This is a genomic window from Nocardia rhizosphaerae (assembly GCF_042650365.1).
Taxonomy (GTDB): Bacteria; Actinomycetota; Actinomycetes; order Mycobacteriales; family Mycobacteriaceae; genus Nocardia; species Nocardia rhizosphaerae.
Window position 1 is genome coordinate 988,586 of record NZ_JBHSBA010000015.1, and the last position, 56,749, is coordinate 1,045,334.

Annotated in this window: 52 protein-coding genes (2 of these 52 cut by a window edge); 26 read left to right on the plus strand and 26 right to left on the minus strand. The window is 70.2% G+C overall.

What is annotated here, in order from left to right:
- From ACFOW8_RS26810 to ACFOW8_RS26840, 7 genes are all read right to left on the minus strand, one after another.
- Positions 1 to 5,323: the 5' end (the start) of an amino acid adenylation domain-containing protein gene (locus ACFOW8_RS26810; RefSeq protein WP_378554317.1), read on the minus strand. 8,342 nt of this gene lie to the left of the window's left edge; only the first 5,323 of its 13,665 coding nucleotides appear in the window; its start codon is at positions 5,321 to 5,323; its stop codon lies off the left edge, out of view.
- A 203-nt stretch (positions 5,324 to 5,526) separates the two neighbouring features.
- Positions 5,527 to 7,083, minus strand: a complete 1,557-nt coding sequence (lnt, locus tag ACFOW8_RS26815; protein WP_378554688.1) for an apolipoprotein N-acyltransferase — start codon at positions 7,081 to 7,083, stop codon at positions 5,527 to 5,529.
- A gap of 246 nt (positions 7,084 to 7,329) precedes the next feature.
- Positions 7,330 to 8,922 (minus strand): amidohydrolase, encoded by a 1,593-nt coding sequence (locus tag ACFOW8_RS26820; RefSeq protein ID WP_378554318.1) that lies wholly within the window; start codon positions 8,920 to 8,922, stop codon positions 7,330 to 7,332.
- A gap of 30 nt (positions 8,923 to 8,952) precedes the next feature.
- Positions 8,953 to 9,156: a hypothetical protein gene (locus ACFOW8_RS26825; protein ID WP_378554319.1), complete on the minus strand. Its 204-nt coding sequence runs from the start codon at positions 9,154 to 9,156 to the stop codon at positions 8,953 to 8,955.
- A gap of 18 nt (positions 9,157 to 9,174) precedes the next feature.
- Positions 9,175 to 9,690, minus strand: a complete 516-nt coding sequence (locus tag ACFOW8_RS26830; RefSeq protein ID WP_378554320.1) for an FxsA family protein — start codon at positions 9,688 to 9,690, stop codon at positions 9,175 to 9,177.
- Between the two features lie 66 nt (positions 9,691 to 9,756).
- Positions 9,757 to 10,416 (minus strand): response regulator, encoded by a 660-nt coding sequence (locus ACFOW8_RS26835; protein ID WP_378554321.1) that lies wholly within the window; start codon positions 10,414 to 10,416, stop codon positions 9,757 to 9,759.
- Positions 10,417 to 10,437: 21 nt separating this feature from the next.
- On the minus strand, positions 10,438 to 11,604 hold the full coding sequence (locus ACFOW8_RS26840; RefSeq protein ID WP_378554322.1) for a sensor histidine kinase: 1,167 nt from the start codon (positions 11,602 to 11,604) through the stop codon (positions 10,438 to 10,440).
- A 92-nt stretch (positions 11,605 to 11,696) separates the two neighbouring features.
- On the opposite strand from ACFOW8_RS26840, the gene ACFOW8_RS26845 reads away from it, so the two are divergent.
- Positions 11,697 to 12,464, plus strand: a complete 768-nt coding sequence (locus ACFOW8_RS26845; RefSeq protein WP_378554323.1) for a TSUP family transporter — start codon at positions 11,697 to 11,699, stop codon at positions 12,462 to 12,464.
- Here the strand turns inward: ACFOW8_RS26845 and ACFOW8_RS26850 are convergent.
- Complete coding sequence (locus ACFOW8_RS26850) at positions 12,461 to 13,108, minus strand: TetR/AcrR family transcriptional regulator (protein ID WP_378554324.1); 648 nt, start codon at positions 13,106 to 13,108, stop codon at positions 12,461 to 12,463. The genes ACFOW8_RS26845 and ACFOW8_RS26850 overlap by 4 nt on opposite strands.
- Before the next feature lie 103 nt (positions 13,109 to 13,211).
- Between ACFOW8_RS26850 and ACFOW8_RS26855 the strand changes: the two genes are divergently transcribed.
- Both ACFOW8_RS26855 and ACFOW8_RS26860 read left to right on the plus strand, forming a co-directional pair.
- Positions 13,212 to 14,741 carry a TldD/PmbA family protein gene (locus ACFOW8_RS26855; RefSeq protein ID WP_378554325.1) on the plus strand — a complete coding sequence of 510 codons (1,530 nt, stop codon included), beginning with the start codon at positions 13,212 to 13,214 and terminating at the stop codon, positions 14,739 to 14,741.
- A gap of 11 nt (positions 14,742 to 14,752) precedes the next feature.
- A complete protein-coding gene (locus tag ACFOW8_RS26860) occupies positions 14,753 to 16,132 on the plus strand; it encodes a metallopeptidase TldD-related protein (protein WP_378554689.1) in 1,380 nt (459 codons plus the stop codon).
- Between the two features lie 154 nt (positions 16,133 to 16,286).
- Here ACFOW8_RS26860 and ACFOW8_RS26865 read toward each other — a convergent pair whose 3' ends face one another.
- Positions 16,287 to 17,576 (minus strand): acetyl-CoA C-acyltransferase, encoded by a 1,290-nt coding sequence (locus tag ACFOW8_RS26865; RefSeq protein ID WP_378554326.1) that lies wholly within the window; start codon positions 17,574 to 17,576, stop codon positions 16,287 to 16,289.
- 80 nt (positions 17,577 to 17,656) lie between these two features.
- The gene (locus ACFOW8_RS26870; RefSeq protein ID WP_378554328.1) at positions 17,657 to 18,040 is read right to left on the minus strand and encodes a PPOX class F420-dependent oxidoreductase; all 384 of its coding nucleotides are present in this window, start codon (positions 18,038 to 18,040) and stop codon (positions 17,657 to 17,659) included.
- Positions 18,041 to 18,490: 450 nt separating this feature from the next.
- Here ACFOW8_RS26870 and ACFOW8_RS26875 point away from each other — a divergent pair, with 450 nt between their 5' ends.
- Positions 18,491 to 19,213, plus strand: a complete 723-nt coding sequence (locus ACFOW8_RS26875; protein WP_378554329.1) for a glyoxalase — start codon at positions 18,491 to 18,493, stop codon at positions 19,211 to 19,213.
- Between the two features lie 31 nt (positions 19,214 to 19,244).
- Here the strand turns inward: ACFOW8_RS26875 and ACFOW8_RS26880 are convergent, their stop codons facing one another.
- Positions 19,245 to 19,871: a TetR/AcrR family transcriptional regulator gene (locus tag ACFOW8_RS26880; RefSeq protein WP_378554330.1), complete on the minus strand. Its 627-nt coding sequence runs from the start codon at positions 19,869 to 19,871 to the stop codon at positions 19,245 to 19,247.
- Positions 19,872 to 19,979: 108 nt separating this feature from the next.
- Here ACFOW8_RS26880 and ACFOW8_RS26885 point away from each other — a divergent pair, with 108 nt between their 5' ends.
- Together ACFOW8_RS26885 and ACFOW8_RS26890 are read left to right on the plus strand one after the other, a co-directional pair.
- Positions 19,980 to 21,902, plus strand: a complete 1,923-nt coding sequence (locus ACFOW8_RS26885; RefSeq protein WP_378554331.1) for an acyl-CoA dehydrogenase family protein — start codon at positions 19,980 to 19,982, stop codon at positions 21,900 to 21,902.
- A gap of 48 nt (positions 21,903 to 21,950) precedes the next feature.
- The gene (locus ACFOW8_RS26890) at positions 21,951 to 22,217 is read left to right on the plus strand and encodes a helix-turn-helix domain-containing protein (RefSeq protein WP_378554332.1); all 267 of its coding nucleotides are present in this window, start codon (positions 21,951 to 21,953) and stop codon (positions 22,215 to 22,217) included.
- A 54-nt stretch (positions 22,218 to 22,271) separates the two neighbouring features.
- Here ACFOW8_RS26890 and map read toward each other — a convergent pair whose 3' ends face one another.
- The 3 genes from map to ACFOW8_RS26905 all read right to left on the minus strand — a co-directional run bounded on the left by map (position 22,272) and on the right by ACFOW8_RS26905 (position 24,587).
- Entirely contained in the window at positions 22,272 to 23,039 is a 768-nt protein-coding gene (gene map / locus ACFOW8_RS26895) for a type I methionyl aminopeptidase (protein WP_378554333.1), read from the minus strand.
- 57 nt (positions 23,040 to 23,096) lie between these two features.
- Entirely contained in the window at positions 23,097 to 23,906 is an 810-nt protein-coding gene (locus tag ACFOW8_RS26900; RefSeq protein WP_378554334.1) for a mycofactocin-coupled SDR family oxidoreductase, read from the minus strand.
- Positions 23,907 to 24,026: 120 nt separating this feature from the next.
- Positions 24,027 to 24,587 (minus strand): hypothetical protein, encoded by a 561-nt coding sequence (locus tag ACFOW8_RS26905; protein ID WP_378554335.1) that lies wholly within the window; start codon positions 24,585 to 24,587, stop codon positions 24,027 to 24,029.
- Positions 24,588 to 24,785: 198 nt separating this feature from the next.
- Here ACFOW8_RS26905 and ACFOW8_RS26910 point away from each other — a divergent pair, with 198 nt between their 5' ends.
- The 4 genes from ACFOW8_RS26910 to ACFOW8_RS26925 all read left to right on the plus strand — a co-directional run bounded on the left by ACFOW8_RS26910 (position 24,786) and on the right by ACFOW8_RS26925 (position 29,135).
- On the plus strand, positions 24,786 to 25,961 hold the full coding sequence (locus ACFOW8_RS26910; protein WP_378554337.1) for a Rieske 2Fe-2S domain-containing protein: 1,176 nt from the start codon (positions 24,786 to 24,788) through the stop codon (positions 25,959 to 25,961).
- 34 nt (positions 25,962 to 25,995) lie between these two features.
- Positions 25,996 to 27,174 carry an acyl-CoA dehydrogenase family protein gene (locus ACFOW8_RS26915; protein WP_378554338.1) on the plus strand — a complete coding sequence of 393 codons (1,179 nt, stop codon included), beginning with the start codon at positions 25,996 to 25,998 and terminating at the stop codon, positions 27,172 to 27,174.
- Positions 27,175 to 27,200: 26 nt separating this feature from the next.
- Complete coding sequence (bphC, locus tag ACFOW8_RS26920) at positions 27,201 to 28,106, plus strand: biphenyl-2,3-diol 1,2-dioxygenase (RefSeq protein WP_378554339.1); 906 nt, start codon at positions 27,201 to 27,203, stop codon at positions 28,104 to 28,106.
- A gap of 177 nt (positions 28,107 to 28,283) precedes the next feature.
- On the plus strand, positions 28,284 to 29,135 hold the full coding sequence (locus ACFOW8_RS26925) for an IclR family transcriptional regulator (RefSeq protein ID WP_378554340.1): 852 nt from the start codon (positions 28,284 to 28,286) through the stop codon (positions 29,133 to 29,135).
- 97 nt (positions 29,136 to 29,232) lie between these two features.
- Here ACFOW8_RS26925 and ACFOW8_RS26930 read toward each other — a convergent pair whose 3' ends face one another.
- Both ACFOW8_RS26930 and ACFOW8_RS26935 read right to left on the minus strand, forming a co-directional pair.
- Positions 29,233 to 29,868 carry a Dabb family protein gene (locus ACFOW8_RS26930; RefSeq protein WP_378554341.1) on the minus strand — a complete coding sequence of 212 codons (636 nt, stop codon included), beginning with the start codon at positions 29,866 to 29,868 and terminating at the stop codon, positions 29,233 to 29,235.
- A complete protein-coding gene (locus ACFOW8_RS26935) occupies positions 29,861 to 30,208 on the minus strand; it encodes a hypothetical protein (protein WP_378554342.1) in 348 nt (115 codons plus the stop codon). The genes ACFOW8_RS26930 and ACFOW8_RS26935 overlap by 8 nt, the downstream gene beginning before the upstream one ends.
- Positions 30,209 to 30,361: 153 nt before the next feature.
- Here ACFOW8_RS26935 and ACFOW8_RS26940 point away from each other — a divergent pair, with 153 nt between their 5' ends.
- Positions 30,362 to 31,321, plus strand: a complete 960-nt coding sequence (locus tag ACFOW8_RS26940; protein WP_378554691.1) for an alpha/beta hydrolase — start codon at positions 30,362 to 30,364, stop codon at positions 31,319 to 31,321.
- 134 nt (positions 31,322 to 31,455) lie between these two features.
- On the opposite strand, the gene ACFOW8_RS26945 is transcribed toward ACFOW8_RS26940, so the two are convergent.
- Genes ACFOW8_RS26945 through ACFOW8_RS26955 form a run of 3 tightly spaced genes read right to left on the minus strand, consistent with a single transcriptional unit; the run spans position 31,456 to position 34,416 of the window.
- Positions 31,456 to 32,289 carry an ABC transporter ATP-binding protein gene (locus tag ACFOW8_RS26945; protein WP_378554343.1) on the minus strand — a complete coding sequence of 278 codons (834 nt, stop codon included), beginning with the start codon at positions 32,287 to 32,289 and terminating at the stop codon, positions 31,456 to 31,458.
- Entirely contained in the window at positions 32,282 to 33,373 is a 1,092-nt protein-coding gene (locus ACFOW8_RS26950) for a FecCD family ABC transporter permease (protein ID WP_378554345.1), read from the minus strand. Before ACFOW8_RS26950 ends, ACFOW8_RS26945 begins: the two co-directional genes overlap by 8 nt.
- Positions 33,370 to 34,416 (minus strand): FecCD family ABC transporter permease, encoded by a 1,047-nt coding sequence (locus tag ACFOW8_RS26955; RefSeq protein WP_378554346.1) that lies wholly within the window; start codon positions 34,414 to 34,416, stop codon positions 33,370 to 33,372. Before ACFOW8_RS26955 ends, ACFOW8_RS26950 begins: the two co-directional genes overlap by 4 nt.
- A 66-nt stretch (positions 34,417 to 34,482) precedes the next feature.
- On the opposite strand from ACFOW8_RS26955, the gene ACFOW8_RS26960 reads away from it, so the two are divergent.
- On the plus strand, positions 34,483 to 35,418 hold the full coding sequence (locus ACFOW8_RS26960) for an ABC transporter substrate-binding protein (RefSeq protein ID WP_378554347.1): 936 nt from the start codon (positions 34,483 to 34,485) through the stop codon (positions 35,416 to 35,418).
- Between the two features lie 33 nt (positions 35,419 to 35,451).
- Here ACFOW8_RS26960 and ACFOW8_RS26965 read toward each other — a convergent pair whose 3' ends face one another.
- Positions 35,452 to 36,141 (minus strand): PadR family transcriptional regulator, encoded by a 690-nt coding sequence (locus tag ACFOW8_RS26965; protein WP_378554348.1) that lies wholly within the window; start codon positions 36,139 to 36,141, stop codon positions 35,452 to 35,454.
- Between the two features lie 130 nt (positions 36,142 to 36,271).
- Here ACFOW8_RS26965 and ACFOW8_RS26970 point away from each other — a divergent pair, with 130 nt between their 5' ends.
- A complete protein-coding gene (locus ACFOW8_RS26970; RefSeq protein WP_378554349.1) occupies positions 36,272 to 36,778 on the plus strand; it encodes a flavin reductase family protein in 507 nt (168 codons plus the stop codon).
- Between the two features lie 50 nt (positions 36,779 to 36,828).
- Here ACFOW8_RS26970 and ACFOW8_RS26975 read toward each other — a convergent pair whose 3' ends face one another.
- On the minus strand, positions 36,829 to 38,460 hold the full coding sequence (locus ACFOW8_RS26975; RefSeq protein ID WP_378554350.1) for a flavin-containing monooxygenase: 1,632 nt from the start codon (positions 38,458 to 38,460) through the stop codon (positions 36,829 to 36,831).
- A 171-nt stretch (positions 38,461 to 38,631) separates the two neighbouring features.
- On the opposite strand from ACFOW8_RS26975, the gene ACFOW8_RS26980 reads away from it, so the two are divergent.
- The 6 genes from ACFOW8_RS26980 to helR all read left to right on the plus strand — a co-directional run bounded on the left by ACFOW8_RS26980 (position 38,632) and on the right by helR (position 45,040).
- Positions 38,632 to 40,194 (plus strand): FAD-binding protein, encoded by a 1,563-nt coding sequence (locus ACFOW8_RS26980; protein WP_378554351.1) that lies wholly within the window; start codon positions 38,632 to 38,634, stop codon positions 40,192 to 40,194.
- A gap of 92 nt (positions 40,195 to 40,286) precedes the next feature.
- Entirely contained in the window at positions 40,287 to 40,658 is a 372-nt protein-coding gene (locus tag ACFOW8_RS26985; RefSeq protein ID WP_378554353.1) for a nuclear transport factor 2 family protein, read from the plus strand.
- A gap of 8 nt (positions 40,659 to 40,666) precedes the next feature.
- Positions 40,667 to 40,924, plus strand: coding sequence for a hypothetical protein (locus tag ACFOW8_RS26990; RefSeq protein WP_378554354.1), 258 nt, complete (start codon positions 40,667 to 40,669; stop codon positions 40,922 to 40,924).
- Positions 40,925 to 40,944: 20 nt separating this feature from the next.
- The gene (locus ACFOW8_RS26995) at positions 40,945 to 41,736 is read left to right on the plus strand and encodes an SDR family NAD(P)-dependent oxidoreductase (RefSeq protein WP_378554355.1); all 792 of its coding nucleotides are present in this window, start codon (positions 40,945 to 40,947) and stop codon (positions 41,734 to 41,736) included.
- Positions 41,737 to 41,812: 76 nt separating this feature from the next.
- Positions 41,813 to 42,688, plus strand: coding sequence for an alpha/beta fold hydrolase (locus ACFOW8_RS27000; RefSeq protein WP_378554356.1), 876 nt, complete (start codon positions 41,813 to 41,815; stop codon positions 42,686 to 42,688).
- Between the two features lie 165 nt (positions 42,689 to 42,853).
- The gene (gene helR / locus ACFOW8_RS27005; RefSeq protein ID WP_378554357.1) at positions 42,854 to 45,040 is read left to right on the plus strand and encodes an RNA polymerase recycling motor ATPase HelR; all 2,187 of its coding nucleotides are present in this window, start codon (positions 42,854 to 42,856) and stop codon (positions 45,038 to 45,040) included.
- Between the two features lie 120 nt (positions 45,041 to 45,160).
- Here the strand turns inward: helR and ACFOW8_RS27010 are convergent, their stop codons facing one another.
- Both ACFOW8_RS27010 and ACFOW8_RS27015 read right to left on the minus strand, forming a co-directional pair.
- Positions 45,161 to 45,988 (minus strand): mycofactocin-coupled SDR family oxidoreductase, encoded by an 828-nt coding sequence (locus ACFOW8_RS27010; protein WP_378554358.1) that lies wholly within the window; start codon positions 45,986 to 45,988, stop codon positions 45,161 to 45,163.
- A 1-nt stretch (position 45,989) separates the two neighbouring features.
- Positions 45,990 to 46,787, minus strand: coding sequence for a mycofactocin-coupled SDR family oxidoreductase (locus tag ACFOW8_RS27015; protein WP_378554359.1), 798 nt, complete (start codon positions 46,785 to 46,787; stop codon positions 45,990 to 45,992).
- A 192-nt stretch (positions 46,788 to 46,979) separates the two neighbouring features.
- On the opposite strand from ACFOW8_RS27015, the gene ACFOW8_RS27020 reads away from it, so the two are divergent.
- The 5 genes from ACFOW8_RS27020 (at position 46,980) to dmpG (ending at position 52,440) form a co-directional block, all read left to right on the plus strand.
- Entirely contained in the window at positions 46,980 to 48,035 is a 1,056-nt protein-coding gene (locus ACFOW8_RS27020; RefSeq protein WP_378554360.1) for a 2Fe-2S iron-sulfur cluster-binding protein, read from the plus strand.
- A 15-nt stretch (positions 48,036 to 48,050) separates the two neighbouring features.
- On the plus strand, positions 48,051 to 49,550 hold the full coding sequence (locus ACFOW8_RS27025) for an MDR family MFS transporter (RefSeq protein ID WP_378554361.1): 1,500 nt from the start codon (positions 48,051 to 48,053) through the stop codon (positions 49,548 to 49,550).
- A complete protein-coding gene (locus ACFOW8_RS27030) occupies positions 49,544 to 50,329 on the plus strand; it encodes a 2-keto-4-pentenoate hydratase (RefSeq protein ID WP_378554363.1) in 786 nt (261 codons plus the stop codon). Before ACFOW8_RS27025 ends, ACFOW8_RS27030 begins: the two co-directional genes overlap by 7 nt.
- A gap of 97 nt (positions 50,330 to 50,426) precedes the next feature.
- On the plus strand, positions 50,427 to 51,347 hold the full coding sequence (locus tag ACFOW8_RS27035) for an acetaldehyde dehydrogenase (acetylating) (protein WP_378554364.1): 921 nt from the start codon (positions 50,427 to 50,429) through the stop codon (positions 51,345 to 51,347).
- A gap of 55 nt (positions 51,348 to 51,402) precedes the next feature.
- The gene (gene dmpG / locus ACFOW8_RS27040; RefSeq protein WP_378554365.1) at positions 51,403 to 52,440 is read left to right on the plus strand and encodes a 4-hydroxy-2-oxovalerate aldolase; all 1,038 of its coding nucleotides are present in this window, start codon (positions 51,403 to 51,405) and stop codon (positions 52,438 to 52,440) included.
- A gap of 88 nt (positions 52,441 to 52,528) precedes the next feature.
- Here the strand turns inward: dmpG and ACFOW8_RS27045 are convergent, their stop codons facing one another.
- Positions 52,529 to 52,759 (minus strand): hypothetical protein, encoded by a 231-nt coding sequence (locus ACFOW8_RS27045; protein WP_378554366.1) that lies wholly within the window; start codon positions 52,757 to 52,759, stop codon positions 52,529 to 52,531.
- 174 nt (positions 52,760 to 52,933) lie between these two features.
- On the opposite strand from ACFOW8_RS27045, the gene ACFOW8_RS27050 reads away from it, so the two are divergent.
- Both ACFOW8_RS27050 and ACFOW8_RS27055 read left to right on the plus strand, forming a co-directional pair.
- Positions 52,934 to 53,125, plus strand: coding sequence for a winged helix-turn-helix transcriptional regulator (locus ACFOW8_RS27050; protein ID WP_378554693.1), 192 nt, complete (start codon positions 52,934 to 52,936; stop codon positions 53,123 to 53,125).
- A gap of 199 nt (positions 53,126 to 53,324) precedes the next feature.
- Positions 53,325 to 53,852, plus strand: a complete 528-nt coding sequence (locus tag ACFOW8_RS27055) for a hypothetical protein (protein WP_378554367.1) — start codon at positions 53,325 to 53,327, stop codon at positions 53,850 to 53,852.
- 1 nt (position 53,853) lies between these two features.
- On the opposite strand, the gene ACFOW8_RS27060 is transcribed toward ACFOW8_RS27055, so the two are convergent.
- Positions 53,854 to 56,262, minus strand: coding sequence for an MFS transporter (locus ACFOW8_RS27060; RefSeq protein WP_378554368.1), 2,409 nt, complete (start codon positions 56,260 to 56,262; stop codon positions 53,854 to 53,856).
- Positions 56,263 to 56,438: 176 nt separating this feature from the next.
- Positions 56,439 to 56,749, minus strand: the 3' end of a protein-coding gene (locus ACFOW8_RS27065) for an NAD-dependent protein deacetylase (RefSeq protein ID WP_378554369.1). It continues 538 nt past the right edge of the window; 311 of the gene's 849 nt are visible here — the last part of the coding sequence; its start codon lies beyond the right edge, outside the window; the stop codon is at positions 56,439 to 56,441.

The window sequence follows — 56,749 nt, forward strand, 5'->3', positions numbered from 1 at the left end:
CCGCGCCGCCGTACAGGTCGGCGGGGGCGACGACGATGGTCGCGCCCGCGGCGAACCCGAGCAGCAGTTCCAGCACCGACGCGTCGAAACTGGGCGAGGAGAAGTGCATGGTCCGCGCCGCGTCGGTGACCCGGAACAGCTGGGTCTGCTCACTGGCCAGCGAGGCGATGCCCGCGTGGGTCACCACCACGGCCTTCGGTGTGCCGGTCGACCCGGAGGTGTAGATGAGGTATGCGGGCTGGCCCGGCCGCATCGGGTGCCTGCGGTCGGTGTCGGTGACCGGGGTCGCCGAGCGGCGGGCACAGTCGGCCTCGAAATCGGCGGTGCCGAACACCAGCCACTCCGGTGCCCTGCGGTGCTTGCCCGTGGTGGTCGGCAGCGCGGCGAGGTGCTCGGGCAGGGTGAGCCCGAGCATCGCACCCGAATCGCCGATCATGTGGGCGATCCGATCCGCCGGGTAGGCGGGGTCGACGGGCACGTAGGCGGCGCCGGACTTGGCCACCGCCCAGATCGCGACGATGGATTCCAGGCTTCGCGGCAGCGCCACCGCGACCACCGATTCCGGCCCTGCGCCGTGCGCGATCAGGCTGCGCGCCAGCCGGTTCGAGCGTTCGTCGAGCTCGCGGTAGGTGGTGTCGAGGCCGAGGTAACGCACGGCGACGGCGTCGGGAAGCCGCTGCGCGGTCGCACCGAGCAGCCGCGCCAGGGTGCCCGCCGGTTCGGCGGGGGCGCCCGCGATCGGGACGAGGCGGGCGGTCTCGCGGCGGTCGAGCAGGTCGAGATCGCCGATCGGGGCGGCCGGGGCGGCCACCGCGGCGGCGAGCAGGGTGGTGAACCTGCGCGCGATCGCCGCGACGGTGGCGCGGTCGAACACGTCGGTGGCGAAACCGAATTCGGCGTCGAGCGGCCCGTCGTCGTGGTTGTCGCGGACCTCGAGCTGCAGATCGAACTTGGCCACCCCGCTCTCGACCGGCACCAGTTCGGCGGCCACACCGGGCAGGTCGATGCGCAGATCGGGAGTGCCGTCGTAGGACAGCATCACCTGGAACAGCGGATGCCGCGCGGCGGAGCGTTCCGGGTTCACCAGGTCGACCAGCCGTTCGAAGGGCACGTCGGGGTTGGCGAAGGCGTCCAGGTCGGTCTCGCGGACCAGATCGAGCATCCGGTCGAACCCGGCGGCGGGGTCGACCTCGGTGCGCAGCACCAGGGTGTTGACGAACATGCCGACCAGATCGTCCAGCGCCGGATCGGAGCGGCCCGCGATCGGCGTACCGATGGTGATGTCGCCGGTGCCACACAGCCTGGCCAGCAGGGTGGCCAGCGCGGCGTGCAGCACCATGAACATGCTCACACCCCGGCTGGTGGCGAGTTCGCCCGCGGCCCTGCGCAATTCGGCGCCGATGGTGAAGGCGACGGTGTCGCCGCCGGTGCCGCGCTGCAGCGGGCGCGGCCGGTCCAGCGGCAGGTCGAGCTGATCGGGCAGCCCGGCCAGGGTGTCGCGCCAGTGGCCGAGCTGCTTGCCCAGGGGCGATTGCGGGTCGTTCTCCTCGCCGAGCAGTTCCCGCTGCCACAGCGCGAAGTCGGCGTACTGCACCGGCAACGGCGTCCACGCGGGCGCGGCGCCCTCGGCACGGGCGGCGACGGCCGTCATCAGGTCGCGGGCCAGCGGGGCCACCGACCAGCCGTCGCCGCTGATGTGGTGCAGCACCACCAGCAGCAGGTGGTCGTCGGTGCCGACCCGATACAGCGCGACCCGCAGCGGGGTCTCGGTGCGCAGGTCGAACCCGCGGCCGGTGACCTCACCGATCAGCCCGGCCAGGTCGGCGGCGGACACGTCGGTGGGCATCAGCTCGGGTGCCACGGCGGCCGCCGGATGAACAAGCTGATAGGCGCCGTCGGGCCCCTCCGGGAAACTGGTACGCAAGCTTTCGTGCCGGTCGAGCACATCGCGCAGGCCGGCACGCAGCGCGTCCAGGTCGAGCCTGCCGGTGAGCCGTAGCGCGAGCGGCATGTTGTAGGCCGCCGCGTGCTCGGCGAACCGGTTGAGGATCCACAGCCGCTGCTGGGCGAGCGACAGTGGGACGCGGTCGGGCCGGACCACGGGAACCAGCTTCGGGGTCGGGGCTTCGGATCGGTGGGTGGTGAGGTAGTCGGCCAGTGCGGCGATGGTCGAGTGCTCGAACAGATCCCGGATGGTGGTGGTGGCGTCGAGGGCGGTGTTGATCCTGGCCACCGCGCGGGCGGCCACCAGCGAGTTGCCGCCGAGGTCGAAGAAGCTGTCGTCGACCCCGATCGTGGTGCCGTCGAGAGCGAGCACCTCGGTGAAGATCTCCGCGAGCGCGCACTCGAGCTCGGTCTGCGGTGCGGCGGCGCCGGTGGTGAGCCGGACGCCGAGGTCGGGCTCTGGCAGGGCCTTGCGGTCGACCTTGCCGTTGGCGCTCAACGGCAGTTCGTCGAGCACGACCAGCGCCGAGGGCACCATGTAGGACGGCAGGCCGCGGCGCAGCGACGAGAGCAGCACGCCGGGTTCGGGCGCGGGGGCACCGGGTGCGGGCACCACGTAGGCCACCAATTCGTCGTCGCCGGTGCGGCCCGCCCTGGCCACGCACACCGCGCGGGCGATGCCGTCGGTGGCGAGCAGCGCGGACTCGATCTCGCCGAGTTCGATGCGCAAGCCACGGATCTTCACCTGGAAATCGGTGCGGCCCAGGTACTCCAGGACTCCGGTGTCGAGCTGCCAGCGGGCCAGGTCGCCGGTGCGATACAGGCGGGTGCCCGCGGTGAACGGGTTCGCGACGAACCGGTCGGCGGTAAGGTCGGGGCGGCCCAGATAACCGCGGGCCAGCTGCACACCGGCCAAGTAGAGCTCACCGACCACGCCGGGCGGGACCGGGCGAAGCTGCGGATCGAGCACGTAGGTCTGGGTGTTCCAGACCGGGGAACCGATCGGCACTGTGCTCGTCTCGGCCGGGCACGGCCAATAGGTGACGTCGACAGCGGCCTCGGTGGGCCCGTACAGGTTGTGCAGTTCGGGACCACCGCCCGGTCCGTGCAGGGCGGCGTGGAAATCGGCGACGGTCGCGCCGGGCAGAGCCTCGCCACTGCAGAACACCCGCCGCAGCCCGGCCCCGCCCGCGACCCTGGGGTCGGTGACGAAAAGCGACAGCATCGACGGCACGAAATGCGCTGTGGTAACGGCTTTCTCGCTGATGATCCGAGCCAGGTAGGCCGGGTCGCGGTGGCCGTCGGGCGCGGCGATCACCAGCCGGGCACCCACCTGCAGCGGCCAGAAGAACTCCCACACCGACACGTCGAAGGTGGCCGGGGTCTTCTGCAGCACCGCGTCGGTGTGGTCGAGCGGATATTCGGCCTGCATCCAGCGCAACCGGTTGACGATCGCGGCGTTGGTGACGCCGACACCCTTGGGCTTGCCGGTCGACCCGGACGTGAAGATGACGTAGGCCAGCTGCTCGGGCCGCAGCGGGGCGCGACGGTCGGCGTCGGTGATCGGCGCAGCGCTGTGCCCGGTGAGGTCGAGGGTGTCCAGGTCGACCCGCACCGCACTCGCGGGCAGCCGCACCATATCTCGCGCGGCGGCGAGGACGCAGACCGGCCGCGCCTGGGTGAGCACCGCGTCGACGCGGTCGGCCGGGTGGTCGGGATCCAGCGGCAGATAGGCGGCACCGGTGGCGAGGACGGCGTACATTCCGACGACCATCTCGATGCTGCGATGCAGGCACACCCCGACCGTGGTCTCCGGGCCCGCGCCGCGCGCGATCAGGTGGCGGGCCAGCTGGTTCACCCGGTCATCGAGTTCGCCGTAGGTCAGTGTGCGGTCGCCGAATTCGAGCGCGACCGCGTGCGGGGTGCGGCGCGCCTGGTCGGTGAACAGCGACGCCAGCGTGGCGGCGGGCACCGGCATCTCGGTGGCATTCCACGCGTGGAGCACGGTGGCACGCTCGGCGTCGGTGATCGCGGTGAGCGCGCGGGTGGGAGTGCCGGGGTCGGCGGCCAGGAAGCGGGCGAGGAAGTCCAGGTAGCGGCCGTGGTGGGCGGCCACCTCGGCCTCGCCGTAGAGCTTGGGGTTGGCCTCGAAGTCGAGCTGGATGCGCCCACCGTCGCCGTTGTAGATGTTGATCGAGAGGTCCTCGACCGGACCGGTCGCGAGCACGTGCAGCTGACCGGCGATGTCGCCGAACTTCAGCTCGTCGTGGAAGAGCATGATGTTGACCATCGGGCCGAAGAAGCCACGGGCGTCGCGGGAGTAGCCGCACTCGCGGCGGATGTCGTCGGAACGGTAGCGCTGATGCCGCAGCGCGCCGGTGATCTGCAGTTCGGTCTGGCGCACCACGTCGGCGACGGTGGTGTGCTCGTCGAAGCGCACCCGCAGCGGCACGACATTGGACACCACGCCGGCCGAGCGGCGCAGCGCGACCGTGGTGCGCGCCGAAACGGGCAGGCTCAGGACAACATCCGGGTCACCGGTGACCGCGCGCATGTAGGCGGCCAACGCGGCGACGATGAGCGCGGAGTTGGCCGAGCCGTGCGTGGTGATCGCGTCGCCGAGCAGGCGGTCGAGATCCGGTTCGAGCACCGCGGTGGCCCGGTGCCTGCCCGGATCGTGGGTGTCGCCCGTCGCGGTGACCGAGGACAAGGTCATCGGCTCGCCGACGCCTGCGAGCTGGGCGGTCCAGTATTCGCGGTCGGCCTGGAACCGGCTGGACTCGCGATAGCGCGATTCGTCGGCGTACAGGTCGACCAGCGCGGCCGCCCGCGACGCCGAGGGTTCGCGCTGTTCACCGATGGCGGTGTAGATCTCGGCGGTGCGCGAGAGCGCGTTCATCGCACCGTAACCGTCGATCACGATGTGGTGTCCGCGTTCGTACCAGAACCAGTCCTGGTCACCGACTCGCAACACGACATTGACGGTGAGCGGCTCGCGCTCCATATCGATCGGGGTGCTGGCGTGGTCGTTCATCCAGCGCAGCGCGGCCGCTCGCGGATCGGGCTCGCCGCGCAGGTCGATCCGGCCCCAGCCCGGCCGCCACGACAGGTCGACCCGCTGGTGCGGGACGCCGTCGAGCTCGAGCAGACGCACATGGCCGACTTGCGATTCCGCGCCGTAGCGCTCGACCGCGTACAGCAGCCTGCCGACGTCGAGATCACCGTGCAGTTCGACGTAGTGGGCGATGGTGAAGGGGATGTCGGGCCGGATCCGTTGCGCGTACCACAGGGCCGTCTGACCGGGCGAGAGGGCGAACGGCTGGCCCGGATCGTCGTCGGTGACGCTGGAGCTGACGCGGTCGGTGGCCAATGAACTCATCAAGCACTCCGTTCTGCCTTTGTGTCGCAACTCCCCGAGCAGCGCCCAGGGCACACGACGGCCTGGGCGTGGCTATCCACGCCCATAGATTCGGAGTACTGCGGCAGCCGGATGGCTACCGATGTGGATTTGTTTCGCGCTCTTCGGATCGGACCCCTGCGACGGCTACTTACAGCCGCTTCCCCCGGGTTGAAACAAACCGCTTATTCAGAATTCGGTGATCTTCGCGAGTCTTGCGACTGATTCACTTGTCGGCGGCGGTAAAACACCAGCACCACACCGAGCGCGGTCAGAATAACGGACGCCACTTCGGGTGCCGCGCCGATCCGGGTCGCGAGCGTCGCCGTGTCGCGCAATGGTAGCTGGGCGACGAGCGCGGCGGGGTCGAGTTGGCGGCTCTGTTGCGCGAGCGTGCCGTCGGCGGTGATGATTCCGCTGACCCCGGTGGTCGCGGCGACCACGAGGGCGCGCCCGTGTTCGACCGCTCTGACCCGGGACATGGCGAGTTGCTGGTAGGTCATCTCGCTCAGCCCGAAGGTCGCGTTGTTGGTCGGCACCGTGAGCAGCTGCGCCCCGGAATCCATCGATTGCCGGAACGCGCGATCGAAGGCGACCTCGTAACAGGTGGCCACCCCGATCGGAATTCCCGCGGCTGTGACCGAACCGTTACCATTTCCCGGCACGAAATGTCCGGCTTGATCGGCGTAGGACGAGAACAGCCGGAAGAATCCGCGCATCGGCAGGTATTCCCCGAACGGCTGGATGATTTTCTTGTCGTGCCGGTCGCCAGGACCCGCGGCGCCGTTCCACACCATCACCGAATTGGTGGTGGTGCGGTCACCGTTCACCAGGACGGCGCCGACCAGGATCGGCGCCCCGACGCGCTCGCTCGCACGCGTGATCACGGCGGCGGCGTCGGCGTTGCGCAGTGGATCGATATCGGAGGAGTTCTCCGGCCAGATCACCACGTCGGGCCGGGGCGCCGCACCGCGGTCGACGGCGTCGGCGAGTTCCTCGGTGCGCCGGACGTGGTTGTCCAGCACCGCGCGCCGCTGGGCGTTGAAGTCGAGGCCGAGTCGCGGCACGCTGCCCTGGATCGCGGCGACCGTGATCGACCGGGTGCCTTCGTCCGGGGCGGGCAGCGTCGGCCGGAGGATCACTCCGGCGAGGGGCATGGTAGCCACAGCGACCGCGGCCCAGGCAAATCCGAGCCGGGTGGCGCGGTCGGCCCGGCGCGGGCGTGGCGTCGCGAGCCAGGTGCGGGTGCGCAGGGCGAGCGCGGCCAGCCCGGTGCCGGTCAGCGCGACGGCGAACCCGATCAGTGGCGCGCCACCGTAGGCGGCTAGCGGCAGGTACCAGCCGTCGGCCTGCCCGAACGCGATCCGCCCCCACGGGAACCCACCGAACGGGAAGCTCGACCGCACCCACTCGGTCGCGGTCCAGGCCAGCGCGAGCCACACCGGCCAGCCCGGCAGCGCGCTCAGCCACCGCGCCAAGACGCCCCATAGGCCGAAGTACACCGCGCACGTGGTCGACAGGGCCAGCCACGGCAGCGGTCCGACATAGATCCCGGTCCACGGCAGCAGCGGGACGAAGAACGCGAGCCCACCGAGCATGCCGTACCCGAAGCCGGCGCGCAGCGTGCCCGGCCCGCGAACGGCCAGGGTGAGCAGGGCCAGCGCGATCGGCGCCAGGAACCACCACGGGCGGGGCGGGAAGCTGCCGTACAGCAGCAGCCCGCCCGCGGCTGCCGCGAGCATGCGCCACAGCACCTCGACCCGGCCGGCGTCCCTGGTACCAGCCGCGGTCACCGGGTCGGCGGACGACGGCTCGGAGCCGGGTTCGGTGGCAGGGTGGATCATGATGTCGAACTCCGTGATTCGTCGCGATCGGCGGGTGCGAATGCGCTCGGCCCGTGGCGTGCCCGATCCGCGGCGGGCCCGGCGGGTGGCGGTCCGAAGCCGCCGCCCCTGGCTCGTCCGGTCGCGCCGGTGCCGTTCATCGTGTCAGGCGGCGTAGATCGTGGTGCCGTCGCGGACGGTGCGCAGACAGGTCGGCAAGGGGGCGCCGGGATCCAGGCGCGGCAGGCCGGGGACGCGCGAGCGGGGGTCGGTGGACCAGCGCTGGACGGTGTCGGCGGCCGCGGCGACGACCAGCTCCCCCGCGTCCCAGACGGCGTAGGACGCGGGGGCGCCGGGCACCAGAGTGCCCGCCACGCCGTCCCGGACCCCGCCCGCCCGCCAGGCGCCGCGGGTGGCGGCGGCGAAGGCGGCGCGTGGGGACAGGCCGTGCCCCGCGGTGCGGTGGTGCACCGCCGCGCGCACCTGCTCCCACGGATTCAGGGTGGTGACCGGCGCGTCCGAGCCGACGGCCAGGGAAATGCCTGCGGCGGCCATGGCGGCGAACGGGTTGAGGCCTGCGGCCCGCTCGGCACCCAGGCGAGTGGCGTACATGCCGTCGGGCCCACCCCACGCGGCGTCGAAGCCTGGCTGCACCGAGGCGATCACGCCGAGCGCGGCGAGCTGGTCGATCGCGGCGGCGTCGACCATCTCCGCGTGCTCGACGCGGTGTCCACGCGCGGCGACGGCGGGCCCACCCAGTTCGGCGGCGACGGCGGCGAATCCGGCGACGACGAGATCCACGGCGGCATCGCCGATGGCGTGGAATCCGGCCTGGATCCCGGCCTCGGTGCAGGCCCGCACGTGCGCGGTCACCGCGTCGCCGTCGAGGAAGTTCTTCCCGCAGCCGCTCGCGTCGGCGTACGGCGTGCGCAGCAGCGCGGTATGCGAGCCGAGCGAGCCGTCCACGAACAGGTCACCGGCCAGACCCGCGACGCCGAGTTCGTCGACCAGCGCCCTGGCCTCGGCGGCGGTGCGCACGGCCTCGCCCCAGTAGGCGCGCACCCGCACACCGTGCTCGAAGGCGAGCAGTTCGCGCAGATCGTCGGCGCCGGAGATATCGGGTCCCGCGCATTCGTGCACGGCGACGATGCCGTGCGCAGCGGCGGTGTCGAGCGCCGCCCTTCTGGCCCGGTCACGATGTGCGGCATCCAGTTTCGCCAGCGCCACCGCCCGCACCAGGTGGTGGGCGTCGGCGCGGACGGGCTCACCACGCCGGTATCCCTCGCCGAGGTCTCCGGCCGCGTCGAGCAGTGCGGAGGAGGCCACCGCCGAATGCGCGTCGACGCGGGCCAGGTACACCAGTCTGCCCGGACCTGCCGCCTCGTCGATTTCGGCGGCCGTCGGCGGCCGCTGCTCGGGCCACGCGGTGTCGTCCCAGCCCTCCCCGACGATCACGCCCTCCGGGTGCGCGGCGGCGTGCCTGCGCACCGCGGCCAGCAACTCGGCCAGTGAGCCGGTGCCGGCCAGATCGAGGCCGGTCAGCCGCAGACCGAGCGCAGTGACGTGGACGTGCGGATCGACGAAGGCAGGGGCGACGAAGGCGCCGTCGAGATCGACGATCTCCGCGCCGGGGTGCATCGCCCGGCCCGGCGCCTCGGCGCCGAGCCACACCACGGTGCCGTCGGTGACCGCCATGGCGGTCGCGTCAGGAGAACTGGAACTGTAGAAACGACCGCCGATCAGCAACTGGGTACTCACGATCACTCAGTCTGCCGTATCGGCCGATCGTCAGGTCGGCAGGGACAGCACCGCGCGCAGGTCGGCGTCGGCCACCCCCTCCGGGGTATGCCCGCCCGCCTCGACGGCGATCAATTCGAGTCGCCACGCGGCGACCGTGAAATCCGACATGGACTGTCCGGCAGCGGCGCTCGCCCTACGCACCGCGTCGGCCAGTTCCGCGCTCACCTCGACGGTGATCTGCTCTGTGGCCATCGGCACACTCTAGACGGTTCACCGCCAGGGGTCGGTGGCCGGACCGCTTCCGAGGGCGGGCTTGGTCCCTACGTGCCCGTCGTCGTACCACTGCCCGACGACGACGCCGTCGACCACGTCACCGCTGTCGGCGTCGACAACGACGCCGCGATAGGGCGCGGGGCCGAACGTGGGCAGCGGGCCGAAGCGGCGGGTGCTCAGCTTCTCCAGCACCGGCCGCAGCAGGGCCCGCGTCGGCGGGAACAGGGCGAGCAGCCCGACCACCCCGGTGACCAGGCCGGGAACGAACAGCAGCACCGAGCCCACTCCGACGAGCAGTCCGTCGGCCACGGCGCTCTCCGCGGTGACCTCGCCGCGCGCGGCCCGGCGGAAGCGGTCGAAGACGCGGCGGCCCTGCGCGCCGAGCAGCAGCAATCCCGCACCGGAGACGGCGAGCAGGACCAGCAGTGCCCAGCCCGCGCCGATGAGCTGGGCGAGGCCGACGAAGGCGGCGATCTCGACGACGGCGTAGAGCACGAACAGCAGGGCGGTCATGGCGATCCTTTCGGCCGATCTACTCGGTTCAACGCGCGAGCGCCCGATTTTTCTCCCGTGGCCGCGTCAGCCACCGGGCCGGACCAGTCCGGTCTCGTAGGCCAGCACCACCGCCTGCACCCGGTCGCGCAGGCCGAGCTTGGTCAGCACCCGGCCGACGTGGGTCTTCACGGTGGCCTCCGACAGGAACAGCGCGGCCGCGATCTCGGCGTTGGACCGGCCCGCGGCGATCTGTTCGAGCACTTCCCGTTCGCGGGCGGTGAGGACATCGAGTACGCCCGGGTCGCGCAGGCCCGCCGGGTCCTCGGCGACGAGCCGGTCGAGCAGCCGTTTGGTGACCTTCGGCGAGACCACCGCGTCACCGGCGGCGACACTGCGAATGGCCGAGATCAGATCCTCGGGCGGGGTGTCCTTGAGCAGGAAGCCGCTCGCGCCCGCACGCAGCGCGCCGAGCGCGTGTTCGTCGAGGTCGAAGGTCGTCATCACCAGGACCCGGATGCCCTCGCCCGCGGCGACGATGCGGCCGGTGGCGGTGACCCCGTCCACGACCGGCATCCGCACATCCATCAGCACCACGTCGGGGCGCAGTTCGCCCGCCCGCCGCACGGCCTCGTCGCCGTTGCCCGCCTCGCCGACGACCTCGATATCGGGGTGCGCGCCGAGCACCATCTTCAGGCCCATCCGCATGAGTTCCTGATCGTCCACCACGAGCACGCTGATCGGCATGGCCTCACCCTAGCTGGCGGCTCAGTCGGGGTCGGCGCGCAGCGGAAGGGTGGCCCGCACCCGCCAGCGCCCGTCGTCGGTGCGTCCCGCCGACAGGGTGCCGCCGAGCACGGCGACCCGTTCGCGCATGCCGACCAGTCCCATGCCGGTGCCCGGAATCACGTTCTCCTGCACCGGGACACCGCCGCTGTCGACGACCTCGATCAGGATGTCGTCCACGCGCCGGTGCACCCGCACCGTGGCCTTGGGGGTGGCGCCCGCGTGCCGCAGTGTGTTGGTGAGCGATTCCTGCACGATCCGGTGTACGCCGAGGCTGACCTCGGGGGTGATGTCGTCGAGTTCCCCGGTCAGTTCGAGGTCGACGGCGAGCCCGGCCTCGCGCATCAGCTCGGCCAGCTGGGCGATGCCCGCGCTGCCGTGCTGCGGCAACAGCTCGGGCGCGTGTTCGGTGCGCAGCAGCGCGACGGTGCGGCGCAGCTCGCGCAGCGCCGCACGACCGGTACCCGCGATGGTGGCCAGTGCGCGTTCGGCGGCCACCGGGTCCTGGCGCAGCGCGTATTTGGCGCCGTCGGCCTGCACGATGATCACGCTCACCGCGTGCGCCACGACGTCGTGCAGTTCCCGAGCGATGCGGGTGCGTTCAGCGGCGACCGCCTCGTGCGCGCGGCGTTCCTTGTCGTAGTCGGCCACCGCGAGCCGGGCCGCGACCTCGGCGTCATAGGCGTGGCGGGCGCCGTTGAATTCGGCGAGCGTCCAGCACAGTGCGTAGATCACCCCGACGAGAATCAGGTCACCGCCACGCGGGGTGCCGAGCAGCTGCACCGAGATCACGACGTCGGCGCCGAGCACGAGCAGATAGATCACCCCGTCGCGCCTGCCGACATAGGCGACCAGGGTGTAAAGCATCACACCCATCCCGATCAGCGCCACATGGTCCGTAGTGTCCTGCCCCACCACATACCCGGTGACGGTGCACGCGACCGACAGCCCGAACATCACCGCCGCCATCGCGCGCGGATAGGTCCGGCGCAGGATCAGCGGCAGTGGCAGGATCACCGAGAACACCAGGTAGGCGACCTTGTGTTCCTCGTCACCCACCCCGAGGGCGTCGAGGAACAGCAGACATCCGGCGAGCACGGAATCGGCGACGACGGGCCGTCCGCGCAGCCACAGACTGAATCGGCGCACCCGACCAGCTTGGCACGACGGCCATCTCCCGGCGCCGTCCGGCGCGGCGGTACCCGCTGGCTTTCCGCAGCCGATCTTGATTGCCTTGTCGGATGCAGACAGGAGACTGGGCGGTCCTATTGGTGGCCGCGGCCGCGGCGGGATGGGTCGACGCGGTGGTCGGCGGTGGTGGCCTGATCATCCTGCCCACCCTGTTCCTGGTCGCACCTGGCATCGCCCCGCAGACCGCGCTCGGCACGAACAAGCTGGCCGCGCTGGCGGGCACCGCGACCGCCGTGCTGACCTTCGCCCGCAAGGTGCCGATGCAGTGGGCGGTGCTGATTCCCGGCGCGGTGATCGCCGCGATCACCGCCGCCTGCGGTGCCGCCGCAGTCTCGCTGATCGACCGCGACCTGTTCATCCCGCTGATCATGGTGGTGCTGGTCGGGGTGGCGGTGTTCGTGACGCTGCGCCCGTCGGTGGGGTTGACCATGGCCACCCATCCCCCGACGCGGCGCAAGGTGATCCTGGTGGTGGCGCTGGCGTCCGGGTTGATCGGCCTCTACGACGGCCTGCTCGGTCCCGGCACCGGCACGTTCCTGATCATCTCCTTCGCCACCCTGCTCGGGACCGAATTCGTGCGTGCCGCGGCGATGGCCAAGGTGATCAACTGCGGGTCCAACGTCGGCGCGCTGGTGTTCCTCGGCAGCACCGGGCACGTGCTGTGGGGACTGGGCGCGGCCATGGCGGTCGCGAATGTGGCGGGCGCGCTGGTCGGTTCGCGGATGGCGCTGGCCAAGGGCGCCGGATTCGTCCGGGTCGTGTTGCTGGTGGTGGTCGTGGTGATGGTGATCCGGCTGGGCTGGCAGCAGTTCGGCTAGTTCGGCTGTCCGGCCGGGGTCGCCGTGAGCCAGGGCTGCAGCACCCGCGAGGTGGTCTCGTGGATCTTGCGGTGCAGCCGTTCGCCGTCCTCGATGCCGTGCTTGGCCTGCTGGAACAGCACCGTCAGCGCGCCGGACACCGCGCCGACGACGGCGCCGACCAGTGCGGCGGCGCCGACCTCGTCGAGTTCGTGCGGGAACGCGCCGTGCAGGTGGCGGGCGATCTCGCGCTGCGCGATCAGCTGAGCGTGCGCGGCGCGCCCGCTCACCGCGGGCACGGTCCGTGACACCTGCGCGCGCAGGGCCGCGATGCGGGAATCCAGGTCGTCGGCCAGGTGCTCGGCGGGGTTGTCGCCCGCGGCCCGCAGCGCCCGCAGCAGCACTTCCACCGGCCGCTCCCCCGGCCGCCGGGTGGCGATGGCGGCCACCGCGGCGCGCACCCGGTCGTCGGGTTCGGGGAAGAGCAGTTCTTCCTTGCTGGCGAAGTAGTTGAAGAAGGTGCGGGTGCCCACCTCGGCCTCGGCGGCGATCTCGGCCACCGTGGTCTCCTCGTAGCCTCTGGCCTCGAACAATCCGACGGCCGCCAGCAGGATCGCACGGCGGGTTCGTTCCTTTTTTCGATCGCGGAGGGCGGATGGCGGCACGGCGGGCACCCTACGGCATCGGCGTGGCGCGCCGCGGGAGGACGGTGTCAGCGAGTCCCGGTTGTGACTGCCGGAACCCGCTTTTCGCGCTAGCGTAGGCGGGGTGACTACCGCGACTTCCAGGGACGTGGACGAGGAATTCCGTGCGCTCGGGCTGCGCGCGCTGGCCGATGCGGCGCTGTCGGCGGCGCGCGCGGCCGGCGCCGAGCACGCCGATCTGCGAGTGCAGCGGCTGCTGACCCAGTCGATCCGATTGCGTGACGGCCGGGTCGAGGCCGTCACCGACGCGACCGAGCTCGGGCTGGCGGTGCGGGTGATCGTCGACGGCACCTGGGGCTTCGCCTCGCATGCCGCGCTCACCCCCGAGACCGCCGCCGCCGTGGCCCGGCGCGCGGTGACCGTCGCCACGACGCTGCGCGCGCTCAACCGCGAGCGGGTCGAGCTGGCGGCCGAGCCGCGCTACGCCGACGTGTCCTGGGTGTCGGCCTACGACCTCGACCCGTTCACCATTCCGACTGCCGACAAAGTGGCACTGCTGCAGGACTATTCGGAACGGCTTGCCGCCGCCGACGGGGTCGACCACGTCACCGCCTCGGTACTGCAGGTCAAGGAACAGGTGTTCTACGCCGACACCGCCGGGTCCGCGATCACCCAGCAGCGGGTGCGGCTGCACCCACAGCTGGAGGCGATCACCGTCGACGCGGCGGCGGGCGTGTTCGAGACGATGCGCACCCTGGCGGCACCCGCGGGGCGCGGCTGGGAGTACGTCACCGGCGCGGACGGAACCTGGGACTGGGACGGCGAACTCGCCGAGATCCCTGGCTGGCTGGCCGAGAAGGTGAAAGCGCCCAGCGTCGTCGCGGGCCCCACCGATCTGGTGATCGACCCGACCAACCTGTGGCTCACCATCCACGAATCTATCGGGCACGCCACCGAGTACGACCGCGCCATCGGCTACGAATCCGCCTACGCCGGAACCTCGTTCGCCACGCCCGACCAGCTCGGTTCGCTGCGCTACGGCACCCCGATCATGCACGTCACCGGTGATCGTACCCAGGTCAACGGGCTGGCCACGGTCGGCTACGACGACGAGGGAGTGGCCGGGCAGCGATGGGACCTGATCCGCGACGGCGTGCTGGTGGGCTACCAGCTCGACCGGGTGTTCGCACCGCGCCTCGGCCTCGACCGCTCCAACGGCTGCTCTTACGCCGATTCCCCGCACCACGTTCCGATCCAGCGGATGGCCAATGTGTCGCTGCAACCGGACCCCGAACGCGACACCAGTACCGCCGAGCTCATCGCGCGCGTCGAGGACGGCCTCTACATCGTCGGCGACAAGTCCTGGTCGATCGATATGCAACGCTACAACTTCCAGTTCACCGGCCAGCGGTTCTTCCGCATCCGCGACGGGGAACTGGCCGGGCAGGTGCGCGATGTCGCTTACCAGGCGACGACCACCGACTTCTGGGGCTCGATGGAGGCGATCGGCGGCCCGAGCACGTGGCAACTCGGTGGCGCGTTCAACTGCGGTAAGGCTCAGCCGGGGCAGGTCGCCGCGGTCAGTCACGGCTGTCCGTCGGTGCTGGTCCGCGGTGTCAACGTTCTCAACACCCGGACGGAGGCCGGTCAGTGAGTGAATCGGGCATGTTCCCCGCGGGCGCGGTGATCGAGCGGGCGCTGGCGGCGTCCAAGGCCGACGAGGCGATCGTGATCGTCACCGACGCGCATGAGGCGTCGCTGCGCTGGGCGGGCAACTCGATGACCACCAACGGGTCCTCGGTGTCGCGGGAGTGGGCGGTGATCTCGGTGTTCCGGGACGGGCCGACTGCCGCCAGGGTCGGCAGCATCAGCGCCACCAGCGTCGATCCGGCCGGGATCGAGGAGGTCGTGCGGGCGAGCGAGAAGGCCGCGCGCACCGCCGCCCCGGCCCGTGACGCGATGCCGCTGCTCCCGCCGGACACCGACGACTCCGCCACCTGGGACGAGGCACCCGGCGCCACCGGCATCGAGGTGTTCACCGGGCTCGCGCGCGACCTGTCGACCGGCTTCGACGGCGCCGACCGGCTCTACGGCTTCGCCCACCACCAGGTGCACACCACCTGGCTGGGAACCTCCACCGGCATCCGGCGCCGGTTCAGCCAGCCGACCGGCTCGGTGGAGATCAACGGAAAGCGCGGCGCCGGTGCCGAGCTGGCCAGCGCCTGGGTGGGCGCGGGGACCGCCGACTTCACCGATGTCGACACGCCGGGCCTGCTCGCCGAGCTGTCCCGGCGTCTCGACTGGTCGGCGACCAGGGTCGAGCTGCCGGCGGGCCGGTACGAGACGCTGCTGCCGCCCTCGGCGGTGGCCGATCTGATGATCTATCTGGCGTGGTCGATGGAGGGCCGCGGCGCGCACGAGGGCCACACCGCGTTCGCCAGGGCCGGTGGCACCCGGATCGGCGAACGGCTCACCGACATTCCGCTCACCCTGTACTCCGATCCGGCGGCGAGCGGGCTGGAGTACCGGCCGTTCGTCGCGGTGCCGTCGTCGTCGGAATCGCTGTCGGTCTTCGACAACGGGCTCGCGGCGCGGCGGGTGAACTGGATCGGTGACGGCGTGATCGAGTCGCTGGTGTATCCGCGGGCAACGGCGTCCGAATTCGGCGCTCCGGCCACCCTCCCCGGGGAGAACCTGCTGCTCACCGGCGGCTCCGGCGCGTCGCTGGACGAGATGATCGCCCGCACCGAACGCGGCCTGCTGCTCACCTGCCTGTGGTACATCCGCGAGGTCGACCCCGCCACCCTGCTGCTCACCGGGCTCACCCGCGACGGCGTGTACCTGGTGCAGGACGGCCGGGTCACCGGCGCGGTCAACAACTTCCGCTTCAACGAGAGCCCCCTCGACCTGCTGCGCCGGGTCACCGAGGCAGGCGCCACCGAGATCACCCTGCCCCGCGAATGGAAGGACTGGTTCACCCGCACGGCCATGCCACCGCTGCGCATCCCCGACTTCCACATGTCGTCGGTGAGCAAGGCGACGTAATGCCTGTCGACGGTGGGCTTAGAGCTTCCCTGGGGTGGCTGGGACCGCGTCGAACGTACACTCGCCCGAGAATCGGTCGGAAACAAGACACTTCGAGCGATCGGTGTGGGCTCAGCGCGGTGCCGACCGCCGCCTCAGCCGATCGCCCTCGAAGTCACACCCGCTCGAGTACCGCCGAGGCGCCGATGCCGCCCGCGGCGCAGATGCCGAGCAGGGCGGTTTCCTTGCCGGTCCTGGCCAGTTCGTTGGCCATGGTGGTCACCATGCGGGCACCGGTGGCGCCGAACGGGTGGCCCAGCGAGATCGAACCGCCGTGGACATTGAGCTTGTCGATGTCGACCGCGCCGACCGCCTCGTCGCGGTCGAGCCGGGTCTTGGCCCACTCGGCGCTGTCGAGCATGCGCAGCACCGACAGGGTCTGGGCGGCGAAGGCCTCGTGGATGTCGACCAGGTCGATATCGGCCAATGACATCCCGGCCTTGTCGAGCGCGCGTGGCATCGAGATCGCGGGACCGATGAGCACCTGGTCGGCCGGGTCGACGCTGACGAAGCTCCACGACCGGAACGCGGCCAGCGGAGTGAAGCCGAGTGCTCGCGCCTTCTCCTCGCTCATCAGCAGCACCGCCGACGCGCCGTCGGTGAGCGGGCTGGCGTTGCCCGCGGTGACGGTGCCGTCCTGGGCGAACACCGGACGCAGGGCGGCCAGCTTGTCGGCGCCGGTATTCGCGCGCACCAACCCGTCGGTCTCGATCCGCTGCCCGATCGGGGTGGTGAGCGGCACGACCTCGTCGTCGAAGCGGCCCGAGGCGATCGCGGCCGCGGCGCGGTGGTGCGAGCGGGCGGCGAACTCGTCCTGATCGGCGCGGGAGATGCCGTTGATCCTGGCCATCTTCTCCGCGGACTCACCCATCACCTCACCGGTGGTGCGCTCGGAGATCTTCGGCTGGCGCGGCAGGATGTCGGTGAACGGCGCGAGCTGACGCACCACGTCGAGATAGTCCTTGGCCGACGGCTTGCCCAGTGCCACCGGGGCCACCGCGTGCACGACCTTCTGCGGCAGCTTGATCTCGGCATTGCTGGTGGAGTCACTGCCGCCGGCGATCATGATGTCGTACTCGCCGCGTTCGATCGCCGCGGCCGCCGAGGTGACCGCCTGCAGACCCGACGCGCACGCCCTGGTCACCGTGTATCCCTCACACCCGTAGTCCAGGTTCAGGTCGAGGGCAACCTCCCTGGCGATATTGGGTGCGTGACTGGGCAGGATCACCCCGCCCCACACGATGGACTGGATCTCGCCCGGCGCGATGCCGGTCCGGTCGAGCAGCCCGCGCACCGCCGCACCGGCGAGGGCGATGCTGTCGAGCCGGGTGAAATCGGTGAAGGCGCGCACGAACGGGGTGCGTGCGCCCGCGACGACGACGGCGCGGGTGCGTTTCTCGGCCATGTGAGTCCCTTCGGAGTTCCGCTCACCTCACAGTATCCGATACCCGAGGTACTGGATACCTGTTCGCGGCACTCACCCGGTCAGGACGGGGTGATCTCGATGCCGATGGTCCCGTCCTTCCCGCGACGCAGGTTGCTGCCGAGGATCACCAGCGGACCGGTCAGCCAGTACTTGCGGCGCAGCAGGGAACGCACTCGCTCGGTCTCGGCACCGTCGAGCAGCCGGGCGGTGCCACCGACGACCGCGTCCCCTTTCGGATTGCCGCGCGCGTCGCACGGCTGCACCGTCACCTCCGGGTTGCGCCGGATCCGCTTGACCTTCCAGCTGTCGGTCACCGTCCACACGAACAGCTTGCCGTCACGGGCGACAGCCCAGACCGGCGTACCGACGGGCGAGCCATCTTTGCGGAAGGTGGTGAGCAGCACGAAATTCGCGGTCTGGAGAGCCCCGAGGCGGTTCGTCATACCCGCAGCCTAATCGCATCGGAGACCCGCGACAGCAGACCGAGGCGGCCTGCCTGTGCGGCACCCACCGCGATCCTGCCCGCCTCGGCTGTGCGCGGGAGCCGCTGCCGCCGCATCGAGGTCGGTCGGCTGGGCAGCGGTGGGGTTACCCGCCGCCCGCACCGGTGGTGCACGGCGGATTGCCGGAGGCAGGCGCTCCGGTGCCCCGGTAGGCTGCGCTCATGCACTGCCGCGCCCGCCCCTGGTTTCGCTGTCTGACAACAACTCTCGTCGCGGCGACGCTGACCTTCGCCGGCCAGCGACGCCGCCTGCGCCCACCGGCCGTCGAGCTGACCCCGGCATTCGGCTGACGTCGCCTGCCGTGCCGGGGCCCGCGGAATTGCCACGGGCGGGCGCGCGGATTTCTTCCTAACCTCGGATCCGTCCGATCTCCCCCGGGAAGGGTCCACGATGACCGATACCGCAGTACCGATGCTCTGGAGCGGCGACCTGGCCGGAACCCTCGCGTTCTACCAGGCGCTCGGCTACACCGTCACCTACGAGCAGACCAAACCCTATGTCTATGGTGCCGTCGAGAAGGACGGCTGCGCACTGCATTTCGCGTCGGCGCCGCCGGGTGTCGCCTTGCCTGCCGAGCACGTCGGGGCTCTGCTGATGGTCGACGACGTCGCCGCGCGCCACGCCGAATTCACCGCCGCGCTGCGCGCGCACTACGGCAAGATCCCGGCCAAGGGCCTGCCACGGATCACCCGGTTCACGCCGGGCCAGTCACGCTTCTCCCTGGTCGACCCGGTGGGCAACACGGTCCTGGTGATCCAGCGCGATGAACCGAAGGAACTCGACTACGGCGGCTCCACCCGGCTGACCGGCCTGGCTCGCGTCCTCGACAATGCCCGCGTCCTGCGGGACTTCAAGAACGACGACAAGGCCGCCACGCGCGTGCTCGAGACCGGGCTGCGCCGTTTCGGCACCGCCGCACCCGCGACCGAGCTGGCCCGCGCCTACGCCGCCCTCGCCGAACTCGCGGTGGCCACCGAAGATCAGGACCGGCTGGCCCACTGGCGATCCGAGCTCGCCGCACTCACGCTGTCTGCCGCCGACCGCGCCGCACTCGCCGCCGACATCGCGGCCGCGGGCACCCTCACCCGGTGGCTGACCGAGACCGCGGACTGATCGGCGTGATCGCCCGGCCGTGCGCCGCGGCTCAGGCCGCGCGCATCGCCCGGTAGACCGCGGCGCCGACGAAGGCGCCCAGCTCGTCGGGCTTCCAGTCCGAGCTGTCGGCGAGCAGGGTGCGCACCGCCCCCTCGCCCGCCGACACCCACAGTTCGACGAGCGCGGGCAGTTTGCGCTCGGCGTCCTCGACGCCCCATGCCTGCAGGGTCGGGCGCAGCAGCGCGGTACACCGGGTGACCGCCAGATCCCGGCCCCGCCCGAAGGACCCGGCGACCGCGGGGTCGGGGTTGCCGTAGAGCAGCCGCCACGCGGCGGGTCTGCTCGCCACCTTGTGCAGCAGCGCGCGGAACCCCTGCACGAACACCGCCTCGTCGGCGTCGGTAGCGCGCGCCGGCAGCACGTCGAGGACCCCGGAGACCAGGAAGGCCTCCTCGCGTTCGATGAGCGCGTCGATCAGCTGGACCCGGTCGGGGAAGCAGGCGTAGACGACCGGCCGGGTGACCGACATGTGCTCGGCGATCGCCCCCATGGTCACCGCGGCGATCCCGTCGCGCGCGGCGATGGCCAGCGCGGCATCGAGCACCTGGGGACGCCTGCGCTCCGGGCCGAGATGCGCCGCCCGCTCCCGCCGCCGCACGGCCGATTCACTACCCATTCGCCCACGATAGCAACCGACCACCTATTCCTACGTCCATGTAGATAAATGCTACATTCATGAAGGAACACGTCCGGCGTCGTCGGACGCCCGTACGAGGAGCCGATGATGACCCAGGTCCTGTTCGATCCGAAGAACTGCGATTTCGCCCAGTTCGACCCCGAGACCCGCAGGTTGCTGCGCGCGGTGGTCGACTGGTTCGAAGCACGCGGCAAGGCACGGCTGCTCCAGGACGACAAGGACCAGGTCTGGCCGACGGACTTCCTCGACTTCGTCAAGCGCGAGCGGCTGTTCGCGATCTTCCTCACCCCGGCCGCCGAGAGCGGCGGCGATCCGGACAAGCGCTGGGACACCGCCCGCAACGCGATGCTCAGCCAGATCTTCGGCTTCTACGGCATGACCTACTGGTATGTCTGGCAGGTCACCATCCTCGGCCTCGGCCCCATCTGGCAGAGCTCCAACACCGCAGCCAAGCAGAAGGCGGCCGCCCAGCTCGATTCCGGCGAGATCTTCGCCTTCGGCCTCTCGGAGCAGGCGCACGGCGCCGACGTGTACTCCACCGACATGATCGTCGACCCGCAGCCAGGCGGCGGCTTCTCGGCGACCGGCGCCAAGCACTACATCGGCAACGGCAACCTGGCCTCGATGGTGTCGGTGTTCGGGCGCCGCTCGGACAAGCCGATCATCGACAGCGCGCAGGCCATGCGGACCAAGCCGACGCAGACCGATTACGAGGGGTATCTGTTCTTCGTCGCCGACAGCCAGCACGAGGCGTACCGGTTGCGGCGCAATGTGGTCAACAGCCAGATCTATGTGGCGGCCTTCGAACTCGACAACTATCCGGTCGCCGAGGCCGATATCCTGCACCGCGGGGAGGACGCGTTCCATGCCGCGATGAACACCGTCAACGTCGGCAAGTTCAACCTCGGATTCGGCGCCATCGGCGCCTGCGAGCACAGCTTCTACGAGGCGATCGACCACGCCGAGCACCGCATCCTGTTCGGGCACCGGGTCACCGAGTTCCCCCAGGTACAGGCGCTGATCACCGACTCCTACGCGCGGATCGTGGCGATGAAGCTCTACAGCGAGCGCGCGATCGACTACCTGCGCTGCGCCTCCCCCGAGGACCGCCGCTACCTGTTGTTCAACGCCATCGAGAAGATGACGGTGACCCGCCAGGGGCAGCGCGTGATCGAGGACCTCGCCGATGTGATCGCCGCACGCGGTTTCGAGAGCGACATGTACTTCCCGGTGGCGATGACCGCGATGTTCGGACTGCCGCGGCTGGAGGGCACGGTCCATGTGAACATGGCGCTGTCGCTGAAGTTCATGGCCAACTACATGTTCCATCCCGCCGACGCGGGACTTGCCGCGCTGCAGGCGATTCCGGGTGCGGCGGTGGCACCCGCCGCAACGGCGCGGGCGGTGACCGGTGCGCTGAGCTGGTCCAGCCGCAAGCTCGCGCCGCGGCTCGGTGCCGTGGTGCCGCCGTTGCGCGCCGGATTCGCCGCGGCCACCTACGCGCCGGTGCCCACCCGGCACGACGCGGCCGACGACGAGTTCCTGTTCCGCCAGGGCCCGAGCAGCGGTCTGGGCCGGATCCGGTTCGCGGACTGGCGCCCGGTCTTCGAGGAGTTCCGGCACATCCCGAATGTGGCCGTGTTCCTCGAGCAGGTCCGCGCGTTCCAGGGGCTGCTGGCCGCGGCCGCGCCGACCACCGAGCAGCAGCGCGATGTCGATTTCCTGTTCGCCGTCGGCGAGCTGTTCACCGCGGTGCCCTACGCGCAGCTCATCCTCGAACAGGCCCGCGTCGACGGCACCGACCCCGCCGTCCTCGACCAGATCTTCGACGTGTTCGTGCGCGGCTTCTCGGCCAACGCGGTGGCCCTGCACAGCAAGCCGACCGCGACCCCGGCCCAGCAGCGTCGCGCCCTCGACCTGGTGCGCCGCCCCGCCGTCGACCGCACCCGCTTCGACCGCGTCCTCACCGAGGCCAGGTCACTGGCGGGGACGTACCGGATGACTCCCTAGTCCGGTAGCCGCTTGCGGTATTCAAATACCGGATTTAGGCTCGGTCGCATGGTGCGTCTCCCGCTCAGCCCGGCCCAGGTCGAAGCAGGGCGCCGTCTCGGACGGCGACTGCGCTCGGCCCGTGGTGACCGTGATCTCGGAGCGGTCGCGCGGGCGGCGGGGATTTCACCGGAGACCCTGCGCAAGATCGAGTCGGGGCGGCTGCCGTCGCCTGCGTTCGGGACGGTGGTCGGCCTCGCCGAGGCCTTGGCGATTCCGCTCGCCGACCTCGCGGCGGTGTATCGCGCCGAGGATCAGGTCGCCGAATCCGCGTAGCCCGCTGCCGAGGTCGGGCCGGATGCGCCGGAGGGAGTCCGGTCCCCGGCCCGGTCACTCGCGCAGCGTGAGCACGCGTGGCCCGTCGGCGGTGACGGCGACGGTGTGCTCGCTGTGGGCGCAGCGGGAGCCGTCGGCGGAGCGGATGGTCCAGCCGTCGGGATCGGTGATCACCTTGTCGGTGCCTGCGGCGAACCAGGGCTCGACGGCCAGGGTCAGACCGGGGCGCAGCCGCATGCCGCGCCCGGCCCGGCCCGCGTTGGCGACGTGCGGGTCCTCGTGCATGGTCCGGCCGATGCCGTGGCCGCCGAATTCGGTGTTCACCGGGTAGCCATATGCGCGCGCGACCTCCGAGATCGCGGCGGACAGGTCGCCGATGTGGTTGCCGGGCACTGCCACCGCGACGGCCGCCGCCAGCGCCTCCTCGGTGGCACGCACCAGCCGCTGGTCGGCGGGATCGGGGCTGCCGACGATACTGGTCACCGCGGAATCGGCGGCCCAGCCGTCGATGGTGACGGCCAGGTCGGCGGTGAGCACGTCACCGTCGCGCAGTACGTAGTCGTGCGGGAGGCCGTGCAGCACCGCGTCGTTGACCGCGAGGCAGATCGTGTTACGGAACGGACCGCGCCCGAACGAAGGCGCGTAGTCCCAGTAACACGACACCGCGCCGCGCTCCCTGATCCGTTCCCGCACATACGTTTCCAGTTCGAGCAGATTCACGCCGACGACGGCGCGCGCGTGCACGCCCGCCAGCACATCGGCGACGAACCGGCCGGTCACCCGCATCCGCTCGAGCTCCGCCGGTGTCTTCAGTTCCACCATCACGCCTCCGATTGGTATTTTCATACCAATCTAGCGACGTCGGTATAAAAATACCAATCAGCGGTTCAGGTTACCCATGTCGATGGGAATCTGGGCGCCGGTGAGCTTGGCGGCCTCGTCGGAGCACAGCCATGCCACCGTCGCGGCGATCTCCGCCGGCTCGATGATGTAGTCGGGCAGGGTGTTCATGAAGATCGGCGCCAGCGTGCTCGCGTACTCTTCGAGCAGCGGCCCGATATCGGCGGGCTGCATCCCCGAGGCGACACCGGCCGGATGCACCGTGTTGACCCGGATGCGGTGCGCGCCGAGCTCGTTGGCCATCGTCTTGGCCAGACCGGTGATGGCGTGCTTGGTCGCCACGTAGTGCCCGGTGAACGGGATACCCTTGAGGCCGCCGACCGAACTGGTGAACACCATGGCCCCACCCTCACCCTGCGCGATCAGGTGCGGCACCGCAGCTTTGGCAGTATGGAAAACCCCGGTCAGGTTGACATCGATCGTCTCCTGCCATTGCTGCGCGGTGATCTCCCACGACAGGGCGGCCGAACAGATTCCCGCGTTGGCGACCACCACATCGAGCCTGCCGAACTGCTCGATGCCCGCCGCGAGCGCGGCGGCGAGCGCGTCGTAATCACGCACGTCGACCTTGCTCGCCGCGATCTTGGCACCGGTCTCCTCGACCAGGCGCACGGCCTCGGCCAGGTCCGCCTCGGTCGCGCCCGCGTAGGCGGTGCTGGCGAATTCCGCGCACGCGTCGATCGCGATGACGTTCGCGCCCTCCTGCGCGAAGCGCACCGCCTCGGCCCGGCCCTGCCCACGGGCCGCGCCGGTGATGAAGGCGACTTTGCCTTCGAAGCGTCGCGTCATGTCGTCCTACCTCCGAAAATCGATGTGCATTATGAACACCACACCATTCCGAGGCCCCGCGCGCAGGTGAAACGGCGGATTCGCCGCATCGAAATGGTCAGTCGTACAGATCGGCGCGGATCAGGCGCGGGCGAAGCTCGCCCAGGCCCGCACCACGACCGCACCCGCTGCGTCGACCCCGCACAGACTCACGTCGACGCGCGATTCCCCGTCCTGCAGGTAGGACTGGGTGATATGCCCGGAACAGCTCATGACATCGCCGGGCGGCAGGTCCCGCACGACCCTCGTGCGGAAGCGGCGGATGTGCTCGGCGCCGAGCCAGTCGGTGGCATAGGTCGCCAGCAGTGCGGCTGCCTGCGGTGAGGCGGGCCCGCCCACCTCGGCTGCCCCCGCCCACGACTCCGCGACCAGTCCGCCGGTGCGATCGAAATACCGAGTCAGCGACTCCGCGGCCGCCGATGGCTCCGCGCGCACAGCGGTGAGCTGGTCGCCCGCACGCGGGGGCGGTCCGAAGAACCGGTGATCGGTCTCGGTCCGCGCGCTGCCCGCGGCATCGGCGGGCAGAAACGTCGGCGGCACCACGGGCCGTTCGGCGAGGCGGTAGGCCGGATGCGTGGAACGCGCCGACTCGGCGAACAGCCGGATGGCTTCGGTCTCCAGGACCACGGCGACGTTGGGCATCGTCACTCCTCTCGGGCAGGTGCCGTCACGCTAGGGCGGCCCGTGTCGTGTGACCGGTTCCGCTCCCGCTCATCGGGACACCCGCCGTTCACGGCGAAAACATGTCCGCTGACCGGGAACCCGACCGCCCGTGCGCCCGTCGGCGGCGCGACCATCGGCGCAGCTCATCCCCACTCCGTCCGATACATGGAGGTTTCGATGCCGGAGAACCCGCCGAACGGCCGCTCGCTGGACGCCACCGCCGACTACCGGCAGATCGAGGCCGCCGCGGCGCCGACTCGGTTCGCGCGCGGCTGGCACTGCCTCGGCCTGCTCTCGTCGTTCCGCGACGGCACACCGCACGAGGTGAAGGCCTTCGGCACCACCCTGGTGGTGTTCCAGTCCGAAACCGACGGCGCGCTGCACGTGCTCGACGGTTTCTGCCGCCACATGGGCGGCAACCTCGCGCACGGCACCGTCAAGGGCGACTCGATCGCCTGCCCGTTCCACGACTGGCGCTGGGGCGGCAACGGCAAGTGCACCGCGATCCCCTACGCGCGCCGCGTGCCCCCGCTGGCCAAGACCAGGTCGTGGCCGACGCTGGAGCGTAACGGCCAGCTCTACATCTGGCACGACCCGCAGGGCTCCAAGCCCACCGACGCGGTGACCATCCCCGAGATCGAGGGCTACGGCACCCCGGAGTGGACCGACTGGACCTGGAACTCGATGCTCATCGAGGGTTCGCACTGCCGCGAGATCGTCGACAACGTCGTGGACATGGCGCACTTCTTCTACGTGCACTACGCCTTCCCGCGCTACTTCAAGAACGTCTTCGAAGGTCAGGTCGCCACCCAGTACATGCGCTCCACCCCGCGCCACGACATCGAGGTCGGCACCAGCTATGACGATCCGAACTCGACCCTGCGTTCGGACGCGTCGTACTTCGGCCCGTCGTACATGATCGACTGGCTCTGGAGCGAGGCCAACGGCATGACCATCGAGACGGTCTTGATCAACTGCCACTACCCCGTCAGCGAGAACTCGTTCGTGCTGCAGTACGGCGCGATGGTCAAGAAGCCGCAGGGCATGTCCGACGAGGACGCGAACGCGATGGCCGCCCAGTTCGCCCAGGGCGTGGAATACGGCTTCGAGCAGGATGTGGCGATCTGGAAGAACAAGGCGCCGATCGACAATCCCCTGCTGTCGGAGGAAGACGGCCCGGTGTACCAGCTGCGCCGCTGGTACAAGCAGTTCTACGTCGATGTCGACGACATCACCGAGGACATGACCAAGCGGTTCGAGTTCGAGATCGATACCGAGCGCGCGGTGACCAGCTGGGAGGCCGAGGTGGCCGACAACATCGCCCGCGGCGCCGTCATCAACACCATGTCCTGATCCGCCACCCCACCAACAGAAAGCACCACCAGCGATGACCAAGGTTCTCGACAACATCGCCGCGATCGCCGATCAGCTGCGCGATCAGGCTCCCGAGGCGGAGCGGCTCGGGCAGCTCCCCGACGGCACCGCGCGGCTGCTGAAGGAGGCGGGCCCGATCCGCCTGCTGCAGCCCAAGAAGTACGGCGGATTCGAGGCGCACCCGCGCGAATTCGCCGAGACGGTGATGGCGACCGCGGCGCTGGACGGGGCCAGCGGCTGGATCACCGGCATCGTCGGCGTGCATCCGTGGCAGCTGGCCTTCGCGGATCCGAAGGTGCAGGACGAGGTGTGGTCCGACGATCACGACACCTGGATCGCCTCGCCCTACGCGCCCACCGGTATCGCCCGACCGGTCGAGGGCGGCTACATCTTCAACGGGCGCTGGCAGTTCAGCTCCGGCACCGACCACTGCGACTGGATCTTCCTCGGCGCCATGCTCGGCGACGCCGAGGGCAAGATGGCGCAGCCGCCGACCATGCTGCACATGATCCTGCCGCGCGCGGACTACACCATCGTCGAAGACTCCTGGAATGTGGTGGGGCTCGAGGGCACCGGCTCCAAGGACATCATCGTCACCGACGCGTTCGTGCCCGACTACCGGGTGATGAACGGCGACCACGTCATCGACGGCACCGCGCAGCGGGAGTACGGCGCGCGCGAGACGCTGTACAAGATGCCGTGGTCGACAATGTTCCCGCTCGGCATCAGCTCGGCGGTGGTCGGCATCGCCGAGGGCGCGCTGGCCGCACACCTGGACTACCAGCGCGACCGGGTCGGCGCCCAGGGCACCGCGGTCAAGGACGACCCGTATGTGCTGTTCGCCATCGGCGAGGCCGCCGCCGACATCAACGCCGCCCGCCAGGAGCTGCTCAGCAATGTCGACCGGATCTTCGATCTCGTCGACGCGGGCAAGGAGATCGGCTTCGCCGAGCGGGCCGCGGTCCGGCGCACCCAGGTCCGCGCGGCCTGGCGGGCGGTGACCGCCGTCGACCAGATCTTCGCCCGCTCCGGCGGCAACGCGATGCGCAGGGACAAGCCGCTGCAGCGCTTCTGGCGCGACGCCCATGTCGGCCTCGCCCACGCCATCCACGTGCCGAGCACCGTGTATCACGCCTCGGCCCTGAGCTCCCTCGGTATCGAGCCTGCGGACCACCTGCGCTCGATGATCTGACCGACCACCACGAAGGACATACCGAAATGACAGACATCAAAGGCCTCGGCTACGTCAAGATCCAGACCGCCGACATGGACCGCTGGCGCACCTTCGCCTTCGACGTCCTCGGCTTCGCCGAGGGCAGCGGCCCCGACGAGAACGCGCTGTACCTGCGGATGGACGAGCGCGCGGCGCGGATCACCGTGGTGCCGGGCGATACCGACGCGGTGGTCACCATCGGCTGGGAAGTGCGCGACCACGCCGCCCTGATGCGGGTGCAGGAGGCGGTGACCGCAGCGGGCATCGCGGTCGAGCCGCTTTCGCTCGAGGAGGCCGACGCGCGCCGGGTCGAGGAGGTCATCACCTTCCAGGATCCGACCGGCGCCACGCTCGAGGTGTTCCACGGCGCCGTGCTCGACCACAGCCCGGTCGTCACACCGTTCGGCGCGAAGTTCGTCACCGGTGCGCAGGGCCTGGGGCATGTGGTGCTGCCGACCATGGACCCGAACGGCGCCTTCGACTTCTACACCGAGGTGCTCGGGTTCCTGCCGCGCGGCGCGTTCCGTATCCCGGCTCCGCCGGAGTTCGGGCCGATGCGGGTGCGCTTCATGGGCGTCAACGAGCGCCACCACAGCCTGGCGCTGTGCCCGGCGCCGCACGGCGGCGCGCCCGGCCTGGTGCACATCATGGTGGAGGTCGACACCCTCGACGCGGTCGGACAGGCGCTCGACCGGGTCGTCAAGGACGGTTTCTCCGTCTCCTCGACGCTGGGCCGCCACACCAACGACAAGATGGTCTCGTTCTACGTCCGCGCGCCCGGCGGCTGGGATATCGAATTCGGCACCGAGGGCATGCGGGTCGACGAAACTTATTACAGCGCAGAGGAAATCACCGCGGACAGCTACTGGGGCCACGACTGGTCCGGCAGCGAGCCGCTCGCGGCGATGTAGCCACGCACACCCACGTCACCGGCCGACGGCCCGAGCCTCACCGCTCGGGCCGTCGGCCGTTTTCGTGCACGTTGGGGGATTCATGTGACAGCGGACACAACGGGATGGTATGAATAGTCATATGCCTAATCGAAATATGCGACTGGGCATCAGCACGTAGATCCGAATGGAGATCTCATGGTCATCCAGGCCGAGGCCACCACCCCCAGCGCGATCCTGGATCGCGCGTCCCTGCTGCTCGACGCCTTCGACGGGCCGGGCAGGCTCACGCTCGCCCAGATCGTGCGGCGCACCGGGCTACCCCGGTCCTCGGCGCACCGGATGCTGGAACGGCTCGTGCAACTACGCTGGCTACGCCGCGAGGGGCGCGACTACGAACTGGGCATCCGGCTCATGGAACTCGGCTCGCTCGCGGTGCACCAGGACCGGCTGCACCGCGCCGCCATGCCGTTCCTGCACGAGCTGCACCGGGTCACCGGGTTCGTCGTGCACCTGGCCGTCCTCGACGGTTCCGACGTGGTGTACCTGGACCGGATCGGTGGCGACCTGTCCGTGCCGACCCGGGTCGGTGGGCGCAGGCCCGCCGCCTACACCGCGGTGGGCAAGGCGATCCTGGCCTATGCCGACGACCGGCGGCTCGCCGAAGCCATGACCGCGGGCCAGGCGGGTACAAGGACCAGGTACTCGGTCACCACCAGGGCCCAGCTCGACGCCGCACTGGAGAAGGTGCGCGCGCACGGAGTCGCGGTCGAGCGGGAGGAATCGCTGTCCGGGTTCGGCTGTCTGGCCGCGCCGATCGGCGATCCCGGCCAGGCCGCGGTGGCGGCGGTGTCGGTGTGCGGCCCGGTGGACCGGATGGTGTTCGATCACCGGCTGGCCGGCGCCGTGCGCACGACGGCGCTCAATATCTGGCGCCACGTCGACGACGGCCGGGTGCGGGTGCATCCGACCCTGCAGCACGCCCGCCCGCTCGGCCTCGGCCCGATGGCGCGTCCGCATCCCGAGCAGCGGGTCTCGCACTCCGCGTGAGCCGACGTAGCCTGGCGCCCTCGCGCACGACACCACCGCGCACAGGCGCGATGGAGTGGCGCGGGCCGGTCGCCCCCGCTGCGGCGACCGGCGGGCGTCAGCGGTGCGGGGCGTTGACGCAGAAGCTGTGACAGACCCGGTCCCGCACGATCATCTCCGGGCATTCCGGGTCGAACCACCGGTCCACGTGTGCCCAGTGGATCGGATGCATCAGGTACGAGCCGGTGAGACCGTCGAGGTCGGCGAATTCCTGCTCCCACACATGCGTCCACGGCACCGACCCGATCGCGCGGTCCACGGTGCTCAGCCGCCAGGTGCGGATGGCGGGGATATAGCCGGGCATCCGCAACAGGTCGGCCTCGAAGCGGCGGACGGTCGTGGCGGGAGTGTCCGGAAGAACCCGCAGCAGCAGCGTCCGGTACACCGTGCCTGCGGCGCCCGGTGCGGCGGATCCGCCTGTCCCGCCCCTGTATTCGACGCCGTCGACGTGGGCAACGAGCGGGGAACCGAGTACGTCCTCGACCTTCGCGGCGCAGCCCGCCCAGTTCGCAGCCGCGTCAAATCGCCAGTGCGCCAGCACATCACCGCCGTTGCGAACTCCGGGCAGAGTGGGCTGGATCAGTCTCCGCCCAGCCTTGCCGTCGACGGCCGCGTCGAGGGCCGCCGTCAGCCGGGCCCGCGCGGCCCGCCCGGCGTCGGCCGCGAAGTGGATCAGGCGGGTCACTTCATACATGGCCGAGCCTCGCCAGGTCGTCGACATTCGCACCGGTCGACCTGGACCGCTCGGCGATCAGCTCCGCCGCGTCGGCCCACCACTGCCGCACCGCCGGATCGGACCGGCCACGCCAGGTCATCGCCCACCACCCCGCCGCTCCGTCGAGCACCCACGTTGCGGTCACGGTGTTGGATTCGTCGGCGAGCCAGACCGGCGGACTCACCACGATCCGCTCGAGCGTCATCCCCCGCTCCCGCGCACCAGGGGCGTACCCACCCAGGTAGGCGTCCACGAACTCCCTGGCCCGCCCGGGTTTCGTCACCACCGTATCGATCACAAAGACCTTCGTGTCGTCCATCCACCGACGGTAGGCACAGCGGATCCGCGGCCACGCGCACGGTTCCACCCAGTGGGAGAACGTGGTTCACGAGGCGAGGCACGGACCTACCGTGTCCGCACGAGCTGTCCGCGCGCCCCGCGCGCCACCGAATTTCCAGGAGTGCCAGTGACGATGCGCGTGTACCCGACGAGCGGGCCCGGCGCGGTTCCCGACCCCGAGGTGGCGACCATGCTGGCCACCCTCGACGCCGGATTCCCCGATGTCACGACCATGAGCGCGGTCGAGGTGCGCGCCGCGATCCTGGGTCGGCGCGCGCCGCTACGCAGGCAGCCGGATATGCGCGAGGTCCGCGATCTGACCATCGACGGGCCAGGCGGCCCACTGCCGGTGCGGGTGTACCGGCCGCATCGGGACGACGCGGTGCTACCGGTGATCGTGTTCGCGCACGGCGGGGGGTTCGTCTTCTGCGATCTGGACAGCCACGACGAGTTCTGCCGGTCGATGGCCGCGGGAGTCGGTGCGGTGGTGGTCTCGGTGGACTACCGGCTGGCACCGGAGAATCCGGCCCCGGCCGCGCACGACGATGTGCTCGCCGCCCTGCACTGGGCGGCCGCGAACGCCGGAACCTTCGACGGTGATCCGGCGCGGATCGCGCTGGCGGGCGACAGCGCGGGCGGCAACCTCGCGGCCACGGCCGCCCTCGCCGTCCGGGACGGCGGCGGCCCGGAGATCGCGGCGCAGATCCTGCTCTATCCGGTGATCGACGACGATTTCCAGACCGAGTCCTACCGCTGTTTCGGCACCGGCCACTACAACACCACCGACGCCATGCGCTGGTACTGGCAGCAGTACGCCCCGCACGGCACCGACGATGTGCGCCTGGTCCCGACCAGGGCGGAGTCGCTGGCCGGGCTACCGCCCGCGGTGGTGATCACCGCCGAGCTCGACCCACCGTGCTCGGCCGGGGACGCCTACGCGCGGCGCCTGGCAGGCGACGGTGTCGTGGTTCGGCACCGCCGCTACGACGGCCTGTTCCACGGCTTCCTCACCATTCCGTCGCTGTCGGCAACCACCGCGGCGCGCACGGAGATCTGGGCGATGATCCGCGAGGCGCTCAGCCCCGCGGCATGAGTCCGGCCGCGTGTGTCGCCGCACGACGTCGACATCCGTCCTCGCCCACGCTGAGCGTTCATCAATCACGCGGACGGTCGCGTTTTCGCCCGATCGGCGCAAAGGTGACCGTCGAGCGCGGCGCCGAGGCGGAACTACCCGCGGCGCGCAGGCACGATCATCGGTGACCCGGTCAGCGGATCGTCGACCACCACGCAGTCCAGGTCGAACACCGCGCGCATCAGCTCGGGGGTGACCAGCTCGCGCGGGCTGCCCCGACCGACGATCCGCCCGTCGCGCATGGCGATGAGCTCGGTGGCGTAACGGCAGGCCAGATTCAGATCGTGCAGTACGGCGACGACGGTGCGGCCGTGCTCGCGGTGCAGCCGGTCGCACAGTTCCAGCACGTCGATCTGATGGCTGATGTCGAGGTAGGTGGTCGGCTCGTCGAGCAGCACGATCGAAGTGGCCTGGGCGAGCACCATGGCGATCCAGACCCGCTGGCGCTGACCGCCGGACAGTTCGTCGACCCTGCGGTGCCGCAGCGCGGTGGTGCCGGTCGCGGCCAGCGCCTCGGCGACCGCGGCGGCATCGTCGTCGGACCACTGCCGCAGCAGACCCTGATGCGGGTAGCGCCCGCGCGCCACCAGATCACCGACGAGGATGCCGTCCGGCGCACCGGGAGTCTGCGGGAGCAGACTGAGCCTGCGGGCGGCATCCTTGGTGGAGTAGCGGTGGATGTCCTTGCCGTCCAGGATCACCGAGCCGCCGTTCGGGCGCAGGATCCGGCCCAGTGCGGCGAGCAGGGTCGACTTGCCACAGGCATTGGGGCCGATGATCACGGTGAACTGCCCGTCGGGCACGGCGATGTCCACCTCGTGCAGCACGGTCCGCTCGCCGTAGACGACCCGCACCGACTCGCCGCGCAGCCGGGCGGTCCGCGGCTCGGTGGCGCCGGATTCGACGGCCGGAGTGGATGTTTCAGACACGATGGCGCAGACCCTCTCGTACCAGCAGCCAGATGAGGAAAACGCCGCCGATGCTCACCGTGAGGACACCGACGGGCACCGGGGCGGGAAAGGCGTGTTCGGCCACCAGATCGCTCACTCCGAGCAGCAGCGCGCCCGTGCACGTGGCCGGGAGGATTCCCGCGCCCGCGGTGCGGGTGAGTCCGCGCGCCAGATGTGGCGCGGCCAGTGCGATGAACGCGATCGGGCCCGCGGCGGCCACCGAGAGACCGACCAGGAGTGTCGCGGCGGCCATCAGCCCGAGGCGCGCGCGGCCGCTGCGCACACCGAGTGTCGTCGCCACCGTGTCACCGAGATCGAGGGCACCGAACGCGCGGTCGAGCACCACGACCAGCGGGGTCACCAGCATGAGCCCGGCCGCGACGGCGAGCACCTGCCCCCAGCCGCGACCGCTGAGCGAGCCGATCAGCCAGGCGTTGGCCGTCGCCGCCGACGGCAGATACGCCTGGCTGAGCAGGTAGAACGTCGCCGAGGTCGACAGCGCGGCCAAGGCGATGCCGACCAGTACCAGCCGGGTGCCGCGCAGCCCGCCGAGCACGGTGAGTGCCGCGATGATCGCCAGGGTGACCAGCGCGCCGACGCTCGCGCCGAGCGCGCCCATGGCGAGGCCACCGCCGAAGGTGATCATCGCCAGGACCGCGCCGACCGCGGCGCCGTCGGTGAAGCCGATGATGTCGGGGCTGGCCAGCGGATTGTGGTGCAGCCGCTGGAAGATCGCGCCCGCCGCGGCCAGCCCGCCGCCGACACCGACCGCCACCAGCGCTCGCGGCAGCCGCCGGTCGACGACGAAGAACCGGTCCAGGCGCCGCTGCGGCGCTCCGGTGATCACGTCCCAGAGCGCCCCGGGCCCGATCGTGTACTCGCCCACCATGAGCGAGACCAGCACCAGCAGCGCGACCGCGAGCACGAGCAGCGCGGTGACGGCGGTGGCGCGCCGGTCGAAACGCACGGTCGTCCGGCCGAGCCGAAGCACGACATCGCCCGCGGTGACGCCGGTGCGGGTCAGCAGCCGGGATCCCGGCCCGGACAGGTCGGTGAGCGTCACGATTCGGCTCCCATCCGCGGGCTCCACACGATGAGCGCGATGAGCGCCGGGCTGCCGAGGAAGGCCGTCATCACCCCGACCGGCACCGGCTCACCGCCCGCGACGACCCGGCCGAGCACATCGGCGGCCAGCAGCAGCACCGGGGCGAGCACCATCGCCAGCGGCACGAGCAGCCGGAAATCCGAGCCGACCAGATACCGGGCGATGTGGTACACCAGCAGCCCGACGAACGCGATCGGCCCGGCCAGCGCGGTGGCGGCCCCGCACAGCACGGTGATGACGACGAAGCCGAGGAACCGCACCCGGCCCAGGTTCACCCCGAGCGCGGCCGCGGTCCGGTCACCGAGATCGAGGACGTTGAGCGAGCGGCACAGCGCGAGCGCAAGCAGCACCGCGCCGAGCACATAGGGCAGCAGCGGGACCACGTCGGCCAGCGCGCGGGTGGCCAGCGACCCGGTCCGCCAGTACCGGTAGGCGTCGAGCACGTCCTCGTCCAGGAAGACGAGCAGCTGGGTGATCCCCGACAGCACCGCCGCCAGCGCCACGCCGGACAGCGCCAGCCGCAGCGGGGAGGCCGTGGCCTGGCCGATCATCGACAGCAGGTACACGATCACCGCAGCGGCGCCTGCCCCAGCGAAGGCGAACCAGGTGTAGCCGGCGACTCCCATGCCCCCGGTGATGCCGAGCCCGGCCACCACGCCGAGCGAGGCGCCCGCGTTCACCCCGAGCAGGCCGGGGTCGGCGATCGGATTGCGGGTCAGCGCCCCGATGACCACCCCGGCCGCGCCGAGAGCGATGCCGCAGACCAGGCCGACCACGGTCCGGCTCAGCCGCCAGTCGCCGATGATCACCCGCACGCTGCCGTCGCCCTGGCCGAGCAGCGCGCCGACGACCTCACCCATCGGAATGGACTTGGCGCCGACGGCCAGACTTGCCACGCAGACGCCGAACAGCAGCACCGCCGCGCACAGCAGTACACCGGCACCGCGGGCGAGCGGGACGGGGCCGACCCGGGCGGGCACGGCTTCAGGACTCGAACGCACCGGCGGACTGTACCCGCGCCGACAAAGATAGGGCAACCTTGGTTAGGTTAGGCTAAGGTGCCTGCCGTGGACATCAAGCAGAAGAGAAGCCGACGGCTGCAGACCGCGCTGGGTGCGCTGGTCGCGGCGACGAGCCTGGCCTTGACCGGGTGCGGCTCGGCCGATTCCGAGGTCGAGGACGGGCGCGTCGTCACGCACGCGATGGGCGAGACGACGGTTCCCGCGAGTCCGCAGCGAATCGTGGTCCTGGACTCCCCGCACCTGGACGCCCTGGTGGCGCTCGGCCTCCAGCCGGCGGCCATCACCGAGCGCGCCGTCGGTTACGGGGCACCGAAGTACCTGGCGGACAAGCTCGACAGCGTCGCCACCGTGGGCACCATCCAGGACCCCGACGTGGATGCCATCGCGAACCTGGCACCCGATCTGATCATCGGCGCCAAGATCCGGCACGAAGCGCTCTACACCCAGCTCGACGCGATCGCCCCGACCGTGTTCTCCGAGACCTCGGGCACCAACTGGCACGACCAGGCGAACCTCACCGCGGCGGCGGTGGGCAAGTCGGCCGAGATGAACCGGCTGCTCGCCGACCTGGACACCAGGGCGACGACGGTCGGCCAGCGGATCGGCGCATCGGGCAAGACGGTGTCGATGGTCCGGTTCACCGAGGACCGCTTCCGGCTGTACGGCCCGGAGACGTTCTCCGGTTCGGTGTTGGCGCAGCTGGGTTACCGGCATCAGGACCGCGAGTGGAACACGTACTCGATGGCCGAGCTGGACCCGGAGCGGTACGAGCAGATCAACGGGGATGTGGTGTTCCACGCCGACTACACCGGCTCGTCCACCGGCACCACCAAGGCCAGGGTCACCGCGCTGTGGGACGCGCTGCCCGCGGTCGCGAGCGGTCAGGCCTACGAAGTGGCCGACGACACCTGGATGCTCGGCATCGGCGTGCTCGGCGCGAACAAGATCATCGACGACATCGAGCGTCTGGTCACCCCGTAACGGCGCGGGGGCGCGATCCGCGCCCCCGCCCGCTCATTCCGCGCTGGGATGCCCACCTTCCGCACGCACGCGCTGTTCGACCTCACGCCAGCGGCCCGGGGTGGGATGCGGGTACTCCGCGCGCTCATCGTGTTCGGCGCCCTCCAGTACGGTGGCGGCGGCATCGATCTCGTCGATGAGTTGCTGGGCGAGATCGCGTTCGGTGGCGTAGTGGCGTTGCGCCCACTGCAGCACGATCTGCGAATACGCCCAGCCCGGTTCGGCTTTGGCCGCCTCGGCGTCGATCGCGGCGTGCTGCTGGAGCCGGTCGACATCGGCGATGTGGTCGCGCAGGATCTGCTTGAGCCGTTCCGGGGAACCGAGGTGACCGAACATGACCCGCAGCAGCACATGGTGTTTGAGCACCGAGGGGTCGACGGGCGCCTCGTTCCACCAGGTGGTGACGGCGGCCCGCCCGGCATCGGTGATCCGGTAGAGCCTGCGCCCCCTGGTGGCGTTGTCGCGGTCGAGCCGGGAACTGGCGAAACCGTGCTGTTCGAGCTTCTTGAGCTCGGCGTAGATCTGACTGTAGGAGGGCGTCCAGTAGACGTAGCGCAGACTCCAGTCCGCCCACTTCTTGAGGTCATAGCCGGAGACCTCCTCCTCGTAGGAGAGCATGGCGAGAACCGCCCAGCTGGTCGGCGGCAGATTGGGCACGCCGGAGTCAGGGTCGGGAGTCGCCATCGGTGCATGGTAGCAAGCCTGGGCAGTGGTCCAGACCGGCCGCCAACCGCTCACCGGGAGGACGCCTTGAGCCGATCACCGGGCACCACCGATGGTGGGAAGCATCGAATTCCGTCCGGGAGGATCCCCCATGAATGCAGACCACGTCGTCGTCGACGCGGATATCCCCGCCCCCGCCGAGCTGCGCAGAGTGCTCGGGCATTTCGCGACCGGCGTCGCGGTGATCACCGCCCACGACGGGACGCGGCCGCTGGGTTTCGCCTGCCAGTCGGTGGTGTCGGTGTCGCTGGATCCGCCGCTGCTGTCGTTCTGCCCGGCCAAGACTTCCACCAGTTGGCCGCGGTTGCGGGAGGTGGGCACGCTGTGTGTCAACGTGCTGGCCGAGGATCAGGGCGGGTTGTGCCGTCAGTTCGCGGTGAGCGGGGCCGACAAATTCGCCGGGATCGAGTGGGAGCGCGCGGGCAACGGCGCGCCCGCGCTGGCGGGCGCGCTGGCCAGGATCGAAGTGGCGGTCGAACTCGAACACGACGCGGGCGACCACACGGTGGTCCTGGCCAGGATCGGCGCCCTGCGGGCCGTCGACGGCGCGCGGCCGCTGCTGTTCTATCGCGGCGGTTTCGGCGGTTTCGCGGCCTGACCCCCGACGCCGTGGTGGCCCGGCGCGGACCACCACGGCGTCGTCGCGGCTCACAGCTCCAGCACGTCGAAGCCCTTGTAGCCCGCGGCCGCGACCTCGGCGATGATCTGACCGTAGACCCCGAAGCCGCCGACGAAGGGCATGAACACCCGCGGCCTGCCCTCGATATTGGCGCCCAGGTACCACGAATTCGCCTGCATCATCAGGGTTCCCGCCGCCCGATCGGCGCATTCGCGCACCCAGTCGGCCACCGCGTCCGGCCGCGCCTCCAGTGCCACCGCTCCCCTGCCGTCGAGGAATTCGATGGCCTCGGCCACCCAGTCCACGTGCAGTTCCGAGTGCAGCACCATGTTCGCCAGCACCGACGGGCTGCCGGGACCGGTGAGGTTGAACAGGTTGGGGAAACCGGTCATCCCCAGTCCCAGATAGGTTTTCGGCCCTTCGCGCCACGCCGCGTTGAGAGTCTGCCCGCCACGCCCGACGATGTTCATCTTCGACACCGACCCGGTCATGGCGTCGAAACCGGTGGCGAGCACCAGGGTGTCGAGCGGGTAGTGCGCGTCGGTGGTGTGCACGCCGACCGGATCGACGCGGGTGATCGGGGTGACGCGCAGATTCACCAGCTCCACATTGTCGCGGTTGTAGGTCTGGTAGTAGTTCGTGTCGGTGCAGATGCGCTTGGTGCCGATCGGGTGGTCGCGCGGGATCAGCAGGTCGGCGACCGCGGGGTCGGCGATGACGGCGCGCACCTTCTCCTCCCAGAACCGCCGCGCGGTGTCGTTGGCCGCGCGATCGGTCAGCTGGTCCGGGAAGGTCTTGCTGAACAGCACCCCGCCCAGCGCCCAGCGCTGTTCGTAGGCCTCGCGCAGCTCCGCCTCGCTCACCGCGAGCGCGGACCGCGGATGCGCCTGGTGCGGCGAGCCACCGCCGCTGGCCATCGACAGCCGCCTGCGCTCGGCGTAGTCCGCCTTCTGCGCCTGCCGCTGCTCCGGCGTGAGTGGCCTGTTACCCGCAGGCACACTGTAATTGGCGGTGCGCTGGAACACGTGCAGCCGGTCGGCCTGCTCGGCCAGGCACGGAATGGTCTGGATGCCGGAGGACCCGGTGCCGATCACCCCCACCCGCTGCCCGGTCAGGTCGACGCCGTCGTGCGGCCAGTGCGAGGTGTGCAGGATCTGCCCGGCGAAGGTGTCGAGGCCGGGAATGGCCGGGGTGTTCGCGTTCGAGAGCGGACCGGTGGCCAGCACCACGAACCGCGCGGTGACCGCGCGACCGGTGTCGGTGGCGACCCGCCAGCGCAGAGTGGGCTCGTCGAGCGCGATATCGGTGACCCTGGTCTCGAACTCGATGTCGCGGCGCAGGTCGTAGCGGTCGGCGACGTGTTCGAGGTAGGCCAGGATCTCCGGCTGGGTGGCGTACTTCTCGCTCCAGTCCCACTCCTGCTGCAACGCCTCGTCGAAGGAGTACGAGTAGTCGACGCTCTCCACATCGCAGCGCGCGCCGGGATAGCGATTCCAGTACCAGACGCCGCCGACGCCCGCGCCCGCCTCGAACACCCGCACGCTCAGGCCGCTGCGGCGGAATCGGTGCAGGGCGTACAGGCCGGCGATGCCTGCGCCGACGACGACCACGTCGACGTCGGCCCGCTCGGTCGCTGGTGCCGCTGAGGTCTCGGGGTTCACAGTGTCTGCCTTTCGCTGGAGACCGGTTCTCTGCGGGCGACGGTAGGGACGGACGCACCGGCCGAGCAGGTCCCCTTCCCGCTGACCGGCACGTTCACCACATCGATGTCGTCCCGGTCATCGGGACGATGCCGACCGGCGCCACCGGCCGCGGGCATACCGTCGTCGCCGATGTGCCCGCAGGCACGGGAGGAGACAGTGGTGGACTGGAACGACGAAGTGGATGTGCTGGTCGCGGGCTCGGGCGGTGGCCTGGCAGGCGCCTACACCGCCGCCCGCGAAGGGCTCAGCGTCGCGGTGGTCGAGGCGACCGACAAATTCGGTGGCACGACCGCGTATTCGGGCGGCGGCGGGGTGTGGTTCCCGGCCAACCCGGTGCTGCGGCGCGCCGGGACCGACGACACCGTCGAGGACGCGCTGACCTATTTCCGCGCCGTCGTCGGCGACCGCACCCCCGACGAGCTGCAGCGCACCTTCGTCACGCGGGGCCGCGACCTCATCGAATACCTCGAAGCCGACGACCGGTTCGCGTTTCAGATGCTGCCCTGGCCGGACTACTTCGGCAAGGCGCCCAAGGCCCGGCTGGACGGGCAGCGGCACATCATGCCGGAGCCGCTACCCGCGGCCGAGCTGGGAGCCCTGCGCGAATCGCTGCGCGGGCCGCTGGACACCGACCGGCTCGGCGCCCCACTCCCCGAGCTGCTCATCGGCGGGCAGGCCCTCATCGGGCGGTTCCTGCGCGCGCTGGCGAGCTACCCGCACGTCGCGCTGCACCTGAATTCGCCGCTGGTGGAACTGGTCGTCGAGGACGGGGTGGTCACCGGGGCGATCGTGGAGCGGACCGGTGGCCGGTACGCGATCCGGGCCCGGCGCGGGGTGGTGCTCGCGGCAGGCGGTTTCGAGCAGAACGACGCGCTGCGCGCGCACTACGGGGTGCCCGGCGCGGCCCGCGACACCATGGGGCCGTGGGGAAATCAGGGTCTGGCGCATCAGGCGGGGATCGCGGCGGGCGCCGATACCGATCTGATGGATCAGGCGTGGTGGTCGCCGGGGCTGACCCACCCGGACGGCCGGTCGGCGTTCGCGCTGTGGTTCACCGGCGGCATCTTCGTCGATCAGGAGGGCAACCGGTTCGTCAACGAGTCCGCCCCCTACGACCGGCTCGGCCGCGAGGTCATCCGGCAGATGGACGAGCGCGGCCTGACGCTGCCGTTCTGGATGATCTACGACGACACCGAAGGCGAGGTGCCGCCGATCAAGGCGACCAACGTGTCCATGGTCGACACCGCCGACTATGTCGCGGCGGGCCTGTGGCACACCGCCGACACCCTCACCGAGCTGGCCGCCAAGATCGGTGTGCCCGCGGCGAACCTGGAAGCCACGGTCGCACGGTTCAACACCTTCGTCGCCGACGGCGTCGATCCCGACTTCGGTCGCGGTGACGAGGCCTACGACCGAGCCTTCTCGAACGGAGAGCCGCCGCTGGTGCCGATCGAGAAGGGCCCGTATCACGCGGCGGCGTTCGGGATCTCGGATCTGGGTACCAAGGGCGGTCTGCGGACCGACACCGCCGCGCGGGTGCTCGGCCGCGACGGCGCACCGATTCCCGGCCTGTACGCGGCGGGCAACACGATGGCCGCGGTGAGCGGCACGGTGTATCCCGGCGGCGGCAACCCGATCGGCGCGTCCATGCTGTTCAGTCACCTCGCCGTGCGGCACATGCTGGGCGAATGACCCGTCCCGCTGGCCGGGAGGGCCGCTGCCCTCCCGGCCGGCGAGTGTGGCACCGTTCACATATCAACCCCCGATTTCCCAGGAGTTCCACGATGGCTACAGCGGACGACATTCGCGCCACGGTCCGGAAATACATCGACGCCGTCGGCAGCGGCTCGGCCGCCGATATCGTCGCCCTCTACCGCGAGGACGCGACGGTGGAGGACCCGGTCGGTAGCGAACCGCATGTCGGCCGGGCCGCGATCCTCGCGTTCTATCAGGCCATCGAGCCGCTGGAACGGTCCACCGAACTGTTCTCGGTGCGGGTCGCGGGCAACAGCGCGGCCTTCAGTTTCCGGGTCGTCACCAAGTTCGGTGAGCAGACCTTCACCCTCGACCCGATCGATGTCATGACCTTCGACGAGGACGCCCGCATCACCGGCATGCGCGCGTTCTGGTCGCAGGACGACATGGTCACCGGCTGAGGTGGCCCGTGCATCCCGTCGAGTGCGCGAGCTGCGGTAACAAGGTCCTCGCCGAGAAATTCAGCCCGAGCCACACCAGCGTCCAGTGGCTCGACGACGCCGAGTCCGCGTGCCCGGAGTTCGCCCGGCGCGCGGCCCTCGGTGAGCCGAGCAGCTGGATCCCCACCTGTCCCGCCCTGCGCGATTCGATCGAGGACGCCGTCCGCGCGGGCACGTTGACCACCGATCAGTTGCGGCACGAGCCGGTTCCCGGCCGGCTCGGCTGACCCGACATCTCAGGAGAATCATGAACCGACTCGACGACCAGCGTATCCTGGTCACCGGCGCCGCCTCCGGCATCGGCCAGGCCACGGTGCTGCGGCTGCTCGACGAGGGTGCCCGCGTGGTCGGCGCCGACGTCTCGGCCGACGGCCTGGCCGCGACCGCAGCGCAGGCCGCCGAGCGCGGCACCGCCGACCGGCTGACCAGCCTGCCGATCGATATCGGCGACGAACAGTCGGTGGTGGCGGGTGTCCGCTCCGCTGTGGACACCCTCGGCGGGCTGGACGCGGTGGTGAACGCGGCGGGCATCTTGCGCGCCACACACACCGAGCAGACCCCGCTCGACCTGTGGGACCGCATTCTGCGGGTGAATCTCACCGGCACCTTCCTCGTGGTCCGCGAGGCGCTGCCCGCCTTGCTGGCGAACCCGCGGTCGACGGTGGTCAATTTCAGTTCCACCTCGGCGGCGTTCGCCCACCCGTATATGGCGGCCTACGCGGCCAGCAAGGGCGGCATCCAGTCCTTCACCCACGCCATCGCCCTCGAGTTCGGCGGCAAGGGTCTGCGCGCGGTGTGTGTGGCGCCGGGCAGCATCAAGTCCGGGATCACCGACGCGACGCCGGGGTACGTGCCCGCCGACGCCGACTGGGCGCTGTTCGCGAAGCTGTCGCCGGTGCTGCCGACCGACCTGGAGTCCGGCGGTGCGGGCATGGGCGATCCGAGCGCGGTGGCCGGGGTGATCGCCATGCTGGTGTCCTCCGACGGCGCCTTCATCACCGGCACCGAGATCCGCATCGACGGCGGGACGCACGCGTGAGTGAGCGTCAGCGAGTGAACCATCAGCACAGCGCGCCTTCGCGCACGACGGAACCGAGCGCCAGCGAGGTGGAGTCGTGAGCGACCTGAGCTACGAGAGCACCTTGCGCGAGATCCGCACCGACGCGGGCGTGCTGCGCTATCACGAAGCGGGCGACGGGCCGCCGCTGCTGTTGCTGCACGGGTCGGGTCCCGGTGTGACGGGGTGGCGCAATTTCCGCGGCAATCTCGCCACGTTCGCCGACCGATTCCGCTGCCTGGTCCTGGAGTTCCCCGGTTTCGGGGTGAGTGACGATTTCGGTGGGCATCCGATGGTGACCGCGCTGGACGCGGTCGTGCGCTTCATCGACGCGCTCGGCCTCGACAGTGTCGACATCATCGGCAACTCGATGGGCGGCGGGGTGGCGCTGAACTACGCCATCGCGCACCCCGAGCGGGTCGGCAAGGTGGTGACGATCGGCGGCATCGGCCGCAATCTGTTCAGCCCCGGTCCCGGGGAGGGCATCAAGCTGCTGCAGGAGTTCACCGAGGAGCCGACCAGGGAGCGGCTGATCCAGTGGCTGAATTCGATGGTGTACGACCCGGCGCTGGTCACCGAGGAGCTCATCGAGGAGCGCTGGACCCAGGCCACCGATCCGGCCACCCTCGACAGCGCCCGTCGGATGTACAGCAAGGCCGCCTTCGCCATGATGGTGCGCGCCATGGAGGCGTCGGACGCGCCGCCGCCGTGGGCGATGCTGCACAAGGTAGCGGCGCCGACGCTGATCACCTGGGGTCGCGACGATCGGGTCAGTCCGCTCGACATGGCGTTGATCCCGATGCGCACCATTCCGCACGCCGAGCTGCACGTGTTCCCGAACTGCGGGCACTGGGCGATGATCGAGCGTAAGGACGAATTCGAGTCGGCCGTTATGGCGTTTCTGACCCGGAAGGATGCCGAACCGGCGAACTGAGCGGGGACTCGGAGTCCCCCTTCCCTTTCCAAGATATAGCGCACAGGGGGCCTTGCCGCAAGGCCCCCTTCGTGCCGCATAATCGTCCGCCGAAGCCGTGAGCTGCGGAAACAGGAGTGATCGACGCGCTCCGCCGGGATGGACGAACCGGAAGGTGAGGGCAGGATGTCAACTCAGGGGTATCAGGACGAACTGCGCTCCGAACAGCGCTATGTGGACGGGTTGTACGCGCGACTCGACACCGAACGCGCCAGGGTGCGCACCCGCTACGGCGCGGCGCTGCGGAGCACGGGGGTCTCCGCGATGGATCGCGATGTCGAGGTGCGGGCACTCGCCAAGGAGGGCAAGCGGCTCGACGTCGCCGACAACGGAGTGTGCTTCGGGCGGCTGGACAGCACCGACGGGGAGACCCGCTACATCGGCCGCATAGGGCTGTTCGACGAGGCGAACGAGTTCGAGCCGCTGCTGCTGGACTGGCGCGCGCCCGCCGCGAGACCGTTCTATGTGGCGACCGGTGCCGCGCCGGAGGGCATGCGCAGGCGCCGCCAGTTCCACACCCGTGGCCGCCACCTCGCCGATTTCACCGATGAACAGCTCGGCGACCCCTCCGGCGCCGACCAGGGGGACGCGGCGCTGCTGGCCGCGGTGAACGCGCCGCGGGGAACCGGGATGCGCGACATCGTCGCGACCATCCAGGCCGAACAGGACGAGATCATCCGTCTCGACCATCCCGGTGTGCTGGTACTCGAGGGTGGCCCCGGCACCGGGAAGACCGTGGTGGCGCTGCACCGGGTCGCCTATCTGCTCTATACCCAGCGCGAGCGGATGGAACGTCAGGGTGTACTGGTGGTCGGGCCGAATCCGGCCTTCCTGCACCACATCGCGCGGGTGCTGCCCTCGCTCGGGGAGACGAATGTGGTGTTCGCGACCGTGGGCGAACTGCTGCCCGGACTGCGGGTCACCGCGGAAGACGCACCGACGGCCGCCCGGATCAAGGGGTCGCTGCACATGCTCGACGTGCTGGCGGCGGCGATCGCGGACCGGCAGCGGCTGCCGGTGGAGCCGCTGACCATCGACCTGGCCGACGTCACAGTACGCATCGATGCCGAGACGGCGCAGTGGGCGCGGGAGGAGGCGCGGGCGAGTGGGCGCCCGCACAACGAGGCGCGCGCGGTGTTCGAGGAGATCGTCACCTATGTGCTCACCGAGCGCGCGATCGGCCGAATCGGCAAGGGCTGGCTCACCCGTGACGACCGCGAGGCCTGGGAGCAGCTGCGCGCCGACCTCGTCGCCGAGCTCGCCGGCAACACCGCCTTCGCCGCGGCCCTGGACGAACTGTGGCCCGTCCTCACTCCGGAAACTCTGCTGGCACAACTGTATTCGTCGCCGGAGCGGCTGACCGTCGCCGGTGCCGACCCAGCGCTGCGCCGGGCCGACGGGGCCGCATGGACGATCCCGGATGTGGCGCTGCTCGACGAGCTGCACGAACTGCTCGGCCGCGGCGAACCGGTCGACGACACGGCCGAACGCGAGCGCAGGGCCGAGGTCGCCTATGCCGCCGGCGTACTGGACACCCTGGTCGCCCGCGAGGATCACATGGACGACGAGGATCACCTCTTCGCCCAGGACATGTTGTTCGGGGCGGACCTGGCCGAACGGTTCCGCGAACGCGACACCCGCGAGCTCGCCGAACGCGCCGCCGCCGACCGGGACTGGACCTACCGGCACATCGTCGTCGACGAGGCGCAGGAACTGTCGGCGATGGAGTGGCGGGCGCTGATGCGCCGCTGCCCGGGGAAGTCGTTCACCGTGGTGGGCGACCTCGCGCAGCGCCGGTCGGCGGCTGGCGCGACCTCGTGGGCCGAGGTCATGGACCCCTATGTGCCCGGCCGCTGGGCCTACCGGTCCCTGACCGTCAACTACCGCACACCGACGGAGATCATGGCGGTCGCCGCCGCGGTGCTCGCAGAGTTCGCGCCGGAGATCACCGCACCGGAGTCGGTCCGCGCCTGCGGCGTCCAGCCCTGGGCGCGGCACGTCGACCACGATGAATTGGCAACGGCCATCGCCGAATTCGTGCAGGACGAGGACGGACGCGAGGGCACCAGCGTGGTGATCGGTCCACCGGAGGTCCCCGGCACGGTGCCGGCCGCGGCGACCAAGGGCCTGGAATACGACGCCGTGCTGGTGGTGGAGCCGGACCGGATCCGCACCGACGGCCCGCGCGGCGCCGCGGAACTCTATGTCGCCCTCACCCGTGCCACCCAGCGTCTGGGAGTGCTGCACACCCGCGAGCTGCCACGCTCGCTGCGCGGGCTGAACCATCCGGCGACAGCGGCGACAGCACGCTGATCCAGCGGGCTGTCGGACGGTGTCGGCGACCCGACCGGATCCCGGCCGACAGCTCGGCCCGGCGCCGCAGAACTCGCCGGGGCCCGCACCACCCAGCGACAGCCGATGCCGCGCAGATTGTCAGCGCTGCGTGCTGCCCGCGTCGATGGGCAGCGTCACCGCGGTGATGTAGCGGCCTTCGTCGGAGGCCAGGAACAGGGCGGCATTGGCGATGTCGACCGGTTCCACCCAGGGAATCGGCAGCATGTTCATGGTCACCGCCGCCTCGGCGAACTCCTCGCGGGTGGGGTTTTCCCGGTCGGGGCGGAACACCTTGCGCACCATGTCGTTCTGGATCATGGGTGTGTCCACATTGGTGGGGTGTACCGAGTTCACCCGGATGTGGTGGGGTGCGAGTTCCTTGGCCATCGACCGCATGAGCCCGACCACGCCGTGTTTGGCGGCGGTGTAGTGGGCGACGCCCACCAGGCCGCGCAGTCCCGCGATGGAGCTGGTGAGAATCATCGACCCGCCGCCGCGGCGGATCAGGTGCGGGGTGGCGGCCTTGCAGGTCTGCCACACCCCGGTGAGATTCACATCGATCATGGTCTGCCACTGCTGCTCGGTGAGCTCGAGGGCGGACCCGCTGGAGCTGATTCCCGCTGTCGCGCAGACGATGTCGAGTCCGCCGAGTTCGGCGGCCGCGGCGTCGACGGCCGCCCGCAGCGCGGTGCCGTCGCGCACGTCGACCGGCGCCGCGACGACCCGCGCGCCCGTCTTCTCGACGGCGCGCACCGTTTCGGCGAGGTCGTCGGTGGTCGCGCCGGGCGAGACGACCGTTTCCACCGGTCCGCAGATGTCGACGGCGATGATGTCGGCGCCTTCCTCGGCCAGCCGGACGGCCTGGGCGCGGCCGATGCCGCGTGCCGCGCCGGTCACCAGGGCGATCTTGCCCACTACTCGTCCCATGTCACACCTTCTGAGTCAGTCCGGCATCCACCACGAGCTGGGTTCCCGTCACGTAACGGGACTCGTCGGATGCGAGGAACAGCACGGCATTGCTGATATCGACCGGGTCCACCCAGGGGACCGGCAGGATGGTGCGGCGGGCCAGCGCCTCCGCCGCGTCGTCGCGTGTCGGGTTGTCCAGGTCGGGCCGGAGCTTGGCGTAGACGGTGTCGTTGAGGATCATCGGCGTGGCCACCGAGCCGGGGTGCACGGTGTTCACCCGGATCCCGCGCGGCCCGAGCTCGTTGGCGAGGGTGCGGGCGAGACCGACCACGGCGTGCTTGCTCGCCGAGTAGTGGGCGGCCGACGCCGCGCCGACGATGCCGTTGGTGGAGCTGACGATCACCACCGAGCCGCCGTCGCTCAGCGCGGGCACTGCGGCCCGCACGGTGTGCCACATGCCGGTGAGATTGATGTCGATGGTGCGCTGCCAGTCCGCGTCGGTCAGCTCCCAGGACGGGCCGAGATCGCGGTAGACACCGGCATTGGCCACAATCACGTCGAGGCGCCCGAGCGCCGCGACGCCGTCGGCGACCGCCACATCGAGAGCGGCCTGGTCGCGCACGTCGGCCAGGGCGGTCACACAGCCCCGGCCCAGTGCTTCGACCTCGGCCGTGGTCACGGCCAGCGCGTCGGCGGCGGCCGCGATGTCGACGGCGATGATCTCGGCGCCCTCCTCGGCGAGGCGGCGGCAGTGGGCCCGGCCCATGCCGCCTGCGGCGCCGGTCACCAGCGCGACGGTGTTCTGCATGCGGTTCATCGGGCGCCCCCGGAAGTTCGCGTGTCCACGTCGGCGACGCTAGGTGGGCCCGGCCGGGCCGCCGAGCTGGTGTTCCCGGTGAGCGGGCGGTCCGGCGCCGACCTCCCGTCCACCGGGAACGCGGCCCCGGCGATCCCCACGCACCTGCGACGGTGACCTCCGACACCGGTTCTGTGACGGAGGAGGACACCAGTGACGAGGGCGACTGCCGAGATCCCGCAGGACTCGCGGGTGGTGACGCTGCGGGTGGCGGCCGTGATCGAGGAAACGGCCGACGCCCGTTCGCTCGTCTTCGAGGTCCCCGACCACGCCGCGGATCGTTTCGCCTACCGGCCCGGCCAGTTCCTCACCCTGCGCATCCCGACCGACCGCGAGACACCGGTGGCGCGGTGCTACTCGCTGGCCAGCTCGCCGTTCACCGGTGAACCGCCGCGGGTGACGGTCAAACGCACCGATGGTGGGTACGGCTCGAACTGGTTGTGCGACAACATCAGGGCGGGTGACACCGTCGACGTGCTGCCTCCGCAGGGCACGTTCACCCCCGCCTCGCTCGATACCGATCTGTTGCTGTGGGCGGCGGGCAGTGGCATCACGCCGGTGATGTCGATCCTGCGGTCGGTGCTGGCCAACGGCGCCGGCCGGGTGGTGCTGTTCTACGCCAATCGCGGCCAGGATTCGGTGATCTTCGCCGACGCGCTGCGTGAGTTGGTGGCCCGGTATCCGGGCAGGTTGCGCGTGACGCACTGGCTGGAATCGCTGCAGGGCCTGCCGAGCGCCGACCAGCTCGCCGGATTCGCCGCGCCGCACACCGGTTTCGAGTCGTTCGTGTGTGGTCCCGGCCCGTTCATGGCCGCGGTGACCGAGGCGCTGACCGGGGCGGGCTGGTCGCGGGACCGGATCACCACCGAGGTGTTCGTGTCGCTGTCGGGTGACCCGTTCGCCGAGCCCGAGCCCCTCGACACGGCCGAGGCCGGGGATGCCGCCGAGGTGACGGTGGAACTCGACGGCGCCGAGCACGCGCTGCGCTGGCCGCGTTCGCGCACGCTCGTGGATGTACTGCTCGCCGACGGACTGGATGTGCCGTACTCGTGCCGGGAAGGCGAATGCGGGTCGTGCGCCTGCACCGTCGTGGACGGCGCGGTGGCCGTGGCCAAGTCGGGGGTGCTGGACCAGGACGACATCGATGCCGGCTACACCCTCGCCTGCCAGGCCCGCCCGGATTCCGATTCCATCCGTATCCGCTTCTGACCCGGAGGGTGTGCCGTGGCCACCGATACCGTGCGCGCGGAGGTCGGGTTCGGGTCCGAACGCGGGCCCGTGCTCGTCTCGCTCATGCTCGCCACCGCGCTGGTCGCGCTGGATTCGACGATTCTGGCGACCGCTGTCCTTGCCATCACCGACAGTCTCGGCGATTTCGCCCTGTTTCCCTGGCTGTTCACGAGCTATCTGCTCGCGCAGGCGGTGACGGTGCCGATCTACGGTGCGCTGGCCGACACCTTCGGCCGCAAACCGGTGATGCTGTTCGGGGTGGTGGTGTTCGCGCTGGGTTCGCTGCTGTGTGGGCTGGCCCCGAGCATGCTCGCGCTGATCGTGTTCCGTGCGGTGCAGGGCATCGGCGCCGGCGCCATCCAGCCCACCACCATGGTGATCGCCGGTGATCTGTACACGCTGGCCGAACGAGCCACGGTGCAGGGCTATCTGGCCGGGGTGTGGGCGGTGGCGTCGGTGACCGGGCCGCTGCTCGGCGGCATTTTCGCCGATTATCTGGGCTGGCGCTGGATCTTCCTGGTGAATCTGCCGGTGGCCGTGGTGGCGGGCACGATGCTGGTCCGGCATTTCGCCGAGTCGGCGCCGCGCCGCGGGCACCGCATCGACTACGCGGGGGCGGCCCTGTTGACGCTCGGGGCGGGCGCGCTGGTGCTGGGGCTGCTCGAGGGTGGCCGGAGCTGGGCGTGGGGCTCGTCCACCGGCATCGCGATCTTCGCGGGCGCCGCGGTCTCGCTCGTGGCGTTCGCGGTGGTGGAATCCCGGGCGGCGCACCCGATTCTGCCGCTGTGGCTGTTCACCCGGCGGGTGCTGGTCGCAGGCAGTGTGGCGTCGATGCTGGGAGGCGCGCTGCTGTTCGGGTTCACCTCGTATGTGCCGATGTTCAATCAGGGAGTGCTCGGCACCAGCGCGCTGGTAGCGGGGATGGTCACCGGGGCGCTCACGCTCGGCTGGCCGCTCAGTGCGGCGCAGGCCGGAAAGGTGTACCTGCGCTTCGGGTTCCGCACCTGCGCGGTGGTGGGCAGCGGTGTCGCCGCGCTCGGGACCGCGTCGACGCTGCTGCTCGATGCCCGGTCGCCGCTGTGGCAGGTCGCGGCATCGTGTTTCGTGGTCGGCGCGGGGATGGGGCTGGTGGCCACGCCCACTTTGATCGCGGCCCAGACCAGTGCTTCGTGGACCGAGCGTGGCGTGGTGACCTCCGCCAATCTGTTCGCGCGGTCGCTGGGCAGCGCGGTGGGGGTGGCGGTGTTCGGCGCGATCGTCACCGCCAGGGTCGGGGCCTCGGGAACACCGTCGCCGGAGAGTCTTTCCGCCGCCATACATCTCGTCTTCGTCTCGATCGCGGCGATGACGGTGGTGCTGGTCGGGGTGTGCGCGACAATCCCGCGCCGTTCTCGATTTCCGGTCCATCCAGCGGGAGACGCGGGCCCGCGGGCCGGTCGTGGCCGCGAGCATGGGATGCAGTCATCGGAGGAGAAGAGGGAATCAGGATGCTGACAGCGAGTGTGCGCACCGAGGCGGCCGCCGAATTGGCGCGCGCGGAGCGGGATCGGGTGGCGGTACTCCCGTTGGTCGACCGGTATCCCGATATCGACGTCGTGGACGCCTACGAGATCCAGCTGTTGAATATCCGGCGCAGGCTGGCCGACGGCGCGCGGATCGTCGGCCACAAGGTGGGCCTGTCGTCGAAGGCGATGCAGGAGATGATGGGTGTCGACGAGCCCGACTACGGGCATCTACTCGCCGACATGGAGGTCTTCTCCGACGTCCCGGTCGACACCTCGAAGTACCTTCTGCCGCGGGTGGAGGTCGAGGTCGGGTTCGTGCTCGGCGCCGACCTGCCCGGCGAGGACTGCACCGAAGCCGACGTGCTCGCCGCGACAGCCGCCTACGCGCCCTCGATCGAGCTGATCGACTCACGCATCAAGGACTGGAAGATCGGCCTGGCCGACACCATTTCCGACAACGCTTCGTCGGCCGGTTTCGTGCTCGGTAAGGAGCGGGTAGCGCCCGCCGATATCGATATCAAGGCCATCGATGCGGTGCTCACCCGCAACGGTGAGGTCATCGCCGAGGGCCGCAGTGACGCGGTATTGGGTGATCCGGTGATCGCGGTGGCGTGGCTGGCGCGCAAGGTCGCCACGTTCGGGGTGCGGTTGAAGAAGGGTGACATCGTGCTGCCCGGTTCCTGCACCCGCGCGATCGACGCCCGCCCCGGTGACGACTTCCATGCCGAGTTCACCGGACTAGGTTCCGTCCGTTTGTCTTTCCGCTGACCCACCCATACCGCGGGATCAGCCCCGGCAGCGTTGCCGCGATTCCGCTCCAGTTCTTCCGCCGGTTCCCCGCCGGCCCGTTTCGAGGAGGCCTACCGTGTCCAACGGGAAAGTCAGCGCCGCGATCGTCGGATCCGGCAACATCAGCACCGACCTGCTGTACAAGCTGCTGCGCTCGGACAAGATCGAGCCACGCTGGATGATCGGCATCGACCCCGACAGCGAGGGGCTGAAGCGGGCACGTGGGCTCGGCCTGGAAACCTCCGCCGAGGGCGCCGACTGGCTGCTCGCCCTCGACGAGAAACCCGATCTGCTGTTCGAGGCGACCTCCGCCTACGTACACCGCGCCTACGCACCCGAATACGAGGCCGCCGGAATCCGGGCCGTCGACCTCACCCCCGCCGCGGTCGGCCCGGCAGTGATCCCGCCGGTGAACCTGGACTCGTTGCGCGACGCACCGAACGTCAACATGATCACCTGCGGCGGCCAGGCCACCATCCCCATGGTCGCGGCCGTCTCCAGGGTCGTGCCGGTGGCCTACGCCGAGATCGTGGCCTCGGTCTCGTCGGTGTCGGCCGGACCCGGCACCCGCGCCAATATCGATGAGTTCACCAAAACCACCTCCAAGGGTGTGGAAACCATCGGCGGCGCCCAGCGCGGCAAGGCCATCATCATCCTCAACCCCGCAGAGCCGCCGATGATCATGCGCGACACCATCTTCTGCGCTATCCCCGAGGACGCCGACCGCGACGCCATCGCCGAGTCCATCCTGCGCATGGAGAAGTCGATCCAGGAATACGTGCCCGGCTACCGGCTGCTCAACGACCCCCAGTTCGACGACCCGTCGGTGGTGTCCGGCGGCATGGCGAAGGTGTCGATCTTCGTCGAGGTCGAAGGCGCAGGCGACTTCCTGCCGCCCTACGCGGGCAACCTCGACATCATGACCGCCGCCGCCACCCGCGTGGGCGACGTCCTCGCCGACCAGATCATCTCGGCCCGCATCCCTGCGCAGTCGTGACCACCCCAGCACCCGCCTCGGCGCCGGACACCCGCCGCACGTAAGGAGACCTCGCATGACCTACTCCCCCGAACTCGACGTCCGGGTCACCGACACCTCGCTGCGCGACGGCTCGCACCACAAACGCCACCAGTTCACCGCTACCGAGGTCCGTGACATCGTCACCGCACTCGACGGTGCGGGCGTCCCGGTCATCGAGGTCACCCACGGCGACGGCCTCGGCGGTTCCTCCTTCAACTACGGGTTCTCGAAAACCCCTGAGCAGGAACTGATCACCATCGCCGCACAGACCGCGCGCAACGCCAAGATCGCCTTCCTCATGCTGCCAGGCGTCGGCGTGAAGGAAGACATCAAGATCTCCCAGGACAACGGCGCGTCCATCTGCCGCATCGCCACCCACTGCACCGAGGCCGACGTCTCGATCCAGCACTTCGGTTACGCCCGCGACCTCGGCCTGGAAACCGTCGGCTTCCTCATGATGTCGCACACCCAACCGCCCGAGGTGCTGGCGAAGCAAGCCAGGATCATGGCCGACGCCGGCTGCCAATGCGTCTACATCGTCGATTCCGCGGGAGCCCTTGTCCTGGAACAGGTCTCCGACCGCGTCGGCGCGGTGGCCGCCGAACTCGGCACCGACGCCCAGGTCGGTTTCCACGGCCACGAGAACCTCGGCCTCGCCGTCGCCAATTCGGTCTACGCCGTCCGCGCGGGCGCCACCCAGATCGACGGCTCCACCCGCCGCTTCGGTGCGGGCGCGGGCAACACCCCCGTCGAGGCGTTCGTCGGTGTCGCCGACAAACTCGGCATCGAAACCGGCATCGACTTCTTCGCCATCGCCGACGCCGCCGAAGACGTGGTCCGCCCCGCCATGCCGCAGGAATGCCTGCTCGACCGCCAGTCGCTCATGATGGGCTACGCAGGCGTCTACTCCAGCTTCCTGAAACACGCCGAACGCCAAGCCGAACGCTACAACGTCTCAGCCGCCGAAATGCTCGTCCGCGCAGGCCGACGCAAACTCGTAGGCGGCCAAGAAGACCAACTCATCGACATCGCCCTGGAACTCCAACGCGAAGCCGCCACCACCACTTCCTGACCGCGGCCCCGGAAACGGCGTGACCCGCCACCGTCCAGGTCACGCCGTTTCGGTAGCCCATCACCACCCCCAAGATCTGGTCATTTGATCACCACGCTGTAGTGGCTGCATCGGCGGAAAAGTCCCGCCACCACAGCGTGGTGATCAATTGACTAATTGGGCGGCGCCTATGTGAAGGGCTAGGGTCGATCTCGTCCGCCAACGCGCGCACCGCCGCCGGATCGGACACGTCCGCACCGATCGCCGAGGCGCGGCCCCCTGCCCCGACGATCGCGTCCACGACGGTCAGCGCCCGCTTGCGCTTCTCACGGTAGTTCACGACAACATGCGCACCCCGGCCGCGAACCGCGGGTGACAGCGAACCCTCCGGCACCATCCTCGCCGCGATCGACCTGCTCGGTCAGCGGTGGATGCTGCGCGTGATCTGGGAACTCGAACCTGGCCCCTCGGCTTCCTCGACCTGCGACGACGCATGGGCAACTGCTCGTCGAGTATGCTCTCGGACCGCCTCCAGCAACTTCAGGCCGCCGGCCTCACCCGCAAGCACGGCCCCCGTGGCGCCTACGAACTCACCACCGAAGGCGCCCTCCTCGCCGAAGCCCTCCAACCCCTGTGGGATTGGTCCGAACAGTGGACCACCGCCGGCGACGGGAACGGACGAATCCCGTGGCGGCCGGCGCGGTAACACCCTTGCCGCCTCCCCGCCGGGTGCACATCACGCCGACTACCTCGGACCGGTTCCAGCAGCATTGCGGGCATCGGGTTCTTGCACCGACTCCGGGTCGCCTGCGGGATGCCCCCGGCTCGGATCAGGGTTGAGGCCCGATGTGGCGAGTTCGGCGTCGACCTACATTCAGAGGACTTCGGACGAACAGGGGGCTCCCATGCGGAAACTCAGCATCTCATTGACCGCGACCACCGTGTACGCCGTGCTGGCGACACTCGTGTTCTGCACCATGATTTCGGAGACGGTCTTCCTGTATCCGAACTACTTCCACGACATCCCGGACTCGCTGGCCCTCGGGGAGGAGTTCACCGCGGCGGTGTCAGTGGGCGGTGTGATGCGCCCGCTCGGTGCGGTGCTCACGCTGAGCGCGCTGGTGGCGACCGCGGCGAGCCTGTGGTCGCGGACCGCGCGTGCCTGGACGGTGGCCTCGCTGACGACACTCGTGTCGGGGATGTTCCTGTTGTCGATGCTGTACCTGTGGGAACGCTGGACGATTCTGTTCGACGACCGCGACCGCTACACCGTCGAGGAGCTCAACCGCACCGTTCGCGAGATCGAAGTCGCCCACTCGATCCGCATCCTGATGGGTGCGCTCACTGCCGTGTTCGCGGTGACCGCGGCCCTGCGGACCTATCGCCGCCGAATCCTCCTCGACGCCGAACTCACGGCCGGGCGCACACCCTGATTCACCGGTGGTGCACGGACTCCTCGGAGTCGTAGCCGAGGGTCACGTCGTGGGAGATCTCGCCGCGGGTCACCGATACCTGGCTCGCCACCGGTGGGTAGCCGCGGGCGACGATGGTGTATTCGCCTTCGGGCAGGTCGGGGACCAGGTAGCGGCCGGTGGCGTCGGTTCGGGTGGTGGCGGCCGGATCGCCGCCCGCGTCGAGCACGGTGATCTGGACGTCGGCGACGGGCCGCTCGCCGTCAGCCCAGGCGGAACCGACGAGCATGGCCATCGGCTCGAGATCGATGTCGTGGTGCAGCGAGCCGGTGTCGGGGATGGTGAGCGCGACGGCGGCCGGGCGCATGTGGTCGGCGACCGCGACCAGGGTGTAGGTCCCGCTCACCACGTCCCGGCAGACGTACGCGCCGTCCTCGCCGGTGATCGCGGCGCCGACCACATCGCCGCCGGAGTCGGTGAGGGTGACCGTCGCGCCGAGCAGCGGTTCACCGCGGCGCGCCGAGCGCACGATGCCGGTGAGCTCGCCCGCCCCGGTCAGCATGAGGTCAACGTGCAGTGCCCGCTCCCCCATGGACACGCTCACCGCTTCCGGCTGGTGTCCCACCGCGGCGGCGATGAGCACGTAGTTTCCCGGTTCCGGTGCCTCGATCACATAGGCGCCGTCGGAGTCGCCGTCCCCGCGCGCCACCTGGCGCCCGTGCTGGTCGATGAGGGTGAGGGTGGCCGCGGGGACGGGACGGTCGTCGTCGCGGCGCAGCAGCCCGGCGATGACCCGCCCGGTGGCGGTGGGATGCAGCCTGCCCGCCATCTCGGTCGCGTCGTGCAGGCTCACATCGCGCAGCAGCGTCCCGTCGTCCGTGGTCTCCGGCGGCGGATCGTCGCGCAGCGGAATCTCTTTCATGAACACCAGCACCAGGCACGCCACCACCGCCAGATCGGCGGCCAGCAGGAACACGCCCTGCATGGCGTCGGTGAAGCCCTGCAGCACCGGGATTCGCAGCTCGTCGGCGAGCGCGGTGATCCCGGAGGTGTTCTGTTGCAGCGCAGCCAGTCCCGCCTCGTCCAGCCCCGGCGGCATGGTGCCGCCGAACGCGGACAGGATCGACCCGGGCAGCCGGTCGAACAGCACGGTGAGGAACACCGCGACACCGAGGGTGCCGCCGAGCTGGCGGAAGAAGGTCGCCGAGGCGGTCGACACTCCCATCTCGGAGCTCGGCACGGCATTCTGGGCGGCGATGATCAGTGTCTGCATGCAGCCGCCGAGACCGAAGCCGATGATCGCGCTGAAGGCCAGCGGCTGCCACAGCGGCCCGTCGTAGCTCACGTGCGCGAACAGGGCGCAGCCGAGGGCGAGGATGAGCGCGCCGAGCACCGGCAGCACCTTGTAGCGGCCGGTGGCCTTGGTGATCAGGCCCGACAGCTGCGCGCCGACCATGATGCCGAGCACCAGCGGCAGCATGAGCAACCCCGCCTCGGTCGGCGAGTAACCCCGCACCACCTGCAGATACTGCGGCACCATGGTGATCGCGCCGAACATCGCGACACCGACGAGGAACCCGCCGAGAATGGCGATGGTGAACGTGCGGCTGCGGAACAGCCGCAAGGGGATCAACGCGGCGTCCTTCATGACGAACTCGATCACCAGGAACAGCAGCAGCCCACCCGCGCCGATCCCGTAGCACAGCAGGGACTTCGGCGTGGTCCAGCCCCACCCGCGGCCCTGCTCGGCGACGATCAGCAAGGGCACCACCGCCAGCACGAGAGCACCGGCCCCGAGCCAGTCGATTCGGCTCTGTCTGCGCACATGCGCGACGTTGAGCACCTTCCCGACGACCAGGAACGCCAACACACCGACGGGCACGTTCACCAGGAACACCCAGCGCCAGCCCTCGATCCCGCCGAGCGTGTCGTAGTCGGCGAGGAACCCGCCGACCACCGGACCGAGCACCGTCGCGATCCCGAACACCATCAGGAAATAGCCCTGGTAGCGGACTCGTTCGCGAGCGGGCACCAGATCACCGACGATGGTGAACGCCAACGACATCAACCCGCCCGCGCCGAGGCCCTGGAAGGCGCGGGCGGCGGCCAGCTCGTACATGGTGGTCGCGAAACAGCAGGCGGCCGAGCCGAGCACGAACAACGCGATCGCCAGCAGATAGAACGGTTTGCGCCCGTAGATGTCGGCGAGCTTGCCGTACAGCGGGGTGGTGACCGTGGCGGTGATCAGGTATGCCGTTGTCGCCCATGCCTGTTCGTCGAAGCCGTCGAGACTGTTCGCGATCCGCACGATCGCGACGCTGACGATGTTCTGGTCGAGCGCGGCCAGGAACACCCCGAGGAGCAGGCCGGACAGGATCGTCAAGGTCTGGCGGTGCGTGAGGCGTGGTTCGGCAACAGCGGTATCGGTCATCGAAAAGCCCTGGTTCTGATCGGCTGGCAAGTGGGGGTCGATCACGCGGCCCACACAAGGGCCGGCAACCCCGCTGCGAGGAAAGCTTTGCGCCGCGGGTGGAACTCTTCATGCACTGGTGCGCCGAGCTTACCCACGTCGGATCCGGCGCCGTCACCGAGGGATCAAGTGACCCATCATTTCGCACCGGTGGTGAGTCGATCGGCCAGTGCGCTCAGGGTCTCCGAGCAGCCCGCGTCGATGCGGAGCAGGGCCAGGTCGTCGCCGCGGGTCGCGCCCCGGTTCACGATGACCACCGGCACGCCGTTTTTCGCGGCGCGTCGCACGAAGCGCAGGCCCGACATCACCGTCAGCGACGACCCTGCCACCAGCAGCGCCTGCGCGGTCTCGACCAGGTCGAAGGCAGCGGCCACACGGTCGGGTGGGACGGTTTCGCCGAAGTAGACGATGTCCGGTTTCAGCATGCCGCCGCAGGCGGCGCAGTCGA

Coding starts and splice junctions, on each gene's coding strand:
- ACFOW8_RS27055 (WP_378554367.1), top strand. CDS start 53,325: ATGCGGAAACTCAGCATCTCATTGACCGCGACCACCGTGTACGCCGTG.
- helR (WP_378554357.1), top strand. CDS start 42,854: ATGTCAACTCAGGGGTATCAGGACGAACTGCGCTCCGAACAGCGCTAT.
- ACFOW8_RS26865 (WP_378554326.1), bottom strand. CDS start 17,576: ATGGCCGAGAAACGCACCCGCGCCGTCGTCGTCGCGGGCGCACGCACC.
- ACFOW8_RS26915 (WP_378554338.1), top strand. CDS start 25,996: ATGACCAAGGTTCTCGACAACATCGCCGCGATCGCCGATCAGCTGCGC.
- ACFOW8_RS27060 (WP_378554368.1), bottom strand. CDS start 56,262: ATGACCGATACCGCTGTTGCCGAACCACGCCTCACGCACCGCCAGACC.
- ACFOW8_RS26910 (WP_378554337.1), top strand. CDS start 24,786: ATGCCGGAGAACCCGCCGAACGGCCGCTCGCTGGACGCCACCGCCGAC.
- ACFOW8_RS26845 (WP_378554323.1), top strand. CDS start 11,697: ATGCAGACAGGAGACTGGGCGGTCCTATTGGTGGCCGCGGCCGCGGCG.
- ACFOW8_RS26835 (WP_378554321.1), bottom strand. CDS start 10,416: ATGCCGATCAGCGTGCTCGTGGTGGACGATCAGGAACTCATGCGGATG.
- ACFOW8_RS26870 (WP_378554328.1), bottom strand. CDS start 18,040: ATGACGAACCGCCTCGGGGCTCTCCAGACCGCGAATTTCGTGCTGCTC.
- ACFOW8_RS26995 (WP_378554355.1), top strand. CDS start 40,945: ATGAACCGACTCGACGACCAGCGTATCCTGGTCACCGGCGCCGCCTCC.
- ACFOW8_RS26985 (WP_378554353.1), top strand. CDS start 40,287: ATGGCTACAGCGGACGACATTCGCGCCACGGTCCGGAAATACATCGAC.
- ACFOW8_RS27015 (WP_378554359.1), bottom strand. CDS start 46,787: ATGAACCGCATGCAGAACACCGTCGCGCTGGTGACCGGCGCCGCAGGC.
- ACFOW8_RS26860 (WP_378554689.1), top strand. CDS start 14,753: ATGTTCCCCGCGGGCGCGGTGATCGAGCGGGCGCTGGCGGCGTCCAAG.
- lnt (WP_378554688.1), bottom strand. CDS start 7,083: ATGCTCGCGGCAGCCGCGGGCGGGCTGCTGCTGTACGGCAGCTTCCCG.
- map (WP_378554333.1), bottom strand. CDS start 23,039: ATGGTGGAACTGAAGACACCGGCGGAGCTCGAGCGGATGCGGGTGACC.
- ACFOW8_RS26875 (WP_378554329.1), top strand. CDS start 18,491: ATGACCGATACCGCAGTACCGATGCTCTGGAGCGGCGACCTGGCCGGA.
- ACFOW8_RS26880 (WP_378554330.1), bottom strand. CDS start 19,871: ATGGGTAGTGAATCGGCCGTGCGGCGGCGGGAGCGGGCGGCGCATCTC.
- ACFOW8_RS27050 (WP_378554693.1), top strand. CDS start 52,934: ATGCTCTCGGACCGCCTCCAGCAACTTCAGGCCGCCGGCCTCACCCGC.
- ACFOW8_RS26830 (WP_378554320.1), bottom strand. CDS start 9,690: ATGACCGCCCTGCTGTTCGTGCTCTACGCCGTCGTCGAGATCGCCGCC.
- ACFOW8_RS26970 (WP_378554349.1), top strand. CDS start 36,272: ATGAATGCAGACCACGTCGTCGTCGACGCGGATATCCCCGCCCCCGCC.
- ACFOW8_RS26935 (WP_378554342.1), bottom strand. CDS start 30,208: ATGGACGACACGAAGGTCTTTGTGATCGATACGGTGGTGACGAAACCC.
- ACFOW8_RS26885 (WP_378554331.1), top strand. CDS start 19,980: ATGACCCAGGTCCTGTTCGATCCGAAGAACTGCGATTTCGCCCAGTTC.
- ACFOW8_RS26900 (WP_378554334.1), bottom strand. CDS start 23,906: ATGACGCGACGCTTCGAAGGCAAAGTCGCCTTCATCACCGGCGCGGCC.
- ACFOW8_RS26980 (WP_378554351.1), top strand. CDS start 38,632: ATGTGCCCGCAGGCACGGGAGGAGACAGTGGTGGACTGGAACGACGAA.
- ACFOW8_RS26825 (WP_378554319.1), bottom strand. CDS start 9,156: ATGGCCACAGAGCAGATCACCGTCGAGGTGAGCGCGGAACTGGCCGAC.
- ACFOW8_RS26930 (WP_378554341.1), bottom strand. CDS start 29,868: ATGTATGAAGTGACCCGCCTGATCCACTTCGCGGCCGACGCCGGGCGG.
- ACFOW8_RS26925 (WP_378554340.1), top strand. CDS start 28,284: ATGGTCATCCAGGCCGAGGCCACCACCCCCAGCGCGATCCTGGATCGC.
- dmpG (WP_378554365.1), top strand. CDS start 51,403: ATGACCTACTCCCCCGAACTCGACGTCCGGGTCACCGACACCTCGCTG.
- ACFOW8_RS26890 (WP_378554332.1), top strand. CDS start 21,951: ATGGTGCGTCTCCCGCTCAGCCCGGCCCAGGTCGAAGCAGGGCGCCGT.
- bphC (WP_378554339.1), top strand. CDS start 27,201: ATGACAGACATCAAAGGCCTCGGCTACGTCAAGATCCAGACCGCCGAC.
- ACFOW8_RS27010 (WP_378554358.1), bottom strand. CDS start 45,988: ATGGGACGAGTAGTGGGCAAGATCGCCCTGGTGACCGGCGCGGCACGC.
- ACFOW8_RS26940 (WP_378554691.1), top strand. CDS start 30,362: ATGCGCGTGTACCCGACGAGCGGGCCCGGCGCGGTTCCCGACCCCGAG.
- ACFOW8_RS26905 (WP_378554335.1), bottom strand. CDS start 24,587: ATGCCCAACGTCGCCGTGGTCCTGGAGACCGAAGCCATCCGGCTGTTC.
- ACFOW8_RS26965 (WP_378554348.1), bottom strand. CDS start 36,141: ATGGCGACTCCCGACCCTGACTCCGGCGTGCCCAATCTGCCGCCGACC.
- ACFOW8_RS27030 (WP_378554363.1), top strand. CDS start 49,544: ATGCTGACAGCGAGTGTGCGCACCGAGGCGGCCGCCGAATTGGCGCGC.